This is a genomic window from Halomonas sp. ALS9, from assembly GCF_001651035.1.
Lineage (GTDB): Bacteria > Pseudomonadota > Gammaproteobacteria > Pseudomonadales > Halomonadaceae > Vreelandella.
The window spans coordinates 1-57,671 of record NZ_LXRG01000098.1 but is presented as its reverse complement, the minus strand read 5'-3'; the positions used below and the strand labels follow the sequence as shown (position 1 = coordinate 57,671).

53 protein-coding genes and 2 tRNA genes (1 of these 55 running past the window's edge) are annotated in these 57,671 nt (G+C 53.1%); 22 read left to right on the top strand and 33 right to left on the bottom strand.

Annotation, left to right across the window (positions count from 1 at the left end):
• Together A6R74_RS07440 and A6R74_RS07435 are read right to left on the bottom strand one after the other, a co-directional pair.
• On the bottom strand, window positions 1–89 hold the 5' end (the start) of the coding sequence (locus tag A6R74_RS07440) for a YbeU/YbeR family protein (protein ID WP_064233905.1). Its footprint begins 2,377 nt before the window's first position; the window shows 89 of its 2,466 coding nt (coding positions 1–89); its start codon is at window positions 87–89; the stop codon falls past the left edge of the window.
• Window positions 90–253: 164 nt separating this feature from the next.
• Window positions 254–496, bottom strand: coding sequence for a GlsB/YeaQ/YmgE family stress response membrane protein (locus A6R74_RS07435; RefSeq protein WP_064233903.1), 243 nt, complete (start codon window positions 494–496; stop codon window positions 254–256).
• A gap of 149 nt (window positions 497–645) precedes the next feature.
• Between A6R74_RS07435 and A6R74_RS07430 the strand changes: the two genes are divergently transcribed.
• The 5 genes from A6R74_RS07430 (at window position 646) to A6R74_RS07410 (ending at window position 5,995) form a co-directional block, all read left to right on the top strand.
• Complete coding sequence (locus tag A6R74_RS07430; RefSeq protein ID WP_064233902.1) at window positions 646–1,515, top strand: D-hexose-6-phosphate mutarotase; 870 nt, start codon at window positions 646–648, stop codon at window positions 1,513–1,515.
• A 63-nt stretch (window positions 1,516–1,578) separates the two neighbouring features.
• Window positions 1,579–1,770, top strand: coding sequence for a hypothetical protein (locus tag A6R74_RS07425; RefSeq protein ID WP_064233900.1), 192 nt, complete (start codon window positions 1,579–1,581; stop codon window positions 1,768–1,770).
• Between the two features lie 33 nt (window positions 1,771–1,803).
• Window positions 1,804–3,207, top strand: coding sequence for a YcjX family protein (locus tag A6R74_RS07420; protein WP_064233898.1), 1,404 nt, complete (start codon window positions 1,804–1,806; stop codon window positions 3,205–3,207).
• A complete protein-coding gene (locus A6R74_RS07415; protein WP_064233896.1) occupies window positions 3,204–4,244 on the top strand; it encodes a YcjF family protein in 1,041 nt (346 codons plus the stop codon). The genes A6R74_RS07420 and A6R74_RS07415 overlap by 4 nt, the downstream gene beginning before the upstream one ends.
• Window positions 4,245–4,354: 110 nt before the next feature.
• Window positions 4,355–5,995, top strand: a complete 1,641-nt coding sequence (locus A6R74_RS07410; RefSeq protein ID WP_064233894.1) for a BCCT family transporter — start codon at window positions 4,355–4,357, stop codon at window positions 5,993–5,995.
• 97 nt (window positions 5,996–6,092) lie between these two features.
• On the opposite strand, the gene A6R74_RS07405 is transcribed toward A6R74_RS07410, so the two are convergent.
• From A6R74_RS07405 to A6R74_RS07380, 6 genes are all read right to left on the bottom strand, one after another.
• Window positions 6,093–7,214, bottom strand: coding sequence for an ABC transporter ATP-binding protein (locus tag A6R74_RS07405; RefSeq protein WP_064233892.1), 1,122 nt, complete (start codon window positions 7,212–7,214; stop codon window positions 6,093–6,095).
• A 38-nt stretch (window positions 7,215–7,252) separates the two neighbouring features.
• A complete protein-coding gene (locus A6R74_RS07400) occupies window positions 7,253–8,131 on the bottom strand; it encodes a carbohydrate ABC transporter permease (protein ID WP_064233891.1) in 879 nt (292 codons plus the stop codon).
• Window positions 8,124–9,050: a carbohydrate ABC transporter permease gene (locus A6R74_RS07395; protein ID WP_064233889.1), complete on the bottom strand. Its 927-nt coding sequence runs from the start codon at window positions 9,048–9,050 to the stop codon at window positions 8,124–8,126. The genes A6R74_RS07400 and A6R74_RS07395 overlap by 8 nt, the downstream gene beginning before the upstream one ends.
• Window positions 9,051–9,144: 94 nt before the next feature.
• Window positions 9,145–10,404 carry an ABC transporter substrate-binding protein gene (locus tag A6R74_RS07390; protein ID WP_064233887.1) on the bottom strand — a complete coding sequence of 420 codons (1,260 nt, stop codon included), beginning with the start codon at window positions 10,402–10,404 and terminating at the stop codon, window positions 9,145–9,147.
• A 111-nt stretch (window positions 10,405–10,515) separates the two neighbouring features.
• Window positions 10,516–12,003 (bottom strand): ATP-binding protein, encoded by a 1,488-nt coding sequence (locus A6R74_RS07385; RefSeq protein WP_064233886.1) that lies wholly within the window; start codon window positions 12,001–12,003, stop codon window positions 10,516–10,518.
• A gap of 5 nt (window positions 12,004–12,008) precedes the next feature.
• Window positions 12,009–12,734, bottom strand: coding sequence for a response regulator (locus A6R74_RS07380; RefSeq protein WP_064233884.1), 726 nt, complete (start codon window positions 12,732–12,734; stop codon window positions 12,009–12,011).
• A 270-nt stretch (window positions 12,735–13,004) separates the two neighbouring features.
• On the opposite strand from A6R74_RS07380, the gene A6R74_RS07375 reads away from it, so the two are divergent.
• The 8 genes from A6R74_RS07375 (at window position 13,005) to A6R74_RS07345 (ending at window position 22,265) form a co-directional block, all read left to right on the top strand.
• A complete protein-coding gene (locus A6R74_RS07375; RefSeq protein ID WP_064233882.1) occupies window positions 13,005–13,787 on the top strand; it encodes a hypothetical protein in 783 nt (260 codons plus the stop codon).
• Between the two features lie 419 nt (window positions 13,788–14,206).
• Window positions 14,207–14,992, top strand: a complete 786-nt coding sequence (locus tag A6R74_RS07370; protein ID WP_064233880.1) for a hypothetical protein — start codon at window positions 14,207–14,209, stop codon at window positions 14,990–14,992.
• Window positions 14,993–15,214: 222 nt separating this feature from the next.
• Window positions 15,215–15,664: a hypothetical protein gene (locus A6R74_RS22285; protein ID WP_082906618.1), complete on the top strand. Its 450-nt coding sequence runs from the start codon at window positions 15,215–15,217 to the stop codon at window positions 15,662–15,664.
• A 233-nt stretch (window positions 15,665–15,897) separates the two neighbouring features.
• Window positions 15,898–16,653, top strand: a complete 756-nt coding sequence (locus A6R74_RS07365) for an ABC transporter ATP-binding protein (protein ID WP_205634160.1) — start codon at window positions 15,898–15,900, stop codon at window positions 16,651–16,653.
• Complete coding sequence (locus tag A6R74_RS07360; protein WP_064233878.1) at window positions 16,646–17,845, top strand: ABC transporter permease; 1,200 nt, start codon at window positions 16,646–16,648, stop codon at window positions 17,843–17,845. Before A6R74_RS07365 ends, A6R74_RS07360 begins: the two co-directional genes overlap by 8 nt.
• Complete coding sequence (locus A6R74_RS07355; protein ID WP_064233876.1) at window positions 17,835–19,331, top strand: TolC family protein; 1,497 nt, start codon at window positions 17,835–17,837, stop codon at window positions 19,329–19,331. The genes A6R74_RS07360 and A6R74_RS07355 overlap by 11 nt, the downstream gene beginning before the upstream one ends.
• 85 nt (window positions 19,332–19,416) lie before the next feature.
• Window positions 19,417–20,565, top strand: a complete 1,149-nt coding sequence (locus tag A6R74_RS07350) for an efflux RND transporter periplasmic adaptor subunit (protein WP_165603368.1) — start codon at window positions 19,417–19,419, stop codon at window positions 20,563–20,565.
• A 770-nt stretch (window positions 20,566–21,335) separates the two neighbouring features.
• Window positions 21,336–22,265, top strand: coding sequence for a hypothetical protein (locus A6R74_RS07345; RefSeq protein WP_125410290.1), 930 nt, complete (start codon window positions 21,336–21,338; stop codon window positions 22,263–22,265).
• 9 nt (window positions 22,266–22,274) lie between these two features.
• Here the strand turns inward: A6R74_RS07345 and A6R74_RS22280 are convergent, their stop codons facing one another.
• Window positions 22,275–22,505, bottom strand: a complete 231-nt coding sequence (locus tag A6R74_RS22280) for a DUF4351 domain-containing protein (protein ID WP_064233871.1) — start codon at window positions 22,503–22,505, stop codon at window positions 22,275–22,277.
• A gap of 98 nt (window positions 22,506–22,603) precedes the next feature.
• Complete coding sequence (locus tag A6R74_RS07335) at window positions 22,604–23,401, bottom strand: Cof-type HAD-IIB family hydrolase (protein WP_064233869.1); 798 nt, start codon at window positions 23,399–23,401, stop codon at window positions 22,604–22,606.
• 173 nt (window positions 23,402–23,574) lie between these two features.
• Here A6R74_RS07335 and A6R74_RS07330 point away from each other — a divergent pair, with 173 nt between their 5' ends.
• Window positions 23,575–25,515: an exoribonuclease II gene (locus A6R74_RS07330; protein WP_064233867.1), complete on the top strand. Its 1,941-nt coding sequence runs from the start codon at window positions 23,575–23,577 to the stop codon at window positions 25,513–25,515.
• A 91-nt stretch (window positions 25,516–25,606) separates the two neighbouring features.
• Here A6R74_RS07330 and rfbC read toward each other — a convergent pair whose 3' ends face one another.
• From rfbC to A6R74_RS07295, 7 genes are all read right to left on the bottom strand, one after another.
• On the bottom strand, window positions 25,607–26,155 hold the full coding sequence (gene rfbC, locus A6R74_RS07325; protein ID WP_064233865.1) for a dTDP-4-dehydrorhamnose 3,5-epimerase: 549 nt from the start codon (window positions 26,153–26,155) through the stop codon (window positions 25,607–25,609).
• Between the two features lie 3 nt (window positions 26,156–26,158).
• Window positions 26,159–27,505, bottom strand: a complete 1,347-nt coding sequence (locus A6R74_RS07320; protein WP_064233863.1) for an NAD(P)H-dependent oxidoreductase — start codon at window positions 27,503–27,505, stop codon at window positions 26,159–26,161.
• A gap of 7 nt (window positions 27,506–27,512) precedes the next feature.
• Complete coding sequence (gene rfbF, locus A6R74_RS07315) at window positions 27,513–28,289, bottom strand: glucose-1-phosphate cytidylyltransferase (protein WP_064233861.1); 777 nt, start codon at window positions 28,287–28,289, stop codon at window positions 27,513–27,515.
• 15 nt (window positions 28,290–28,304) lie between these two features.
• Window positions 28,305–29,405 carry an NAD-dependent epimerase/dehydratase family protein gene (locus A6R74_RS07310; RefSeq protein ID WP_064233859.1) on the bottom strand — a complete coding sequence of 367 codons (1,101 nt, stop codon included), beginning with the start codon at window positions 29,403–29,405 and terminating at the stop codon, window positions 28,305–28,307.
• A gap of 588 nt (window positions 29,406–29,993) precedes the next feature.
• Window positions 29,994–31,616 (bottom strand): methyl-accepting chemotaxis protein, encoded by a 1,623-nt coding sequence (locus A6R74_RS07305; protein ID WP_064233857.1) that lies wholly within the window; start codon window positions 31,614–31,616, stop codon window positions 29,994–29,996.
• Between the two features lie 183 nt (window positions 31,617–31,799).
• On the bottom strand, window positions 31,800–32,924 hold the full coding sequence (locus tag A6R74_RS07300) for an extracellular catalytic domain type 1 short-chain-length polyhydroxyalkanoate depolymerase (protein WP_064233856.1): 1,125 nt from the start codon (window positions 32,922–32,924) through the stop codon (window positions 31,800–31,802).
• Between the two features lie 93 nt (window positions 32,925–33,017).
• Window positions 33,018–33,434 (bottom strand): hypothetical protein, encoded by a 417-nt coding sequence (locus A6R74_RS07295; RefSeq protein ID WP_064233960.1) that lies wholly within the window; start codon window positions 33,432–33,434, stop codon window positions 33,018–33,020.
• A gap of 201 nt (window positions 33,435–33,635) precedes the next feature.
• On the opposite strand from A6R74_RS07295, the gene A6R74_RS07290 reads away from it, so the two are divergent.
• Together A6R74_RS07290 and A6R74_RS07285 are read left to right on the top strand one after the other, a co-directional pair.
• Window positions 33,636–34,754 (top strand): glycosyltransferase family 4 protein, encoded by a 1,119-nt coding sequence (locus tag A6R74_RS07290; protein ID WP_064233854.1) that lies wholly within the window; start codon window positions 33,636–33,638, stop codon window positions 34,752–34,754.
• On the top strand, window positions 34,732–35,757 hold the full coding sequence (locus A6R74_RS07285; RefSeq protein WP_064233852.1) for a lysylphosphatidylglycerol synthase transmembrane domain-containing protein: 1,026 nt from the start codon (window positions 34,732–34,734) through the stop codon (window positions 35,755–35,757). The genes A6R74_RS07290 and A6R74_RS07285 overlap by 23 nt, the downstream gene beginning before the upstream one ends.
• 103 nt (window positions 35,758–35,860) lie before the next feature.
• Here the strand turns inward: A6R74_RS07285 and sucD are convergent, their stop codons facing one another.
• The 9 genes from sucD to sdhC all read right to left on the bottom strand — a co-directional run bounded on the left by sucD (window position 35,861) and on the right by sdhC (window position 47,723).
• On the bottom strand, window positions 35,861–36,733 hold the full coding sequence (sucD, locus tag A6R74_RS07280; RefSeq protein WP_064233850.1) for a succinate--CoA ligase subunit alpha: 873 nt from the start codon (window positions 36,731–36,733) through the stop codon (window positions 35,861–35,863).
• Entirely contained in the window at window positions 36,733–37,899 is a 1,167-nt protein-coding gene (gene sucC, locus A6R74_RS07275) for an ADP-forming succinate--CoA ligase subunit beta (protein ID WP_035577585.1), read from the bottom strand. Before sucC ends, sucD begins: the two co-directional genes overlap by 1 nt.
• A 179-nt stretch (window positions 37,900–38,078) precedes the next feature.
• A complete protein-coding gene (lpdA, locus tag A6R74_RS07270; RefSeq protein WP_064233848.1) occupies window positions 38,079–39,518 on the bottom strand; it encodes a dihydrolipoyl dehydrogenase in 1,440 nt (479 codons plus the stop codon).
• Between the two features lie 136 nt (window positions 39,519–39,654).
• Complete coding sequence (odhB, locus tag A6R74_RS07265) at window positions 39,655–41,208, bottom strand: 2-oxoglutarate dehydrogenase complex dihydrolipoyllysine-residue succinyltransferase (protein WP_064233846.1); 1,554 nt, start codon at window positions 41,206–41,208, stop codon at window positions 39,655–39,657.
• 38 nt (window positions 41,209–41,246) lie between these two features.
• Window positions 41,247–44,081, bottom strand: a complete 2,835-nt coding sequence (locus A6R74_RS07260; RefSeq protein WP_064233959.1) for a 2-oxoglutarate dehydrogenase E1 component — start codon at window positions 44,079–44,081, stop codon at window positions 41,247–41,249.
• A 408-nt stretch (window positions 44,082–44,489) separates the two neighbouring features.
• Window positions 44,490–45,200 carry a succinate dehydrogenase iron-sulfur subunit gene (locus A6R74_RS07255; protein ID WP_009287296.1) on the bottom strand — a complete coding sequence of 237 codons (711 nt, stop codon included), beginning with the start codon at window positions 45,198–45,200 and terminating at the stop codon, window positions 44,490–44,492.
• A 27-nt stretch (window positions 45,201–45,227) separates the two neighbouring features.
• Window positions 45,228–47,000, bottom strand: a complete 1,773-nt coding sequence (sdhA, locus tag A6R74_RS07250; RefSeq protein ID WP_064233844.1) for a succinate dehydrogenase flavoprotein subunit — start codon at window positions 46,998–47,000, stop codon at window positions 45,228–45,230.
• A gap of 4 nt (window positions 47,001–47,004) precedes the next feature.
• Window positions 47,005–47,352 (bottom strand): succinate dehydrogenase, hydrophobic membrane anchor protein, encoded by a 348-nt coding sequence (gene sdhD, locus A6R74_RS07245; RefSeq protein WP_064233842.1) that lies wholly within the window; start codon window positions 47,350–47,352, stop codon window positions 47,005–47,007.
• Window positions 47,346–47,723 carry a succinate dehydrogenase, cytochrome b556 subunit gene (gene sdhC, locus A6R74_RS07240; protein WP_205634159.1) on the bottom strand — a complete coding sequence of 126 codons (378 nt, stop codon included), beginning with the start codon at window positions 47,721–47,723 and terminating at the stop codon, window positions 47,346–47,348. The genes sdhD and sdhC overlap by 7 nt, the downstream gene beginning before the upstream one ends.
• 503 nt (window positions 47,724–48,226) lie before the next feature.
• Here sdhC and gltA point away from each other — a divergent pair.
• Window positions 48,227–49,513, top strand: coding sequence for a citrate synthase (gltA, locus tag A6R74_RS07235; RefSeq protein WP_064233840.1), 1,287 nt, complete (start codon window positions 48,227–48,229; stop codon window positions 49,511–49,513).
• Between the two features lie 730 nt (window positions 49,514–50,243).
• On the opposite strand, the gene A6R74_RS07230 is transcribed toward gltA, so the two are convergent.
• The 3 genes from A6R74_RS07230 to gltX form a co-directional block, all read right to left on the bottom strand.
• Window positions 50,244–50,319: transfer RNA gene (locus A6R74_RS07230), tRNA-Glu, on the bottom strand.
• Between the two features lie 63 nt (window positions 50,320–50,382).
• Window positions 50,383–50,458: transfer RNA gene (locus A6R74_RS07225), tRNA-Ala, on the bottom strand.
• 160 nt (window positions 50,459–50,618) lie between these two features.
• The gene (gene gltX, locus A6R74_RS07220) at window positions 50,619–52,103 is read right to left on the bottom strand and encodes a glutamate--tRNA ligase (protein WP_064233838.1); all 1,485 of its coding nucleotides are present in this window, start codon (window positions 52,101–52,103) and stop codon (window positions 50,619–50,621) included.
• A gap of 303 nt (window positions 52,104–52,406) precedes the next feature.
• On the opposite strand from gltX, the gene A6R74_RS07215 reads away from it, so the two are divergent.
• Window positions 52,407–52,931 carry a helix-turn-helix domain-containing protein gene (locus tag A6R74_RS07215; RefSeq protein WP_205634158.1) on the top strand — a complete coding sequence of 175 codons (525 nt, stop codon included), beginning with the start codon at window positions 52,407–52,409 and terminating at the stop codon, window positions 52,929–52,931.
• A gap of 5 nt (window positions 52,932–52,936) precedes the next feature.
• Here A6R74_RS07215 and A6R74_RS07210 read toward each other — a convergent pair whose 3' ends face one another.
• Window positions 52,937–53,533: a hypothetical protein gene (locus A6R74_RS07210; RefSeq protein WP_064233835.1), complete on the bottom strand. Its 597-nt coding sequence runs from the start codon at window positions 53,531–53,533 to the stop codon at window positions 52,937–52,939.
• Window positions 53,534–53,677: 144 nt separating this feature from the next.
• Between A6R74_RS07210 and A6R74_RS07205 the strand changes: the two genes are divergently transcribed.
• The 4 genes from A6R74_RS07205 (at window position 53,678) to A6R74_RS23065 (ending at window position 55,710) form a co-directional block, all read left to right on the top strand.
• On the top strand, window positions 53,678–54,484 hold the full coding sequence (locus A6R74_RS07205; RefSeq protein WP_082906616.1) for a sulfite exporter TauE/SafE family protein: 807 nt from the start codon (window positions 53,678–53,680) through the stop codon (window positions 54,482–54,484).
• Window positions 54,485–54,590: 106 nt separating this feature from the next.
• The gene (locus tag A6R74_RS07200; protein ID WP_064233833.1) at window positions 54,591–55,094 is read left to right on the top strand and encodes a hypothetical protein; all 504 of its coding nucleotides are present in this window, start codon (window positions 54,591–54,593) and stop codon (window positions 55,092–55,094) included.
• Window positions 55,075–55,242, top strand: coding sequence for a hypothetical protein (locus A6R74_RS22765; protein WP_165603367.1), 168 nt, complete (start codon window positions 55,075–55,077; stop codon window positions 55,240–55,242). The genes A6R74_RS07200 and A6R74_RS22765 overlap by 20 nt, the downstream gene beginning before the upstream one ends.
• Window positions 55,243–55,575: 333 nt before the next feature.
• Window positions 55,576–55,710, top strand: a complete 135-nt coding sequence (locus tag A6R74_RS23065) for a DUF4113 domain-containing protein (RefSeq protein ID WP_082906615.1) — start codon at window positions 55,576–55,578, stop codon at window positions 55,708–55,710.
• Between the two features lie 40 nt (window positions 55,711–55,750).
• Here the strand turns inward: A6R74_RS23065 and A6R74_RS07195 are convergent, their stop codons facing one another.
• The 3 genes from A6R74_RS07195 to A6R74_RS22760 all read right to left on the bottom strand — a co-directional run.
• Window positions 55,751–56,416 (bottom strand): hypothetical protein, encoded by a 666-nt coding sequence (locus A6R74_RS07195; protein ID WP_064233831.1) that lies wholly within the window; start codon window positions 56,414–56,416, stop codon window positions 55,751–55,753.
• Complete coding sequence (locus tag A6R74_RS07190; RefSeq protein WP_125410289.1) at window positions 56,406–56,801, bottom strand: hypothetical protein; 396 nt, start codon at window positions 56,799–56,801, stop codon at window positions 56,406–56,408. The genes A6R74_RS07195 and A6R74_RS07190 overlap by 11 nt, the downstream gene beginning before the upstream one ends.
• Before the next feature lie 13 nt (window positions 56,802–56,814).
• A partial coding sequence (locus tag A6R74_RS22760; RefSeq protein WP_165603366.1) for a hypothetical protein occupies window positions 56,815–57,671 on the bottom strand: 857 nt, incomplete at its 5' end.

The following is a 57,671-nucleotide window of genomic DNA, read 5'->3' as shown; positions in this document are numbered from 1 at the left end:
CCTGCATCGACCGCCAACGGATGAGGAGTAAACGCCCAATCACACAGCACCAGCTGTTGGGCCCACCAGGCATTTAACGCGTCGATCAAGAGGCACCTCGAAAAAGCACAATGTCACCAGCAAAAAGCCGGAGTAAAGCTGCCTAGTGTAACGGAAAGTGGCGCTAACACCGATAGCCCTGGGCAGAGGCAGGCATAAAACGACACCGCCCGGCACAAGGCCGGGCGGTGTCATGCGGTTAGCTACTCAATCGCTAAGATTGTTTTACTTTGCTTATCACCCAAAGGAGCACTACTGCCCCCACGGTCGCGGTCACCAGCGATCCGATGAAACCTCCCGCAGAGAGGCCTAAAAGGCTGAACAAAAACCCACCGACAAGCGCCCCCACAATACCGACGCCGATATTACCCAGGACGCCGAAACCGCCGCCACGCATGATGTTGCCAGCAATCCAACCAGCCAAACCACCAATGATTAACCATGCAATAAAGCCCATATAGTCTCCTTACTATTTCAATGACGGGTTTTAGCTACGTATGTTGATAGGCGTTTTACCTACCAGTCACGCTTGTTCTACCATAGCACATGGCGTTACTTTTCGGTGCCCCTAGGTATCGATGCTTGGTTACTCTTAAAGGAAAATTCATGATCCCCAGCTCGCTAAACCAACTGATTAAAAGCACTCAAGGACAGCAAACGGCTCAGTGGGAAGGCCGCGACGTAGTGCTTTTCAATATGCCGTGGGGCGAGCTGGTGATTAGCCTCCAGGGCGCTCAAGTGCTGCACTTCTGCCCTGTCGGTGACACCGACTGGTTATGGCTGACCCCGACGCCCCAGGCGCTGCCTGGCGCTATCCGGGGTGGTATACCACTCTGCTGGCCGTGGTTCGCCGACGAGCGCTTTGCCGACGAGAGCCCCAACCACGACGGCCCTTTCCATGGCCTTGCCCGCCACGCCGACTGGCGTTTGGATGCCGTTGATGAGCACGCCGAGGGAATTGAGCTCCACCTTTCTCCAGCGCAGCCTCTGCATACGCTGCTCACCGCGCGCCTAGTGGTACAAGCCAACGCTCAGCGCTTAAACGTTGAGCTGATTAGCGAAAACATCGGCGAAACGCCGATCAAAACCAGCGGTGCGCTGCACACCTATTTAGCCGTTGCTGACACCCATCAGTGCCGCCTGAAAGGGCTTTCCGGCGCCCGCTATCTCGACAAACTACGCGACTTTGCAGAAAGCGAACAGCAAGGCACGCTGGCCGTTCAGGGCGCCGTTGACCGCATTTACCACACCAATGAAGCGGTGCTGCTCAACGATGGCGAGCGTACCCTGCGCATCGGTAAGCAGTCGAGCGACTCCACGGTGGTGTGGCACCCCAATAACGACCTGCCCAGCGACACACCTGCCGAGGTAGCGCGTCAGTTTATTTGCGTTGAAGCGGCCAATACGCGCCTAGACCCGGTCTGGCTGGTACCCGGCGCTCAGCACCTGTTAGGTACCACCCTCAGCCGCGGTTAATCTTCGGTTCATTAACGCTTTGTTACCATGCACTCATTACGTTTGATGAGCTAGGGAGACCCGATGGATCCGCAACAATGGCTAGAAGCCGCCACCCTGGCGTTTAATTTAATCGGTATGGTGGTGTGTTTGGCTGGCCTGACCCTGGCGCAGAAGATGACTCGGCGCTGGCCCGGCTACACCCTGGCGGGGGTTGGTTTTTTAATTGCCACCCTGCCGATGCTTTCGCAATTGGTATTAATGTTTAGCCAATAAAGACTAGGCAAGAGCCACAAAGGGATTGAAAGGATGCGCCAGCCGTTAAGTCGCGAACTGAGCAATTTGTTGGAGCGCGGAAGGGATCGCCAGTTGCGCTTAGCGGTAACGGGCCTCTCCCAAGCAGGCAAAACCGCTTTTTTGACCTCTCTGGTCAATCAATTGCGTCACGCTGGCGTTGAGGCGCGGCTCGACTTGCTGCCCGCTGCCCGGGAGGGCCGCCTTCTCGGTGCCCAGCGGCTTAACCAGCCCGACTTAGGCGTGCCGCGTTTTCCTTACGACCCCGGAATGGCCGCGCTGCGCGATACCCCGCCGCGCTGGCCCGAACCCACCCGTGGCATCAGCGAGTTACGCTTACAGCTACGCTACCGCCCTGCCCGCAGCGGCTGGTTAACACCGGAAATTGCTCACCTAACCCTGGATCTATTCGACTACCCAGGGGAGTGGCTGCTCGACCTGCCGCTATTGCAGCACGACTTTTACAGCTGGAGCCAAGCTCAGGCGCTATACGCAGGCGAACAGCGCCGCAGCCTGTTTAGCGAGTGGTTGGCAGCGGTGGAGCAGCTCGATCCGGCTGACGAAGCGGATGAGGCCCAACTTGCTGCTCTGGCCGAGGAGTACGCTCAAGGCCTGCGCCGCGCCAAGCAGGCGGGGTTTTCCGACCTCCAACCGGGGCGTTTTTTGCTGCCGGGAGAACTGGAAGGCGCGCCGGTACTGCAGTTTTTCCCGCTGCCCCAGCTTAATGCGTCTCGAGCCAATACCTCTCGAGAAGCGCTGGAGGCCCTGCCCGCCAATAGCCTCTACGCCACTCTAGCGGCGCGCTTTCGCTACTACCAGCAGCAGGTGGTCAAACCTTTCTATCGCGACCACTTCCGCCGCTTTGACCGCCAGATTGTACTGGTGGATGTACTTGGCGCGCTCAATGCCGGGCCTGAGCGCTTTGAAGACCTTTCACGAGCACTGCGACAGTTAATGCACAGCTTCGACTACGGCAAACGCAGCCTGCTTACGCGCCTGTTCGCGCCCAAAATTGACCGGCTGGCGATTGCCGCCACCAAAGCGGATCATGTAACCCCCGACCAGCACGGCCATTTGGTGCAGTTATTAGAAGCGCTGCTGGCAGAGCCACTTAAAGACCTGCGCTTTGCCAATGTACCGGTTAAAGCACTCTCGCTGGCAGCGATTCGTGCCACGGAAGCCCGTGAGGTGGCTCATGAGGGTAAGCGTTCACCTGCGCTGCGAGGCACCACACTAGAGGGCGAAGAGGTGCTGGTTTACCCAGGCGATGTGCCCGCCCGGCTGCCCGCTGCCGATTTCTGGCAGCAGCAGGGCTTTGACTTCCCCGGATTTCGCCCGATGCCAACCACCTCAGAATCGCTGGATCATATTCGCATGGACGCCGCTATCGACTGGCTGATTGGAGATAAACTGACATGACCACCCCACAGCCGCGGCGCAATTTTAATCTGGATGAAAAGCCCGAAGAGGTCGCTGATGTAGAAACACCTCTTCGCCAGCGCGAAGCCTTTGCGGGCGCCAGCGAGCACCATCCACTAGCGCCCCTGCCAGAAGACAAAGCCCTGCCCGCTGCCAGTTTAGGTGTGCCGCGTAAACGACGCTGGGGGCTTATATTCGCCCTGGTGGGAGGCGCCGGTTTGGGCACTGCAGAACTGGTAACAGGCATACCCGATGCATTGGCCCAATCCCAGTGGTTGACTATGGCTTGGCAGGCATTCGGAATCAGTTTGATCGGTCTAGGAGGAATCTCATTGCTCAAAGAGCTGGGCAGTTTGCGTCGCCTGAAACGCCACGACAAACTGCGCGGCGAGCTTGCCGAGCTGCCGCTACGCTCACCCAAGCAGGCCCGGGCAATGGCCGAGCAGTTAAGGCGCCAACTCAAACTCGCCGACGACGATCCGCACTGGCTAGCCTTTCAACGCGCTAGCCAGCCTCACCATAGCGGCGAGGAAATTCAGACACTGCTGCGTTACCACCTGCTAGCGCCCCGTGACCGCGAAGCCCAGCGGCTGATTACCCGCATGTCCGGCGAAACCGCCATCATGGTCGCGATCAGTCCGCTAACGCTAGTGGATATGGCGCTGGTGGCCTGGCGTAGCTTGGCAATGGTCGATCGGCTCTGCCGCCTTTACGGGCTCGAGCTCGGCTACGCCAGCCGCCTGCGGTTATTTCGCAATGTGCTGCATAATATGGCCTTTGCCGGAGCCAGCGAACTGGCCACCGACGCCAGCATGGATATGCTCTCACTGGATTTAGCCGGGCGTCTCTCTGCACGCGCAGGCCAGGGCCTGGCTACCGGACTGCTTAGCGCACGCTTGGGGCTTCGCGCCCAGCGCCTATGCCGCCCGGTGCCCTTCACTGCCGATGAACAGCCCAGGATCGCCGATCTGCGCCAAGACTTGTGGCGGCAAATCAAGCGTCTCGACAAAGATAAGACCCCACAGAGCCGCGAATGAAGTAGGCGCAACGGCGCCAAGTCTGTTTTCGACCACAATTTGCGATTCAACGCTGCTTGTCCTCATGATGGGAGTTTGGCATAACATCCTCCAGTGCGGAGAAACTGTTTATGAGTACCCCCAATGATTCTGACTCGCTCCCAATAGCCAGCGATATGCAGACCGACTATGTCGTCGGTCAAGACAATATCAAGGGGCAGTTTGGCCCTATTGGCTTCGACATCCACAATCGCGTCTTTGTGGTATCCGCGCTTGCTTCGGCCATTTTCATCGTCCTCACCCTGCTGTTTCCAGAGCGTGCGGGAAACGCTTTTCAGTCCATTGTCGCGTTCTCGACGGGAACGCTGGACTGGTATTTCATGATTCTGGTCGATTTCTTTATTCTGTTCTGCTTAGCGCTGGTGGTTCTACCTTATGGCTCAGTCAGGCTGGGCGGGGCCGATGCCCGACCGGATCACAGCTACCTCTCCTGGTTCGCTATGCTGTTCACCGCGGGTATCGGCATCGGCCTGCTCTTCTTCGGCGTACTCGAGCCGGTTTACCACGCCAATGTCTCGCTGCCCTTGGGCGTCGAGTCGCCGTTTGGTGCTGACGGTGAGCTAAACCCAGCGGCGATTGATGACGCCAGCGCCATGGGCCTGGCGGGTACCTATCTCCACTGGGGTATCCATGGCTGGGCGGTGTATATCGTCATGGCGCTGGCGCTGGGCCTGTTTACCTATAACAAGGGCCTACCCTTCTCGATTCGCTCGGCCTTCTTTCCCATTCTCGGTGAGCGCGTCTGGGGCTGGTGGGGCCATGTAATCGATATCCTGGCGGTGTTTTCCACCCTTTTTGGGCTGGCAACGTCCCTTGGGCTCGGTGCCCAGCAGGCCAATGCGGGGATGAACTTTGTCTTCGGCCTGGAAGTCAGCACCTTGACCCAGGTCATCGTCATCATTCTGGTAACGGCGGTGGCGCTAGTCTCGGTCTGGCGCGGTCTTGAAGGTGGTTTGAAGAAGCTTTCCGAGATCAATATGATCCTGGCCGTTCTGTTCTTCTTTTTTGTGCTCTTCGCTGGCCCTACCTTATTGGCCATGACGGGTTTCTGGTCGGGGCTTACCACCTATGTCACGGACTTTATTCCTCTATCCGCGCCCTTCGGTCGTGACGACGATGCCTACCGCCAGTCCTGGACGATTTTCTACTGGGCTTGGTGGATTAGCTGGGCACCTTTCGTGGGGATGTTTATCGCTCGGGTATCCCGGGGCCGCACGGTGCGTGAATTTATCCTCTGCGTTTTGCTGGTGCCTAGTCTGTTTATCTTTGTCTGGATGGGCGTCTTTGGCTCGACTGCCCTTGAACAGCTCTACGCTGACCCAGCGGGCAGCCTGGTTAAAGAGTATGTCATCGACAACTACAGACCCGAGCTTTCGCTGTTCGGCATGCTGAACGAACTACCGCTGACGGGCCTGATGTCGACCCTGGGCATCGTGTTGGCGCTGATCTTCTTTGTCACCTCATCGGATTCCGGCTCCCTGGTCATCGATACCATCACCGCCGGTGGTAAAATCGACGCTCCGCGGCCACAGCGGATGTTCTGGGCGGTTGTCGAGGGTCTCATCGCGATTGTGCTGCTTATTGGTGGTGGCCTGACTGCGCTTCAAGCCGGTGTCACCGCCACCGCTATTCCGTTCTCGATTGTGATGTTGCTAATGTGCTATTCGATCATCAAGGCGCTCAATGGCGAGCTGCGGCTTATCCGCAAGTGATACCTGAAGCTGAAACCTTCAGGCAACTGTAAAAAAGGCCCCCTGCTGAAACCAGCAGGGGGCCTTATTCTTTCACACCGGGTTGGAACCAAGGCGCTTACGCAATACGCTGCTCGGTCTCGGCATCAAACAAAATCGCCCGCCCCATATCGACGCGCAGCGCTAAGCGCTCCCCAGCCACCACCGCGCATTTTGGCCCGACGCGGGCGGTCACTTCCTGTTCGCCCAGCGGTAGGCGCAGCAGAATATCCGCCCCGGTAGGCTCCACCACTGCCACGCTGGCGCTTAGCAGCGTGCCTTCGGCTTGGGAGGTTAACCGCTCATCCTCTTCGCTGAAGTGCTCCGGGCGTAAGCCAAGAATGACCGGCTGGTTAAGCCGTTCGGCCATATCCGCAGCGATACGCTCCTCCGGCCAGGGCAGCACCAGCTCATCCTCACCCGGCGTGGCAATCCGCAGTTGATAACCGCCGTTGTTATCTTCCAGAGTCGCGCGAATAAAGTTCATCGACGGCGAGCCCATAAAGCCAGCCACAAACATATCCACCGGGTTGTTGTAGACCTCATCCGGCGAGCCCAGCTGCAGAATATGCCCATCGCGCATCACCGCGATGCAGTCGGCCAGGGTCATGGCTTCGACCTGGTCGTGGGTGACGTAAACAATGGTGGTGCCCAGGCGTTGGTGGAGCTTTTTGATCTCGGTGCGCATATCCACGCGCAGTTTCGCATCCAGGTTGGAGAGCGGCTCGTCAAACAGGTAGACCTTGGGCTCCCGAGCCAGCGCACGCCCCATCGCCACCCGCTGGCGCTGCCCGCCGGAAAGCTGTGCAGGCTTTCGCTCCAGCAGGTGAGTAATCTGCAGTAGATCGGCCACCCGCTCCACCGCGGCTTCCCGCTCTGGCTTAGGCACCTTACGCATCTCAAGCCCGAAGCTGATGTTCTGGCGCACGGTCATGCTGGGGTAAAGCGCGTAAGACTGAAACACCATGGCGATATCCCGATCCGCGGGTGTGCGCCAGGTGACGTCTTCACCATCGATATAGATGTTGCCGGAAGTCACCGGCTCTAGCCCGGCAATGGCATTCATCAGTGTGGACTTACCGCAGCCCGAGGGGCCAACCAGAATCAGGAACTCGCCGGAATCGATCGAAATACTGACGTCTTTGAGCACCCGCTCGCTGCCGAACTCTTTGCGCACGTTGTGGATTTCTAACGCTGCCATAAATAAGGAATCCTATTTTTGTTAGGCTTTTAAAATAACTAACCTTTAACCGAGCCCGCTGTCAGCCCGCGCACGAAGTATTTTCCCGCCAACACGTACACCACCAGGGTAGGCAGCGCGGCAATCATCGCCGCTGCCATGTCGACGTTGTACTCACGCACGCCGGTGGAGGTATTGACCAGGTTGTTAAGCGCCACGGTCACCGGCTGGGTGTTGTGGGCCGAAAACGCCACGCCAAACAGGAAGTCGTTCCAGATTTGGGTGAACTGCCAAATCACCGAGACAACGATAATCGGTGCAGAAACCGGTAGCAGAATGCGCCAGAAGATGCGGAAAAAGCCCGCGCCGTCCAACTTCGCCGCCGACACCAGCTCGTTAGGGATACCCACGTAGAAGTTGCGGAAAAACAGCGTGGTGAAAGCGATACCAAAGACCACGTGAACCAGAATCAACCCAGCGCGGGAGCTGGAGATACCCAGCCAGCCGAGGGTTTGCGCCATGGGCAGCAGCACCACCTGAAAGGGAATAAAACAGCCAAACAGCATCAACGCGAAAACCAGTTCCGAGCCTTTAAAACGCCATTTGGTCAGCGCGTAGCCGTTCAGCGCACCAATCGTAGTGGAGATCAGCACTGCCGGAATCACGATGGCAAAGGAGTTCCAGAAGTAGCCGCCAACGCCATCGCAACGCATCCCCGTGCAAGCTTCTCCCCAGGCCTTAGTCCACGGTGCCAGAGTGGGGTTTTGCGGCAATGAGAGCAGCGAACCGGCGCTGATTTCGCTCAACGGCTTCACCGAGGTCATCACCATCACCACCAGCGGCAGGATATAGAACAGCGCGGCGAGGATCAGCACGGTATAAAGCAGGCCACGGCCCAGCCGCGCAGCGGGCGTCTGCCGACGAATCACATTAGCCATGCTTGCGGCTCCTTAGTTCGGAGTAGAGGTACGGAATCAAAATCGCCAGCACGCCGCCCAACATCAGCATGGCGCTGGCCGAGCCCAAGCCAATTTGCGCCCGAGTGAAGGCGTGAGCGTACATAAAGGTGGCGGGTAAGTCGGTGGCGTAGCCTGGCCCACCGCCGGTGAGCGCGACGACCAGGTCAAAGCTCTTGATGGCAATATGCGCCAAAATCATCACCGCGCTAAACACGACCGGACGCAGACACGGCATGACCACGCGCAGATAAATCCGCGGCAGGCTGGCGCCATCCAACTGGGCTGCCTTGATAATGCTGTCGTCGATGCCCCGCAAACCGGCTAAAAACAGCGCCATCACAAACCCGGACGCCTGCCATACGGCGGCAATCACCAGGGTATAAATGGCCATATCCGGGTCAACAATCCAATCAAAACGAAACGACTCAAAGCCCCAGCCTTGCACCATCGCCTGGATACCCAACTGCGGGTTAAGCAGCCACTTCCACACCACCCCGGTGACGATAAACGACAGCGCCATGGGGTAGAGGTAAATCGTGCGCAGCGCGCCCTCCTGACGAATTTTCTGATCAAGCAATATGGCCAGCAGCGCGCCAATCACCAGGCAAACCGCAACAAACAAAACGCCAAAAATCATCAAGTTGGTGGAGGCGACCCACCAGCGCTCATTGGCCATTAAGCGCGCATACTGGCCAAAGCCGACAAAGTCATAGCTGGGCAGCATGCGTGAGCTGGTGAGCGACAGCACGAATGTCCAGAGCATAAAGCCGTAAACAAAGAACAGCGAAATGGCCACGGACGGCGCCAGCACCAAACGAGGTAACCACGCCTGCAGACCGCCGGAGGGCGTCGGCCGCTTAGCGCCAGGCGCTAAAGGCGTCGCAGAGGTATTTTTCATGGGGAGGGAATCTCTCATTGGAGAAGTATCCTTGCCAAGCAGCATAAACGCCGCCGTTGCGACGGCGTCTAGAGAACGTAAGGTCTAGAAAACCTTAGAAAGAGGCCGCTTCGGCGGCGCTCACCATACGTTCCGCCGCTTCTTCAGCAGGCATATCGGCGTCGTTGAAGTAGTTAGTCACTACATCAAAAATGGCGCCCTGAATATCCGCGCGAACGGCCATACCGTGAGCCATACTCGGCACTAAACCACCCTCTTCGGCGGTGCGCTGAAAGTCGGCCAACGACTGCTGGGCACAGCTATCGAATTCGCTCATATCCAGATCAGGCCGCGCCGGAATCGAGCCTTTAGCAAGGTTAAACGCTTCTTGGAAGGTGGGTTCAAGCACCAAGCGAGCTAGCGCCTGCTGGGCCTCGCGCTCTTCGTCGTCGGTGACCCGGAACATGGCCAGGCTATCGATATTGAAGGTGAACGCATCTTCAGTGCCCGGCGCTGCCGCACACAGGTAATCTTCCCCGGCGGTTAACCCAGCCGCGGTGAATTCCCCTTTGGCCCAGTCGCCCATGAGTTGGAACCCGGCAACGCCTTGAATCACCATCGCCGTAGCGACATTCCAGTCGCGTCCGGGCATGCCTTCATCCATCAACTCACGGGTACGCTTGAAGTCTTCAAGGGCATCGATCATTTGTTCGCCACCCAGCGCTTCTGGGTCTAGCTCTACCAGCGCCTGCTGATAAAACTCGCTACCCTGACCACCTAACAGCACGCTTTCAAATACCGTCGCGTCCTGCCATGCCTGGCCACCGTGCGCCAGCGGCACGAAACCCGCTTCGCGAATGGCTTCACCTGCTTCAAATAGCTCGTCCAGCGTGGTGGGCATCTCAACCCCTGCCGCTTCCAGCACTTGCGGGTTGGCCCACAACCAGTTTACCCGGTGCACGTTGACAGGCACCGCCACGTATTGGCCGTCGTGGCGCATAATGTCGGCGACGACTTCAGGGAGTAGTTCATCCCAACCTTCGGCATCGGCAACGCTATTCAAGTCACCGAGCAAGCCAAGCTCACCCCACTCTTGAATTTCGGGGCCTTTAATTTGCGCCGCAGAAGGTGGATTGCCCGACATGGCGCGAGATTTAAGTACCGTCATGGCGGTTTCACCGCCACCACCGGCCACGGCAAAGTCCTGCCAACCGTAGCCTTCAGCTTCCATTAACTCTTTGAGCACATTGGCAGCGCGTGCTTCACCACCGGACGTCCACCAGTGCAGCACTTCGACTTCATTAGCTTGAGCGGTAGTGGCGAGCGTGGCGCCTGCCAGAGCAAGCGCGAGGGTCGTCTTCTTTAGCGTCGACATGGAGTCACTCCTTATATTGTTATTGTCCTCTCGGACGTGCGACAACCAAGAGGTTACGCCAAGGCGAGCGTCAACGTGAGTTACCGAGTACTGCATAGTGTTGGGGTTTTATTACAAACCTGTAATAGTTTCCTGGCGGGGCAGTGTCAGCGTTACCACTAGCCCCGCATCGGCATGGTTGGCGAGCGTAATGTCACCGCCGTGAGCACGCGCAATATGCCGGGCAATGCCCAATCCCAGGCCGCTGCCGCCGGTATGACGGCTGCGTGAGGGCTCCAGACGAACAAAGGGCGAAAACACCCGCCCTAGCTGCTCTTCGGGAATGCCGGGGCCATGATCACGAATATGCAGTGTGACCGCGCTACCCCGGTCAATTAGCGCTACATCGGCCTGCTTGCCATAGAACACCGCGTTTTCTAGCAAATTGGCCAAGCAGCGTTTGAGTGCCATCGGCTTGGCGATCAGTGGTGCTAATGGAGGGCAGTTTTTCTCAATAGTCACTTGCCCACCCTGCAGGCTAAGTTCTTCCCCCAATTCCTCAAGCAGTGACGCCAGCGAGACGGGAGCTGGCTCTTCGTGCAGATCCAAGCCTTTTACTGAAGCCAAGGCGCCCTTTACCAAGCTATCCAACTCATCCAGCGAAGCGCAAAAGCGCTCCCGCTGGTAGTCATCATCGAGCATTTCAGCGCGCAGCCGCATACGGGTTAACGGCGTTTTCAAGTCATGGGAAATCGCCGAAAACAGCCGCTCACGCTCCTCTATCTGCTCGCGAATGCGCCGCTGCATTCGATTAAACGCCGCTGCAGTGGCGGCGACCTCTTTGGGGCCGCTCTCTTTTAGCGGCGGCATATCCAAGTCATCGCCCAACTGATGCGCTGCCCGTGAAAGCCGCGCCAGCGGTCGGGTGACGCTGGAGATGCCCAAAAACGAGAGCGCCAGCACGCTGAGCAGCACCAGCAGGCCGACCAGCAAGCGCTCTTCAGAGAGCCAACGATAGCCGCTGAAGATATCCGGGACGCCCAGCAGTGTGGCAACGTAAAGCCAGGTATCTGGGGCAAGCTCTAGTTGAACCACTAATATCGGCGGCGAGAGCGGCTCCATCAGCAGGCTGTGCTGCCCCCAGCGGGGCGGCAAGTCGTAAAGCAGCACTTCGTTATTGAGAACGCGCAGGTTTTCCGGGCGGGAGAACTCAACAATCACATCATCGATATTGAGCTGCTGGGTAAGCACCGAACGCACATTATTGACCACCACCTGTTTTTCTGGCCCCGAGCCGATATCGTCGATGGCGAGTCTGCGTTCGTTGACGCTAACAAAAAACCGCGTGCCGCCCATATTGCGCAGTTGATCGAGCACGATATGGCGGTAATCCACAGGCAGAGAGCGGAAAAACTTCATAGTGGAGGCGATGCTAAACGCCATATTGGTGGACAGCTCATCCAGCTGGGCCAAATGGCTGGAGCGCACCTGGGATGTCCAGATCGCGTAGCTGGCACCTTGGGCGACCAATACCCCAGCGATCATAATGATCACAAAGCGTCCGCGCAGCGAAGCCGGTAGCCAGCGGGATAAGCGGCGCCGGGTATTTGCCCACTTCATGGGCTTCACGTTAATGCGTCTACCTGGGCGGTTAATACGTAGCCCGCCCCGCGCACCGTGCGAATCAGCTGCGAGTGCTGGGCGTCTTCACCCAACCGTTGTCGCAGGCGACAAACGTGAACATCAATGGAGCGATCGAGCGGCGGCGCATCACGCCCTCGGGTAAGTGCATAGAGATCGTCCCGGGTGAGCACCTTGGCGGGGTGCGCTAAAAACACCTGCAGTAACTGAAAGTCAGCCCCCGAAAGTGCGGCACGCTCGCCCTGCAGGTCAATCAGCTCGCGGGTCATGCGGTCGAGCTGCCAATTACCAAAACTGACCCAACGCGCCTGCCCGGCGGGCAGTTCAGGCGGCGCACTGCGGGTACGCCGCAGCACCGCTTTAATACGCGCCAGCAGTTCACGGGGATTAAACGGCTTGCCTAGATAATCATCAGCGCCTAACTCAAGGCCAAGAATACGGTCGGTCTCATCGGCGCTGGCGGTCAGCATAATAATCGGCACATCGCTGTGCTTTCTAACATCGCGGCAGATGGTAAAGCCGTCGTCACCAGGCAGCATTAGATCGACAATCAGCAAGTCAGGGGCATGTTCAGCGCGCAGAACATGCAGCGCTTCTGCACCCTCCGCGGTAAATACCCGGTAGCCGTGCCGCCCCAGGTAGTCCGCGAGCAGTTCACAAATTTCCGGATCATCATCGACCACAATCAAGGTAGCAGGGGGTGTCGTCATCGCAGCGGTTGTCGCCCTACGTGGTTGTCGTTTTATTGGGCATTGATGATGGTCGAGGGTTCTGTACATCTCAAGCCCTCTTCGACTAATGACGAAATCACCCGTGGCTACGCTATTTCTGCGTATTAATAAGAATGCTTACATAAACATACAATATTTACTTAACATTTTGGAGCAAGCTGCCGATATTAACTATTATCATTAAGAAATACCTAGGACTTCTACAAACGTAGTAATCGCTGTTAAGCAAAGTCACAAGGAGGTATCGCAATGACAATTGGTATTGGTTCACCTACTCCATCGGCGTCACAAACGACGTCTGGTAACCGCACCCAGGACGTATCAGCCAAAGGCACTGCACAAGGCGACAATACAGCGCCTACTTCTGGTTCATCGAAGCCATCAAGCCAACTTTCCACGTTGGCTCAGCAGTTAAGCGACAGCGCCCAGCGTGCCGAGGAGCGTGATACCAGCATGGATCGTAAAGCGTTAGGGCAAAAAGCTGATGCACTGCTCCAGCCAATCGTTCGGGACTTTCATCTTCATCGGGCAAAATATGATGCTGAAGTACCTGACACCGATGATCCCGAACTACTGGAAAGAGCAAAACAAGCCACCTCATTTGTGAATGGCAAAGGCAGCAACCCCTTTAGCGGCCTATCGCAAGATCAACTGACACTGATTATTTATGATGATAGCGGCACGTTTACGGCCAATGAGCGAAAAGCCGCTTGGAAAGAAGAATATGCTCAAGATCAAGTATGGAGACAGGCTGTCGTAGCCCGTGGCAAATTGGAATACAGCCAAACCGGCAAGATGACCGAGTTTTTTAAAGAAGTGCTGGGGAATTACAACGATCAGCCCCCCATCATGCAGGCACAATACCCCGACTTCTATGCCCCACGCCTTGAGCACCTGATCGAGATGGACTTCAACTTTATGACCCACCGCGCCGAAGGCAAAGGGGCCCCTGAAGATATTTTTGACATACTGATGTCAAGTGAAGACTTCGCTAACCTTGGCAAACGCTTTGCTAACTCAACGGTTAGTTGAAAAGAGATAATTGAGGTTTAATTGGCTAGAACGATAAAAAAGTAACGAGTGCAGCGCATTATCGAAATTGATTTGATGCGCTATGAGTGGAGTAAGTAACGCAAAAAGCCACTTGCAATGACAGACCTTAGCTTTCGGGCATCGTTTCAGCTCTAGACTTATCCCGCCTGTTAAGTGCCTACGCAAAATAAAATCAGGCATAAATTTAATTTAATTCATTGACTTACACCACTATCCCTACGGAAAAATCTTATGCATAGACACTTAATAAGAAAATTTACATAAAACTACAAAATCTTCTTAACTTTTTGGGTTAAGCTGCCGATAGTAACTATAATCATTAATAAGCACAGTGGGCTTCTACATAGTGCATCTACACACGTAATGGCTATTAAGCAAAGCCACAAGGAGGTATCGCAATGGCAATCGGTATTGGTTCATCCACCCCAGCGACGTCGCAAACGACGTCTGGCAACCGCACTCAGGACATATCAACCAATGGCATCGAACAGGGAGGAAACACAGCGCCTACTTCTGGCTCATCGAAGCCAACAAGCCAACTTTCCACATTGGCTCAGCAATTAAGCGACAGCGCCCTACGTGCTGAAGAGCGTGATGCCAGCATGGATCGTAAAGCACTAGGACAAAAAGCCGATACGCTACTCAGCCAGATTACCGGACAAGGCTATCATAACAACCGAGCACGATATGACGCAGAAGTGCCCAACACCGATAACCCAGAGCTCCTGGAGCGAGCAAAACAAGCCACCTCCTTTGTTAATGGCAGAGGCAGCAACCCTTTTAGCGGCCTATCTCAAGATCAACTAGCATTGGTTATTTATGACGATAGCGGCATGTTTACGGCCAATGAGCGACGTGCGGCTTGGCTAGAAGGACGTGCACAAGAAACTGCATGGAAACAGGCGGTTGTTGCTCGAGGTAAATTGGAGTATGAACAAACCGGCAAGATGACCGAATTCTTCAAAGAAGTGCTGGGTAATTACAACGAGCTGCCCCCTATCATGCAGGCGCAATACCCCGACTTCTATGCCCCACGCCTTGAGCACCTGATTGAGATGGACTTCAACTTTATGACCCACCGCGCCGAAGGCAAAGGGGCACCTGAAGATATTTTTGAAATACTGATATCGAGTGAAGACTTCGCCAACCTTGGCAAACGCTTTGCTAACTCATCGGTTAGTTGACCAGAGACAATAGCAAAGGCGAGACAATTAAATCCTTAATGATATGTCTCGACCATGTGCACTAAGGAGGCTATTCGACAACGGAGTTATATCATAACCAAAGCAATTATCTTCCAATGGATTAATAACTGTTGTGGCAATGATGTAGCAATGTCATATTTTGTTTTAAAACGGGGTCACTATATAGTGAAAAACCATTATTTTATTGAGGGAAGATAGATCATGAAAATACGCAAAATTACGCTAGCTCTACTTTCAGCAGGCTTATTGGCAATATCTGTAACAGCCTATGCTGGGCCGCCTGTTAATATTACTTTCAAACATTTGGGAGCGAGCAGTGAGCTCGATGCAGAATATACCATAATTAGCCAAAATGAATCGCTAACCTATGCATACGCTAGCCCTAAGCCTGCTAGCGAAGTAGAGCCGGGTGGTTTAGACGAATATACTGTCACCAACACACTCTCTCCTACCATCAACATGGCGGCTGTGCGCTATCGTATGGGAAGCAAAAGTTGCGAGTTTTACACTGCCTATGTTCCAGGAGTAGGTTCAATGCCTCCTACGTGGAGCAAGCGGGCACGTTCCAGCGGAGGAGCCAGATGCCAAGCCAATATTACTCGCACGAATTTCAATGACCACTCTTGGGATATTGATTTCACGATGAGGTAAGCTAAAAACCAAAGGGCTCTGCTTATGCTTCAATTTGCAGAGCCTTTTCCTGTGCAGCCAGACATTCAAATGGAATAAGTCCTTACATTCCACTTATTTTTTATATTGAAGACCACCAAGCCTTATAACTGGCAACCTTTTCACACCTTCTTCAGCAATTATGACTCCATTAAAACCATATATTCTGTATATTTATACTGAAGTGGATAAGCTACAGTAAATATGGAAGCAATGTGAAGCCATCAGAACCAGTTGATGCCGTTGAAAAATATATGAGACGAGATAAACCGGTGATCATTTCTTTGGATGGCATCACCTATAGTCATCAAACAGGGGAGCAAGAGCTTTGCGTATTGAAGGGAATTACCCTTGATATAATGCGTGGCCAGTCATGCGCCATTGTTGGAAGCTCGGGATCCGGAAAGAGTACGTTGCTCAATATTCTTGGCCTTCTCAGCCGCCCTGAAGCTGGCGAATTCCATTTTGTTGGTTACGATATGTGCTCAGTGAGCTCAGATGTATTGGCATCAATCCGCAATCAGGAAATCGGCTTTGTCTTTCAGTCTTTTAATTTACTATCACGCCTAACCGCTTTAGATAATGTGGCATTGCCGCTCTCCTACCGCGGCTTTTCTCGCAACAAAGCGCGTCAGCATGCTTTGGATCATCTCAAGCAAGTGGGTTTGGAGGATCGCGTTACACATCTGCCCAGTGAGCTTTCAGGCGGACAGTGCCAACGCGTAGCCATTGCCCGAGCATTGGTCGGCAACCCCAGCTTGATACTTGCCGATGAACCAACGGGAAACCTTGATAGCCAAACTGCTACCGAAATACTAGACATTTTGCTTGCCTTAAATCGAGAACAGTCAGTCACACTTATCGTAGTGACACACGATATAGCCATGGCCAATCGCTTTGATAGAAAGCTAGAAATCCGCCAAGGAAAAATGCACGAAGTCGCCGTAGCCAGAGACGACAAACATGTATAAGGCAAGTAGTCATATCAAAGTTACTCAGATATTCAGCGAATCTATCGACAATCTAAACCTGTCAAAGCGACGCTCTATTTTAGCGCTCCTCGGTATTATCGTGGGGAGCTCATCAATCATTGCGTTACTCACCATCGGTGGAAATGCCGCCGATGAAGCCGTTCGCATTTTCAAAAATATGGGAACAGATATACTAGTCGTCGGTTTTCCCTACTCACACCAGAATCGCCAGCCTTTGCCATTAACGCTTGACTCCCAGGCACTACGTGAAGCAGTACCGGGCATCAGTCAGATTGCACCTATCACTTTGCATTCCGCACAGCTAAGCCATAATGGACAAAATACCGATGCCAGCCTTGTTGGAACAACCCAAGGTTTGGCTGATGCCATCGGGCTTCAATTTAATGCTGGTCGCGATCTCTCCCGGTATGACCATAAAGAAACGTTTGCGGTGGTTGGTGCCCGAGTAGCCGAGGATTTAGGTTCTTTAGGTAATCCTCTAAGAGTAGGTGATTTAATACGGATTGATAATTACCTGTTTAATGTCATCGGAATTGCGGAGAGTTTGCCTGCTACTCCCTTGATCCCCATCGTGCTGGATGAGTCAATACTCATCCCCATCGAAGGAATGAGACGTCTGCGCCCTGCCCCAGAAATCACCGGTATTATCATTAAGGCAGATGAAGCTGATTTACCTGACTTAGCCAAGGTGCTGCATAACTATTTGTCTAAAATTTTTAATGGCAGAGAGGTTGATATACAGATACCGCAGCAGCTGTTAGATGGTTTAAGGCACCAAGCCAGCACGTTTTCTTACCTGCTCGCTGCGCTAGGAGGTATCTCATTGTTAGTGGGCGGCGTAGGGGTCATGAACGTCATGCTAATGAGCGTGACTGAACGTAAACGAGAGATTGGCATCCGTATGGCATTAGGCGCTCGCCAGCGTGATATCCGAACACTATTTCTTCTGGAAGCAGTCAATTTATCGATTGTTGGCGCAGTAGTCGGTGCAGTGCTTGGCGTTGCGATTGCTTTCTCATTTACACACTTTTCCGGTTGGGAATTTACCTTATCGATAATAGCGTTACCGTTAGGTGTAGGCTGCTCTCTTTTAACGGGGATTTTTTTTGGATTATACCCAGCAATATCAGCTTCTAAACTTCAGCCAGCGGAGGCACTGCGTGCTGAATGAATCACGATACCTGAAAGCGGCCACAGCAATGTTGATGATGTTTAGTCTTTCCGCTGGAGCATGGACAGATGAAGTTTTACTGCCATCAACACCCGTAATGAATACTACAGCAACTATACCTAAGCTACCTGCCAGCGAGATACTAGAGCTGACATTGACAGAAGCAGTAGCCCTAGGGCTTCAACAGAATCGCACTATCCGCAGCGCCTATCTGCAGCGTATTTCTCAGCGTTTCGATTTGATAGTGGCGGAGGATCAGTTTGATCCTCAATTGAGCATTCAGGGGCGTTATCTCGCCACTCAGCGTGATGATGACCATGAAAAGCTTGGAGAAGTGTCTCCCACAGTATCAATCAGCGGGTCGCTGGGTACACGCTTTAGCCTTTCCTGGACGGAAGCCCTAAATCAAAGTGGAGAAGTGGGAAGCCGTCATAGCCGTGGAGTAACACTCGCGGTCGTTCAACCACTCTTGCGTGATGCTGGCAAGGATGTGGCGACCGCCCCTCTGCGTCTTGCACGTCTAAGTGAACAAGTGCACCTCTTGGGATTACAGTCCGTTGTCTCGCAAGTGGTAACGCAAATCGTGCTTTCCTACCGTGAGTTGCTGCGCGCACAGGAACAATTAATTATTGCCAAGGAAGCACTTGCTCGTTCACAACAACTAGCCGAGGTGAATGAAGCGCTAATTGCGGCAGGACAGATGGCAGAGTTTGACATCCTGCAAACACAGGCCGATATGGCGAACAGGGAATTAGAGGTAGATGAAGCGATTAACCAGCGTGAAGCACGCCGTTTAGAATTGCTGCACCTGCTCGGTCTTGATATCAATACAGAGCTCCAGGCCAGTGATCCGCTCACAGCGCAGCAGGTAAACCTTGATTCAGAAGAAGCCCAACGCATAGCTAAAGAGCACCAGCCTGAGTATTTAACTCAACTGATCGCACGGGAACAGGTTGATATTCAAGCGGAATTAGCACACAACCAACGTTTATGGGATATCTCACTGGTGGGTGGCGCTAGCCAGTTGCAAAATCGATTTGATAATAGTGACTATGCTAGTGATCGGCGCTGGGATGCTTACGCAGGAGTGCAAATGGAGATCCCCATCGGCGATGCAGGCCAGCGCCGCGACGAGGTACAAGCACGAGTGAACGTTCTCGATCAAGCGTTACGCCTCACTGAAACCGAGCAAGCGCTCGCACGGGACATCGATGATGCCGTTCGAAGCCTGGATGCTCAATGGCGTCAATACCAGCTTGCGCAGCGCGCGGCAGAGCTCTCGCGGAGAGCGCTGGCGCTAGAGCGTGAGAAGCTTTCAGTTGGTCGCTCCAGTAACTTTCAAGTATTAAGCCAGGAGGCAGATTTGCGGAATGCTCAATATGCCAGCCTTAACACTCTAATCGCTTATCTCAACGCACAGACCCAGCTCGATTTGCGGTTGGGTATGACGTTGGAGAGCTGGGACATTGCGCTCAATGATGGCTAATCACATCTGGAAGAAAATATTATTGCTGGTGCTTGCTGTGGCACTAGCGTCTCTATATTGGCTAAGAGAGGACAGCGCCCCATCTATGGCGCAAGAGCAGGCTGATTGGTGGCCAGTAGTACCGCAGTCATACGTTCAAAAAATAGGTCTGGTGGGGCGAGTAGAGCCTGCCGAGTTACTAAGTATAAATGCACCCTTCGAAGGCGATGTGGTGGAACTGAAGGTGGCAGAAGGCAGCCAGATGTTAGAAGGTGAAATGTTACTAAAGCTGGATACCACTCAACTCGATATCCAGTTGCGCGAGGCATTAGCACAACGCTTGCAGGCACAGCGCGCATTCAATGATTTGCAGAAATGGGAACAGGGGCAAGAAGTCGCGCGAGCGCGGCGGACGCTCTCCAGCGTTCGTCTCAATCTCAACGACACTGTACGGCGTTTAAGCGAGAGCCGTACTTTGCTTGAAAAAGGCATAGTACCGCGCATGGAAGTGGAGTCTCTGGAACAGCAAGCCACCATACAACAGCTCGACCTTGAAGCCGCCGAGTCTGAGCTGGCATCCACTCTTGCTCAAGGGCAAGGCGAAAACCGGCTCATCGCCGAAATGGAGTTGGAGAACGCCACAGCGCGTCACGAAGCTTTGTTAGCCCTGTATGAAAAGCGCACACTCCATGCCCCCTTTTCAGGGGTTGTTATATCGCCATCCAGCCAAGATGGAGAGGCAAAACACGAGCCTTTGCAGAACGGCACACATGTCACTCAGGGCCAACCTCTGTTCACTCTCGCCAGCACAGAGAGAGTTCGTGTCGTTGCTCAGGCCGAAGAAGTTGACATCAATATGCTTGAGCCGGGACAGCCAGTAACCATTACTGGAGATGCCTTCCCGGATTTTGAACTGCAAGGCGAGCTCTCTTTTATCGGTGTACAGCGTATGGAGTCCCAAGGCTATGAGAATGGCGCCAGCTATCTGATCAATGTCAGCGTACCGCCACTTACGCTTGAACAGCAGCGCTATATACGCCTAGGCATGAGCGCTCACTTACACATCAATACCTACCTGAATGACGCAGCCATGATCGTACCACCAGAAGCAATTCGTCAGGACGAAAATGGCAGCTACATCGAATTCCGAGCCTCTTCTCAAGACGAGCCCGAGAGACTTGGAGTGGAGATCGGTCAAAGCACGCCTAGCGGGATTGAGGTATTTGGTCTAACGCAAGGTCTGGTGAGACTATAAATGGGGCGTTCCAGCAACAATCACCGTAGTTAAATATTTACGTATACCTCTAGAACCCCAGCAATTTATGCTTGGCGGAGGCTCGTTAGCTTTATTGTAATTAGTGAAAGCTACATTTTTACGACACAACACCATTAAAAGAAACAAAAAAACACAACTTATTGCTAATGTTTTTCCCAGGAAGCCGATACATTACATAAGATAATTAATTTATCTTAATACACTAGCATCATATACAATTGAAAACCTAGCAATTTTTATTAGGGGAACGGTGTGAAAATTTTTAAATCGGCATTATTAGGGTTAGCATTTGTAGGGGCAAGTATCTCAGTCAATGCTCACGCTACTGATGCTTCCATTACAACTGAAAGCACCCCAGGCCGGATGCTAGTGCTTGGTGGTGAAGGTATTGGAGGAGTAACTCGATCACACCTTCGTCCAGCGAGACACGACTTTCCAAAAGATTCGGGATTGTCGAGTAAAAGAGTTACAACCATAGAGTGGCAAACTACTTGGTATCCTGAAGCAATTGAGCAGAGTGTCGAGCTCTGCTATTTCCGGCCTTATTCTAGAAACCACGTAGGCTGCATACAGGTATCCCCTAACTCTTCAGGTAGCACGACGCACTTCAGTGGCCAGCGGTTTAATGAAGGAACTGAAGTTCAACTTGTATATAGAGCAAAAAGTGCCACAGGAGTTCTCCCTAGGCACGTAGCACCTGCTGGAAAGGATAGGGTCGTTTTTCATTTTAGTTACTGATTGGAGAGGACATGGAAATCCATAGCTCAGTAAATAGTGTAGGGAGTAGGTATCTCGACAGTTCCACAATGACGCCTAAAACATATGAAGCTGGCAAAAAAGCCAGCTTCACTGAAAATAAAAACACTAACGTCATTAACGATAAGCAAGCTCAAGCAAGTAGCACGGTGTCAATAAGTGGTCGTGCTCTTATGATTGCTAAACTGTTTGGCTCTGGTGCCAAAGAGCCGCCAGTGTTGCCAAGCGTTCGCACTAATGGGGATTATCTGGGGGTTTCACCTCAACACTTTTTGACCCATGAGGATCGAAATCTGCTAGCAGATATGTATGAGTTAGCGCAGGAACAAGGGGCAGATTTAAAGTACGTCAGCATGCTAGCAGGGGATCTTGGTTCATATCGACAGCATGATAATGGCAGTATGATGGGCAACTTTAATGACGGTCATCAATACGATAGTGAGGGACGTTTAACCACGGTCAGTTTTACTGATGCAGACGCTGCTACGGCTGAACGTATTCAGAACAGCGATGCTATTAGCTCCACGCGGATAGACAAAGGTTTCCTGAGTTATATCCTAGACCCTGGTTACAGTATTGGTCGCAGCAGCAATTTTGAGTTTCTTGAGCAGATGGTTTCTAGATTTTCAACCAATGACAACGACACCTCTCCGCTCGACCCGAAGTTCTCCACCTTTGCTTATAACGAAAACAAATACATCATGCATACGGCGGATGAGGTGACGCTCAATATTCCCCGAGACACTTCCAGCGCTGAGGAGGACACTTCACGCGAAGCACTCATGGCCGATGCCAAAGACTTACCTCAACGGCTTAACTTAAGCCTGTTAGAAGCTTTTATTGGCAAGAACGATGAAAAACCTTCCGAGCGCAGTTTTTTAACGAAATTGTTTGATTGGTTGAAACCGTCAGCGAATAAGTAAAGCGTAACGTTAGTCTTTGAACAGCTCATCAAGGGAGTTGGCGGTCAAGATGGCAGCCGACCACTCCCCCAACTGCTCAGGCGTTGCCTGCCCCAAGCGCTGTTCCGCCCAAACAGGCAGCTCGCCAAATTTGAGGCCGAGTTGCTTGCGCAGGATACGCTGGGCTTCTTCTTGTCGGCCTTCTTGACGCCCTTCCAAACGCTCTTTTTTTACCAAGTTCTCTAAGTTCTCTGCCAACATATCTTTGTCCTCCACCAAACTGTTGAACTGGCTCAGATTGACCTCAGCCCCAAGCCGCTGCAAGTGATTAAGCAAAGAGACCTAAAGAATACGAGTCTCTACAACCCAAACCGCTGTTTCAGCCACTGCGCAACGGCGGCTTCGCCGTGATGGCCGATGCGTTCGGCACCGGTGACACGGTCAAACAGATCAGGGTGGGCGTTGGACATTACCTGGGCCTCCCCTGCTAAATCGAGCATTTCGGTATCGTTAAGATTGTCACCAAACGCTAAACACTCTGCAGGCGTTAAGCCCAACCGTTCCAACAGTGATGACAGCGCCACGCCTTTATTGACCCCGCCCGCCATAATTTCCAGTGAATCGATCGTGGAGTAGGTGATATGCAGCGCATCGCCATGGGCCGCCTGGGCCTCTCCTTCCAGTTTTTTTAGCGCCTTTGGATCGCCCAGATAAAGCACTTTGCCCACGCCGTTAGTGTCCATCTGATTAGGGGGCACGACTTGATAGCCAAAGCCGGTAGTGGCGTGGAGCGATAATAGGTATGGAGCCTCTGCATCAATATGCCAGCCGCTCTCGCGGTAGAGATTCAACCGCACCTGGGGCGGACGCGGCAGACCGATCAGCGTCTTGGCATGCTCAGGCGCAAGGTGATTCGCCGCCAGCAAGGTATCTTCAGGATCATGAACATAGGCGCCGTTAGTGCTGATCAAGTGCAGCGGAATAGCCAACTGATCACGAAACACCTTCATATCGTGGTAGTGACGGCCCGAGGCAAGCGCGACATGATGCCCCTGCTCCACCAATGCCCTTAGCACCTCGACGGTGTTTTCGTGTAGGGAGTGGTCGCTTCCTAAGAGGGTGCCATCGAGGTCAGAAACAATCAGGCGAGGTGTCATAGCGCGCTCCATGAATATGAAAGTTTAGCTTAACCGATTACTTTGAGCGTATGTAAGCCTTTGACGCGCCGTTACCAAAGCCAATATCAGGGCCAACTTCACATAGCGACAATTGGCGCAGCCCTTGTGAATCCGTATAGTGGCACCCTAACTCTCGCCAACTGATTGAGCTCATGCTTCAGAATAACTCCATGCTTGCCCAGCTCAAGCAACAGATTCGTCAAACCACCCCCCGTGCTGAAGGGGTGATCAAAGCCACCGACAAAGGTTTCGGTTTTCTCGAAACCGACGACGGTGAGTCCTATTTCGTGCCGCCACCCGCTATGAAGCAGGTGATTCACGGTGATCGCGTGGAAGGCGTGATTCACGAGAACGGTGACAAAAAATCCATTGAGCCGGAAAAGCTGATCGAAGCGGGTCTTGATCGGTTTGTTTCCCGCGTGCAGAAGCGCGAAGGTCGCCTTTCGGTCGTGCCCGACCATCCGTCGATTAAAAATGTGATCAAGGCGCGAATTAAGAACAGCCTTGATGAAGACAGCATTGCTGACGGTGATTGGGTCGTTGCGCGTCTGGTACGCCATCCGCTAAAAGCCGATGACCGCGCTTTCTTTGCCCAGATTGATGAGCTGGTCGCTAAAAGCGATGATCCGGCAGTGCCATGGCGCGTCACGCTTGCACGTCATGCGCTGGAGCAAGAGTGCCCCGATGCGGGCACCGACTGGCCGCTGATGGATGAAGGCCTGACGCGGGAAGATTTAACCGCCACGCCCTTCTTCACCATCGATGGTGAGAAGACCCGCGATATGGATGACGCCCTGCACGTCGCTACTCGCGCTGAAGGTGGCTGGCGGTTGAGCGTAGCGATTGCTGACCCCACGGCTTACGTGGCCGAAGGCCATGCGGCTGATTTAGAAGCCCGCACCCGCGCCTTTACTGTTTATCTACCCGGCCAGAACGTTACTATGCTGCCCGAGCAGTTAGCAGATGATCTCTGTTCGTTGTGGGAAGGCAAGGATCGCCCCGCGCTGGCCTGCACGCTGGATATCAATGCCGACGGCAGCATGGGCGAGTACCGCTTTTTTGCCGCCAACGTAAAATCCCACGCCAAACTTGCCTACGATAGCGTCTCCGACTGGATCGAAGGTCAGGGCGACTGGGCGCCCGCAGAAGAAATCGCCGAGCAGCTCACCGCGCTGCGTGATTTGACCGAAGCGCGTACCGCTTGGCGTAACGAACACGCGCTGGTGTTTAAAGACCGCCCCGACTACGTGTTTGACCTTGATCCCGCCGGTAACGTGTTGGCGGTGCGCACCGAAGAGCGCCGCATTGCCAACCGCATGATCGAAGAGTCAATGATTGTGGCCAACGCCTGCTGCGCGGATTTCCTGGCCCAGCATATCGGCCACGGTATCTTTAACGTGCACCGCGCCTTTGAGCCGGAGAAAGCCGAAGCGGCGCAAGAGTTCCTGGCAGGTCAGGAGATCGTGGTCGAGCGCGAAGCATTGACCGAGCTTGCCCGCTACACCGAGCTTAAGCGTGCGCTGGAAAGCCGCGATGATGCTTGGCTGGATGCGCGCCTGCGCCGTTTCCAGGGCTTCACCAGTATGTCGGCCCAGCCCGGCCCGCACTTTGGCCTTGGCCTGGCTGCCTACGCCACCTGGACGTCGCCGATTCGTAAGTATGGCGATATGGTCAATCACCGCTTGATCAAGCGCGTGCTGAAAGGCGAGCAGGCACCTGCTGAAGCCACCCAGCAGCTGACCGAACAGCTGACCGAGCGTCGCCGCTTGAACCGTATGGCCGAGCGCGATGTGAAAGATTGGCTCTACGTGCGTTACCTAACGCCCTCCGCGCAGAACCAGGACACCTTTGAGGCCGAAATCATGGCCATCAACCGTGGCGGTATGCGCGTTCGTCTGCTGGAAAATGGCGCGACAGCGTTTGTGCCTGCCCCCTTGATGCACAGTGACCGCAGCAAAGTGGTCATTGACGATAAAGAGGGGCGTATCCAGATCGAAGGCGAAGAGCGTTACAAGCTTGGCGATCCGCTACGCGTAGTGCTCACTGAAGCACGCGAAGAGACCCGTTCGCTGGTGGCAAAGCCCGCTGATTGATGGGGCGTCACTAGCCATGCATTACCGAAAGGGGCAGCGATCACGCTGCCCCTTTTTTAGTGCGTTTGCATACAACTGGCGTCGCTAACAGTTAAAAAAGCGCTTCGTCTCGGTCACTGATTAAGGGCCAGTTAGCGTCTTTTTCAGATACCACCGTCGGCGGAATCGGCCACTCGATGGCGAGGCGTTCATCGTTGTAACGCAAGCCACTTTCAGCCTTGGGGTGATAAGCCGCCGAGACAAGATAGCTGACTTCAACATCGTCGGTCAGCGTCAGAAAGGAGTGCGCAAAGCCTGGAGGTACATAGAGCTGGTGACGGTTTGCATCAGATAATTCAAACAACTGATGGTGCAAGTAGGTTTCCGACTCTTCACGGATATCCACGATGACATCGACAATCGCGCCTCGAATGCAGCGTACCAGTTTAGCTTCGGCGTGGGGCTGGCGCTGATAATGCAGCCCTCTTAGCGTGCCTCGCTGAGCCGAGAAAGAGGTGTTCTGCTGGACAAAGTCACTTAGCAAGCCATGGCGCTCAAACTCCGCACGGCACATGGTGCGGGCAAAAAAACCGCGCTCATCACCATGTGGTTCAAGCTCTATCAGGCGGGCATCCTTGAGGTTCGTTTGATGAAAATGCATGTCTTACTCCGTGAAAGTAGCAGCGACACCAGACGTCAATTTCAGGGCAAACATGGCTTCCTGTTCAGCATATAGACGGTCGATCAAGCGCCCTGGCGGTAGTCGCACATCATCAAAGGTCAGCGCCGCATCCTTTTCCAGATGGCCCACTACCCGACAGCCCAGCGCTAGCCCGATTGGTAACAGTCGATCCCTGCGTATTACCTCGATATTTTCCGCCACTCCATAGACTTCGAAGCCACCGAGTTCTTCTATTGTTTCGCCCTCCTGCAACGCTTTTTTGGCTATGGCGATGACGCCCACCCTTGGGCCTTCTAAAGGGGATAACACTGGATCACGGAACAGCACGGCGCGGGCAACGGACGTGGGCACTTCGAAATGGCACAGATGATAAGACGTTGTGAAGCAGTAATACGGCCCCTCGCCCAGCTTGTAGAGTTCGAGATAGTGCCGCTGGCGTGGACTATCAATAGTTCCCAGCACAAATACGCCCGGCCCTGGCCGCGCTCCAACAACATAATCAACCAAACCCGGCCCCGCTGGGTTCAGGTAGGGATCAAACGCCGACACCGCCTCTTCGATGGGCACTAAAGGGCCACCGACAACGCCAGCTGAGAAATCTGGGCCCAGCATGCCCCGCTGTGCCACTTGCATCCCGGTTCCATTGGCAACGATCGCCTGCTCGAACGATATTTTGGTGCCATCCGCAAAAGAGGCCACCATTGCCGGTTTTTGCCCCCAGCGCTTGGCAAAACTCTCCTGCGTAGCAGGGTTACGATAGGGGTCATGCAAACCTTTAATGTTGCCACACAGCACAGGCTTTATACCTAGCCCGGCAACAAACCGGTAGAGATTCATCTGCACACCAGGCTGGTCGCCATCGGCAAAGCTGTAGACAACTCCTGCGGCATCGGCTTTCGCTTTTAAGATAGGGCCAATCGTACCGTCGAGTTCTGCATTCATTTGGATAACGTCTTTACCGCTTTCCAACGCCGCCAGGACAGCATGCGCCGCGAACTCCAACGAGCCGGTGACTTCAATGATCGCATCCAGCCCTTCAGCGCGCGCCAGTGCCACCGCGTCCTCGGTGACTGCTGGTCGCCCAGCCGCAATTGCCGCTTCAAGTTCCTGCTGAGTCTCACAGGCGGCTGGCTCAATCCCGGTTTGCTGGAAGACATTGACCGCGGCATCGAGATGGCGGTTGGCAATAGCACAAAGGCGCATTCCGGGTGTCGCGGACATAATCTGCAGAGCGATACCGCTAGCTTGAAACCCTGCCCCGACCATCCCCACTCGAATGGGATTACCTTGCGCCTCGCGTTTGGCAAGCGCGGTATCAACAATAATCATCGTTGGTTCATTCCTTCCAGAGCTTCCAGGGGGCGCCTTGTGCCCAGGCGGTTTCGAGCACCATTCGGTCTCTCAGCGTATCCATGCTTTGCCAGTAACCGTTATGATGGAAGTAGCCCAATTTCCCCAGTTCAATCATTCGGTTCATGGGCTCGTTTTCCCATACGGTCTGACTATCGTCGATCATCTCGAACACTTCCGGATGACAGACAAAGAAGCCGCCATTGATCAACCCCCCGTCTATTTCACCCTTTTCACGAAAGCCCTCTACCTGGCTATTACCCTCTTTCAAACGTAGCGCACCATAGCGGCCAGGCTGCGTTACTGCTGTCAGGGTGCACCAATTGTTCGATGCCAGATGTGAGTCGATCAGCGCATTAATATTCAGATCACTTAACCCATCGCCATAGGTCAAACAGAAAGGCTCGTCTGCCAGGTAGGACATGGCCTTCTTGAGCCGTCCTCCGGTCATGGCATCGGCACCGGTATCCAGCACGGTAATTTTCCAGTCATCATTGACACTCTGAAGCCAGTCGACGTTGCCTGTCTTCAGGTCAATGGTGTAATCAATTCGATTGCCGCGATAATTGAGGAAATAGTCGCGGATGTACTCCACCTTATAGCCACCTAGAACGATAAATTCCTTTAAACCGTGATGGGCGTACATCTTCATGATGTGCCAAAGAATCGGCCTACCACCCACTTCTACCATAGGCTTGGGGCGAATCGCAGTTTCTTCACTTAAGCGCGTTCCAAACCCTCCCGCGAAAATTGCGACTTTCATAGTCAAGCCTCCGTTTCAGGCCTCAAGGTTAACGTGGGTAGTAACGGGCAAAGCACTCGGGGTAACTGCATCGCACCTTTGCCAGCGCAGGCTTTCAGATAGCCGTCCCGCAGCAATATGAGCCTGTAGCGCATGCAGACGCATATAGCGCGAGGCGCGGAACTGGGCATCCGAAAACTCCATGCTTTTGAGCCCATTGATCAACCCCCTGATCGAATCCAAAAGCGTCATTTGCGGTTGATGCTCGGGGGCTAACTTGGCAAACAGACTGAAATCCACTTGATAGGAACGGCTGTCCGCGGGGGCTTGGGTGTTGATACTCAGCGTGGTGCCGGGAACCGCTTTGGCCACTGCGGTGGCTAAGTCTCGCACTTGATGATTGCGTGCGTTCGAGCCGGTATTGATATTGAGGATGCGCCCGCCGTTTTCAGGCTTGCGCTGTACTGCCCAGTCGACAGCGCGGGCCATGTCGGAGACGTCGATCAAGGGCCGCCAGGGAGATCCATCGCTAAGCACACTAATATGCTGCTGGCTCAGGGCACCAGCAACGAAGTCATTAAGTACCAGATCAAGCCGTAAACGTTCTGACATTCCACAGGCAGTCGCAAAGCGCAAGCTGGTAATCACCATGTCGCCCTCAATGCTTGCCAACGCTTCTTCAGCGGCTATTTTCGAGCAGGCATAGGCAGTCACGGGGGCCACGGGATCCGCTTCACTACGCGGAGCTCCTAAAGCGACACCATAAATGCTGCAACTTGAGGCGAACACGAAGTTCTCTACCCCTGCCTGAGCCGCTGCCCTGGCCATATCAATCGTCGCTTGCTGATTAACTTCATCGGTCACTGCGGCGAAACGATCTCCCATGGGGTCATTGGAAATCGCCGCCAGTTGAACCACCGCCGTATAACCCTCAAAAAAATCAGTCGGGATATCTCGCACATCCCCCATAAACTGTTGGTCGAGATAACGTTCTGGAAGAAGTTCGGCGCCCGTCAAACAGTGTGCGAAGTAGGCAGTGTCATACCCATGAAGCGTGGCGGATGGGTGTCGCAAGGCTAACTCTCGTACCACAGCGGGGCCAACATAGCCCATATTCCCCACGATTAAGATTTTCAAAACGTCACCTCATTAATGATTAATATCATTATTATAAGATTTTTCATTTCTCCGAATTAAATATTAAAAACCCAGCCATTACTAAAAACTATTCCTCTAACTACTAACAACTACCTCTCTAACATTTATCTCCTTAAAATCCATCGCTTTAATAGTTAATTATTACTAGTTGCTGATTACCTATTTACCTATTTACCTATTTACCTATCATTATCAAAAATAAACCATGGCACTATCTGCTCACACTTTGAAACAAAAACAATACTAAAACTTACATTCAAAATAAGAGACGACACTTTTACTGTCAAGAGTAGCGCCGGGTTAAAAATCTAGTCTGGAGTACTATTTTTTTCATCCGACAACACGACAAAAGGAGTGGCTTTTCAGACACTCCTTCTTTTTACAGCGGTAGGTTTTTATATAAACCCTGCCTATAACCTGACTGTACCCAGATCAAGGATGAAGAGCGTTTAAGCTTAGGAAGAGATCTGCTTGCTGATGGCCCAGCTGCTAGTGATTAAACTTTACTAGACCATGACAAATGACAGCAGCGCCCTTAAGGCGCTGCTACTATCAACTTATCCTGGATTAAAACTCTGCTTGTCTTGCCGTCGAAGGCAAGGCCATTGCAGGTTTGTATTTTGAAGCTTTTTGCACGATAGCTTCATCTATCTGAAAGGCAGCTACCAGCTCGCGGAGACGCCCAGCCTGATCTTCCAAGGAAAATGCGGCGTTAGTCGATTGCTGAACCAGGGTGCTGTTTTGCTGAGTGGTAGAGTCCATTTCAGTAATAGCCGTATTGATCTGCTCGATACCACTACTCTGCTCCCGAGTGGCAGAGGATACTTCGACCATTAACATAGCAAGGCGCTGGATTACCGCTTCTGTCTCACCAATAGTGGCAGCTCCTCGCTCCGCTTGGTCAGAACATAGCTTTATTTTGCTACGCGTATCATCGAGCATAGTGCGAATTTCACCGGCTGAAGCGGCACTACGGCTTGCTAGCGCGCGAACCTCGGTGGCCACCACGGCAAAACCACGCCCTTTATCACCCGCCCGCGCTGCTTCTACGGAGGCATTGAGGGCCAGGATATTGGTCTGAAAAGCAATGGCATCAATAGCTTCAACGATTTTGTTCATACTCAGCGAGGCGGCCGCTACTTCGCGCATTAATTCCACGCTACGAGAGACTTCTTGACCACCACTTTGCATCTGTTGCGACGCATTATGAGCCAGCGTATCAGCCTCTTTGGTTGAATCACTATTCTGACGAACCGTTGCCGTCATCTCCTCCATGCTTGAAGCCGTTTCCTGCAAGGCCGCTGCTTGCTGTTCAGTACGAGCGGCGAGCTCCTGCCCACCTTGGGCAATCTCATTGGCTCCGTTCAAAACACTCTCGCTAGAGTCACGTAGCGATGCGACCAGGGTAGTGAGCGCTTTACTCATTTCAGCCATGGAAGTTAATAACTGTGCCGTTTCATCACGACCTGTGGCTACGATATCGTGCCGCAGATCTCCTTCTGCAACGCGCTGGGCAACCTCAACAGCTCTCCGCAAAGGCAGTACAATACTACGCGTAATGGCAATGGCCAGTGCCACTGCTATCAACAACGCCACCCCCGCGAAGATACACAGCTGCCAAAGGGCTAAACGGTACTCAGCGTTTATCGCTTCATTAGCAATTTCAACGTTCGAGTCCGCCACCAGACTGATTTCATCAGCCAATTCCGCCAACCGATAGATGCTTTCTTTATGTTCACTAAACACCTGATTAGCTTGCGCGGCATCAGAAAGACTGCCTCCCTCAATCTGTCGATACACCTGCATGAAGCCCTCTTCATACCCCTGAAGAGCGCTTTCTGCCTGTAGATAGAGAGAATCTAAACTGTCTTGGCTCGAAATTTCTTCTCCTTCCTGAAAGACAGCCCGAATTGCCTCTATGGTCGCCGCCCAACTTTGTTGATCCTCTGCCCGTTCGGGACTGTTGACCTTGATAAATACATCCTTTTCAAAGCGCCGTGCAAGCAGTGCTAACCGCTGAATCTCCGCTGCATTGCTTGCTAAGGCCACATCCGTGTCCAAGGTTTTTTGAGCCGTATCCTTAGTGACGGTGATACCTACAACCCCCGCCACTAAGGTGCCCAAAAGAAATAGCGAAACTAAGCCAAAGGCTAACGCTAGGCGAGTGCCAATCTTGAACCGGGAAAGCATAGCCACATCCTAATAAGTAAGAGAGCTAAGATTGTAAGCAGCAAGAATGAAAACTGTAACCCAACCTTTGCAAACTATTGTCAACTTTTATACATAATCAAAGTGTCTCTAATGTACCAGCGCGTCTCACCTGCGCTAACTTACTGACAGACTCGACATAACCTGAGAGGATATCGGCCAGTTCTATGACACTATCTGCCGATGCTGACAGAAGAACCGCAGCATTTCTCGGGTAGCGTCAGGGCCTTGAGGGTCGGTATAGCTGCCCTTTTTGCTGCCACCTGACCAAGCATGACCCGCCCCATGGACACGCCACTGCTCTAAGCATGGCTTACCCGAAGCATCACGGTGGGTGGTACAGGTGTAGCCGTGGCCATTGGCGACCTTCCCCTTCTCTACCGTCGCCCCTGCTTGACGCGATGTACTGTACTGGGCGGCCACACGATCCGCGTTGCTGGGGTGAACGGTCGTGTCGCGGTCACCATGAAAGATAATCGCTGGCACATTCGATGCCCATCCAGCTCCTTGTGCTTGGTTACCGCCACCGAGCGGCCCTGTGCCACCCTGCATTGCCCCTAAAGCATCGGGAAGGCTCTTGGCCACGCCGTGGGGTAGGCCAGAGTGCACTCCCACCGCGGCAAAGAGATCCGGGTAGGTCATTGCCAGTGTGGTCGCCATGGCGGCACCTGCCGAGAGCCCGGCCACATAGACACGGCCAGCATCGAGTCCATAGGTGTCGATGATCTGGCGAGTCATGCCCGCCAAAATTGCCGGCTCACCGCCCTCGCGTTGCTGGTCTTCGGCTTTGAACCAGTTCCAGCACTTAGAGTGGTTGGCGGTCATCGGCTGAGCAGGATAAAGCACGCAACACGGCTGCTCTTCGGCCAGTCGGTTCATTTCGGTGCCAGCAGCGAAATCGTCAGGATTCTGAGTGCAGCCATGCAGCATAACCACCAGTGGCAACGCTTGCCCGTGATAGCCGCTAGGCACATACAGTTTATAATCACGCGTGCCTACTCGATTGCTGAAACTACCCGCCGTGAAGGTGCCCGTAGCAGATCGTGCCTCCGACGCAGGCTTCGTTCCCGTGTCTTGTTTACCAACAACCTCCCAGATCCCATCGAAGGTATTGCCGCCCTGGTAAACATTATTTGGCGATTCTGAACGTCTAGTTTCTGTACTTCTAGTTTCTGTACTTCTCGCTTCGGGCACGCTGCCCTGGAGGAGAGCCATGGCCTCGTGCAGTTTTCCCGCGCGCGTGAGCCGCGTCGCTTCTTCCATTCGCTTCGTCATAGTGGCATCGATCATTTTCAATATCCTTATTCAATGATTACATGTGTGATTGCTTGTGCGTGATTGCTTGTGCATGACTGAGCAGTACTAAACAGAGTGGTAACTCACTCAGTGAATGCGATCCACCAGAGCGGCCTTAACGGCTTTACTGGCATTTAAAGCCCCCAACACCACCACCGATTCGATGGTGGCAAGGGCAAGCTCCGGCGTTACATCATCGGCAATGCTAGCCATACCCAGCACCTGAATCTGCAACATCTCCCCGGCCGACTTTAGGGCTTCTAGATCGGCGCGACTGTAGTGCTCAAGCCCGAGTACAAACGACTTGCGAGTGACCGTCTCTCTGACGACATCAGCATGTTTCACCAATTGATTGCGAATGGCTGTTCGGATCAGATCGGTTCGGTTGGAGTAAAACCCTTCCTGTACCAGCAGATCGATCTGCCCCAGATCAACCACACCCAGATTGATAGTGATCTTCTCGCTGGAGTCGCCGCCCTTGCGGCGCAGTTCGTGCACGCTCATGTGTGAAGCCTCGTTGTGCTTGTCATTGAACATCTCATTGGCACTATAACACTCAAAAAGACTCCATGCACCATCCATATGGATGGTATTTATACTATCTTAGCTTCAGAACTAGCCCTGCGCACCGGTTCAGGTGTCGTCGAACTGACTTATTTCTCCTTTATGGTGAAACGATGACACTTTGTAGGGTTGGAGGTTAGCTTGCACATTGCCGATGTGACGATGTTTCATGCCCCCGCCAGCGGCGGCGTGCGTACCTATTTGCAGGCCAAGCATCGCGTTTTTTCGCGCATTCCTCAGCTGCGTACCAGCCTGCTGGTGCCGGGTGCGGAGCGCGATAGTTTGGGCGATCATCATACCTTACCGGCACTACACCTGCCCCTGGGCCAGGGCTACCGTTTTCCGCTACGTCGTTCGCCCTGGCGCGATGCCTTGGTTGATTTAAAACCTGATCTTATTGAAGCCGGTGACCCGTACGTAACAGCATGGGCTGCGCTGGCCGCGGGTCAACGCCTTAACGTGCCGGTGGTGGGCTTCTATCACTCCGACTTGCCACGCTTGATGGGTGACCGCTTTGGGCGCTACGTAGAAAGACGCCTAATACGCTATGTCACAGCGCTTTATAGCCAGTTTGATAGCGTGCTGGCTCCCTGTAACGCCATGGCTAACCGGCTGCGGGATTGGGGTGTCGATAACGTTCGCGTTCAGCCGTTGGGCGTCGATTTGACGCAATTTAATCCCCAGCAGCGTGACTCGGCTTTCCGCCACGCCATGGGCATACCCAACGATAAGAAGCTGCTGATCTTTGTGGGACGTAACTCCCGCGAGAAAAATATTGATGTGCTGATGGCGACGATGCGCCAGTTGGATAGCGATTACCATTTGCTGCTAATGGGCCCTGGCATGCCGCATCAGGTTCCCAGCAACGTCACCATTGTGGATCGCTGCTGCGGCGCCCATGAGGTGGCTAAAGCCCTGGCCAGTAGCGATGCGCTGCTACACGCAGGCACCCGCGAAACCTTCGGTTTAATTGCCCAAGAGGCGATGGCCAGTGGCCTTCCGGTAATAGCGGCAAATGCAGGCGCGCTGGCAGAAAACGTGCCGCTGGGGGCGGGTATTTTATGCAAACCGCTTGATCCAACTGCCATGGCTGAGGCGTGTGTGGCGCTGTTTAGTAATGACGTGGCCACCAGCGGGCGCTATGCGCGTCGCCATGTGGAGCGCCATTTTAACTGGGATAGCGTTATCCATTCACTGCTTGAGCATTACCAGCACCTTTGCCACGGCAGCCAACCTCATGTACTCAACCAACACCACTAATCGTCGCCAGCGACTCAAGTGGCGACCCATCCATGGCGTAATGATTGCCTTGGCTCTGATGGCGCCGCTGGTGTTCACCGCCTGGTTGGGTGGTGCTGAGGCACTGCAGCGCGTCAAACAGTTTCCGCTCGGATTGTTGCTATTGATGCTGGTAATGGCCTTTGCGTGCTGGAATCTCAATGCGGCGAGGCTGCGTTTGATGCTGGGCGGCCGCGCAGGCAGGCTAGGACAACGCGGCGCTCTTGGTATTGAGCTGGCGTCTAAGTTTGCGCTATGTGCCACCCCAGGCGGCAGCGGTGGCCCTGTCACCCTACTGATGCTGCTTGCCCAACGCGGCTTTCCGCCCGCCAAAGGCGCGGCGATGTTTCTGATTGACCAAGGTTGTGACCTGCTGTTCTTTCTGACGATGCTGAGCGGCCTGGTGCTGTTTTCGCTGCTCAGCGACACCCAGTGGCCGCATCAATCGCTGGTGCAATGGGCGCTGGTCGGTTTAGCCCTTATGGCAACATTGGTGATTATGGTAATGCGCTATTTACCCAGCCTACTGCGTTCATCTAGAGCGGGTATGCCATGGCCAAGCCGCTATCGGCGGCGCTGGCTGACACGGCGCCTATTACGCTGTCGGCATGCGTTAAAGGTGACGCTTGAGCTACCACGCTCCACGCTATTCGCTATGATGTTGCTGACCACTGCCCACTGGCTGATGCGCTACAGCTTGCTCTATTTGGCAGTAGTGGGGGTAGGCGGTCATGCGGATTGGATGTGGACATTTCTCACCCAAATGCTGGCCATGGCGGCCAGCCAGTTCAGCTTTCTGCCCGGCGGCGCAGGTGCTGCGGAAGTGGGCGTGGGTGGCCTGTTACTGCCGTTGATGGAACGCGATCAGGCCGCTGCAGCAGTGCTGGTATGGCGGCTGGTGAGCTACCATCTTTATTTGGCGGCAGGTGCACCGCTGTTTATGCTGTATAGCTACCGAATGCTGCGTCACGCGCCGACGCCATAGCAAGATTAACCATAGCAACATTAGCCATAGCAACATTAAATGCGCAAAAAAATAAGGGCGCCCCTAGGGGCGCCCTTATAGCGTGCAGCTTGACGTCAGTGACTTACCAGCCAGTGACTTCTTTCAGCGCATCGCCGATTTCTGCCAAAGAGCGCACGGTTTTAACACCAGCGTCTTCAAGAGCAGCAAACTTCTCGTCAGCGGTGCCTTTACCGCCAGAGATGATTGCGCCCGCGTGGCCCATACGCTTGCCAGGAGGTGCAGTCACACCGGCAATGTAGGAAACCACTGGCTTAGAAACGTTGGCCTTGATGTAAGCCGCCGCTTCTTCTTCAGCCGTACCACCGATTTCACCGATCATCACGATGGCTTCGGTTTTCGGATCCTTCTCGAACATCTCAAGGATGTCGATAAAGTTGGAACCCGGAATCGGGTCGCCGCCGATGCCTACACAGGTAGACTGGCCAAAACCGTGATCAGTCGTTTGCTTAACGGCTTCATAGGTCAAGGTACCAGAGCGAGACACGATACCTACGCGGCCCGGCTGGTGAATGTGACCTGGCATGATGCCGATTTTGCATTCGCCTGGGGTGATAACACCGGGGCAGTTCGGGCCGATCAGACGTACGCCCAGCTCGTCGCACTTCACTTTGGCTTCGAGCATGTCTAACGTGGCGATGCCTTCGGTGATGCACACAATCAGCTTGATACCGGCGTTAGCCGCTTCAAGGATTGAGTCTTTACAGAACGGTGCCGGTACGTAGATAACGCTGGCTTCCGCGCCGGTTTTCGCTACCGCTTCTTTCACGGTGTTGAAAACGGGCAGACCGAGGTGCTCTTGGCCGCCTTTGCCCGGCGTAACACCACCGACCATCTTCGTGCCGTAGGCAATCGCCTGCTCGGAGTGGAACGTACCTTGGCCGCCGGTAAAGCCCTGGCAGATGACCTTGGTGTTCTTATCGATCAGGATGCTCATTACTTGCCCTCCGCCGCTTTAACGACCTGCTGAGCCGCGTCGGTCAGACTAGTAGCCGCGATGATGTTCAGACCGCTAGATGCTAATTTCTCAGCACCCAATTCGGCGTTATTACCTTCCAGACGTACGACAACCGGTACGTTAACACCGACCTGCTCAACGGCACCGATAATGCCTTCAGCAATCATGTCGCAACGTACGATACCGCCGAAAATGTTAACCAATACGGCTTTAACATTGTCATCAGACAGGATGATTTTGAACGCTTCTGCTACGCGTTCCTTGGTGGCGCCACCGCCAACATCCAAGAAGTTAGCCGGCTTGCCGCCGCTCAGGTTAACGATGTCCATGGTGCCCATCGCCAAACCTGCGCCGTTAACCATGCAGCCGATGTTGCCATCAAGCGCGACATAGTTAAGTTCCCACTTCGCCGCATCGGCTTCGCGCTGATCTTCTTGCGAAGGATCACGCATCGCCTGCAGGTCAGGGTGGCGGTATAGCGCGTTGCTATCCAGACCCAGTTTGGCGTCGAGGCAGTGCAGGTTGCCTTCGTCGGTAATAACCAGCGGGTTGATTTCTAGCAGTGCCAGGTCTTTGTCGTGGAACAGCTGAGACAGACCTAAGAAAATCTTGGTGAACTGCTTGATCTGGTCGCCTTTCAGGCCCAGAGCAAAGGCTAGCTCACGCGCTTGGTACGGCTGTGCGCCGACCAGCGGATCAATTTCGGCTTTAAGAATCTTTTCCGGCGTCTCTTCTGCAACCGTCTCGATCTCAACACCACCTTCGGTAGAGGCCATAAAGACCACGCGACGGGTAGTGCGGTCGACAACGGCACCGAGATACAGCTCGTCGGCGATGTCGGTGCAGGTTTCAACCAAAATCTTGGCAACCGGCTGACCTTTTTCGTCAGTCTGGAAGGTGACCAAGTTCTTGCCTAACCACTTTTCAGCAAAGGCTTTGGCTTCAGCCGGGTCTTTAATCAGCTTAACGCCACCCGCTTTACCACGGCCACCAGCGTGCACCTGGGCTTTAACCACCCACATGTCACCACCGATTTTTTTGCAAGCCTCTTCGGCTTCTTCGGGAGTGTCGACTGCAAAGCCTTTAGACACTGGTAAACCATAATCGGCAAACAGCTGTTTACCTTGATACTCGTGAAGATTCATCGATTCATGCCATTGGTTGCATGTGACTCGAACGATGATCAGTTTTCTTTTAAGAACCGTCTTACAAGGACGGTCTTAAAAGAGCTGGTCATCCCCGTTCTTTCGATCTTTGTGGATTAACACAAAGCCGAAAGTTTGCGCCACCCTTAAAAGGTGGCGCTTCGTTGTTGCTGACTGAATTACTTACGCTTCTTGCGGTTGGCCATATGAATCGCGTGGCCTTCAACCGCAAGCGCTGCTTCGTGAACAGCTTCCGACATGGTCGGGTGCGCGTAGCAGGTTAGGGCCAGGTCTTCGGCGCTAGAACCGAATTCCATGGCAATCACGCCTTGGGCGATCATCTCGCCCGCGTGCTGACCCACGATATGCATACCGAGAATACGGTCAGTTTCCGCATCGGCGATAATTTTGGCACTGCCTTCGGTGGCGTTGTTAGCCATCGCGCGGCCGCTTGCCGCGAACGGGAAGGTGCCGGTTTTGACTTCGATGCCTTTCGCTTTAGCGTCTTGCTCGGTCATACCCACCCATGCAACTTCTGGGTAGGTGTAGATAACGCTAGGAATGGTGTCGTAGTTCATCTCGGCCTTATGGCCAGCGATGATATCGGCCACCATAATGCCTTCTTCAGAGGCTTTGTGCGCTAGCATCGGGCCACGCACACAGTCACCGATGGCGTAAACGCCTGGCACATTAGTACGACACTGGTCGTCAACAAAAATAAAGCCACGCTCATCCAGCTCAACGCTAACACCGTCGGCAATGACGCCTTTGGTGTAAGGACGGCGGCCAACGCAAACGATGAGCTTATCAAAAGTCATCTCTTGTTCGCCGTTGGCATCGGTGTACTTAACAGTCACCTCTTCACCATTGACCTCAGAACCGGTAACGCGAGCGCCCAGCTTGATGTCCAGGCCCTGCTTCTTGAGAAGCTTCTGGGTCTCTTTCGCAACGGTGGTATCTACCATCGGCAGGAAGGAGTCCATGGCTTCAAGTACAGTGACTTCAGAACCTAAACGGTTCCATACGCTGCCCAACTCAAGACCGATAATACCGGCACCGATGACGCCCAAACGCTTCGGCGTCTCAGTAAATTCCAGTGCACCGGTAGAGTCAACAACCAAACCTTCAACTAACGGGGTCGGTGGAATTTCCACCGGCACTGAGCCCGCGGCGATAACGATGTTGTCGGCATCATAAGTGGTGGCATTGCCGTCGCGGTCGGTAACTTCAACCTGCTTGCCCGATACCACTTTACCGGTACCTTCGATAGCAGTAACGCCGTTGGCCTTGAACAGGCCAGAGATGCCGCCGGTCAAGTTCTTAACGATCTTGTCCTTACGCGCCATCATTTTGGTAACGTCCATGGAGACGTCGCCTGCCTGGATCCCCATATCGTCGAAATCGTGCTTGGCCTCAACGAACTTGTGGGATGCTTCAAGCAGTGCTTTAGAAGGGATACAGCCCACGTTTAAGCAGGTGCCGCCGTGGACAACGTTGCCTTCTTTACCGATCCATTTTTCAATACAGGCCGCTTTTAGGCCCATCTGTGCAGCACGAATGGCGGCGACGTAACCACCAGGGCCGGCACCGATAACGATCACATCAAACTTATCAGCCATGTTGGCTCCTTTAGCTTGCTGGCCCCTCGCCGCGATAACGCAAACCGGGCGAGAGGCTGTGTGCAATTGCAGATATATCCTGGTTAAGCAGTAGCGTAATCAATCACTATTACAATCAATACGACGCTTATGCTTCTTAGATATCCAGCAGTAGACGCGCCGGGTCTTCCAGCAATTCTTTGAGCGTGACCAAGAATTGAACGGCGTCTTTGCCGTCGATCATACGGTGGTCGTAAGAGAGCGCCAGATACATCATTGGGCGAATCTCGACCTTGCCGTTAATGGCCATCGGACGATCCTGAATTTTGTGCATGCCCAGAATGGCGGTTTGCGGCGGGTTGATGATCGGGGTCGACATCAATGAACCGAAGGTTCCGCCATTGGTGATGGTAAAGGTGCCGCCGATCATGTCATCCATGCCCAGCTTGCCGTCACGACCACGCTTACCGAAATCGACAATGGTGCGCTCGACATCAGCAATTTTCATGCTGTCGGTGTCACGCAGTACCGGCACGACCAGACCACGGTCGGTGGAAACGGCAACGCCGATATCCTGGTAACCGTGATAGACGATGTCGGTGCCGTCGATAGAGGCGTTCACATCCGGATAACGCTTGAGCGCTTCTGAAGCTGCCTTAACAAAGAAGCCCATAAAGCCCAGCTTGATATCGTGAGCTTTTAGGAACGTATCTTTGTATTGCGCACGCAGGGCCATGATTTCAGTCATGTCCACTTCGTTGTACGTGGTCAGCATCGCCGCGGTTTGCTGCGCCTGCACCAGACGCTTGGCGATGGTCTGACGCAGGCGGCTCATCGGCACGCGTTTCTCGACACGTTCGCCTTCCGCAACAGGCGTAGCAGCGGCTTTAGCCGGGGCCGCAGACTTTGCAGACTTCTTGGCAGAGCCGTCTTTGACCGCTTTCTGAACGTCTTCTTTCAAGATGCGGCCACCTTTGCCGGTGCCCTCGATCTTGGCAACGTCTAGGTCGTGCTCGGCAACCATTTTACGTGCTGCAGGGGCGAGGATTTTGTCACCGACTTTCTCATCGGCGCCATCGTCATCGCTGCTGCCTGCTTTAGCAGGTGCTGAATCGCCGTCGCTTTCGCTACCACTATCGCCACCGGCGCCTTCGGTAAACACGGCCAGAATCGCTTCGGATTCGACCTGGCTACCCTCTTCGGCTTTAATTTCAGCCAGGGCGCCGTCTGCCGGTGCAACCACTTCCAGCACTACTTTGTCGGTTTCGATGTCGGCCAGCACGTCGTCGCGCTTGACCGCTTCGCCGACCTTTTTGTGCCAGGTCGCTACCGTGCCTTCCTGGATAGACTCAGGGAAGCTGGGGGCTTTTACGTCGTGCTGCTTGCCACCGCCGTTACCGCCGCTGGCAGGCTTTTCTTGCTTCTCTTCTTTCGGCGCTTCAGAAGAGCTCTCTTCTTTGCTGCTAGACGCGCTGCCTTCACCGATTTTGCCCAGCACCTGCTCTGACGCAACGGTATCGCCCTCTTCGGCCATCACGTCGGTCAGGGTACCCGCTTCCGGTGCGACGACTTCTAGCACCACTTTGTCGGTTTCGATCTCAACAATCAGCTCGTCACGCTCAACGCTATCACCCGGCTTTTTATGCCACGCCGCCACTGTGCCTTCGGCAACGGATTCCGGAAAGGTTGGCGCTTTGATCTCAGTAGCCATGTCGTTTCCCTTATGTGTTCTCTAAATCCGGTGGTCGCTTATAAATTAAAAGCGTCTTCCACCAGCTGGCGCTGCTGTTCAGTGTGGACGGACATATAGCCCGCTGCAGGAGCAGCAGAGGCGGGACGTCCGGCAAATTTCAACTCGCGACCGAGGCCATCTTTCAGCATATCGGCCACCGCACGCATATTGTGCTGACTGGAGTACCAAGCGCCCTGATTAAGCGGCTCTTCCTGGCACCACACAATGTCTTCTACGTTGATATAGTCTTGCAGCGCTTCCAGAAGCTCTTCTTTCGGGAAGGGGTATAGCTGCTCAATACGCACGATTGCCGTGTCGTGACGCTCATTCTCGGCGCGCCACGCGGCTAAGTCGTAGTAGACCTTGCCAGCACATAGCACAACGCGGGTGACCTTTTCTGGCGCAAGATCCGCTTGGTCGGCGAGTACCATGTGGAACTTGCCGTGGGCGAGATCTTCAAGGCTCGACGTCGCTTCTTTGTGACGCAGCAGCGATTTAGGTGTCATTACCACCAGCGGTTTACGCAGAGGGCGAATCACCTGACGACGCAGCAAATGATAAATCTGCGCTGGCGTAGTGGGGACACACACCTGCATATTGTGCTCAGCACACATTTGCAGGAAGCGCTCCAAGCGCGCCGAAGAGTGCTCGGGCCCCTGGCCTTCGTAGCCGTGAGGCAGCAGCATGGTTAAACCACACACACGGCCCCACTTGGTTTCACCCGATGAGATGAACTGATCCACGACCACTTGGGCGCCGTTAAAGAAGTCACCAAACTGGGCTTCCCAGATCACCAAGTCATTTGGCGCGGTGGTTGAGTAGCCATACTCAAACGCCAGCACCGCTTCTTCCGAAAGGAAGGAGTCATGGATGGTGAAACGCGGCTGGCCATCGGCCATGTTCTGCAGCGGCACATAGGTGGTGCCATCTTTCTGGTTATGCACCACCGCATGACGGTGGGAGAACGTACCGCGGCCCACGTCTTGCCCGGTAATCCGGATCGGGTGGCCCTGCTCTAGCAGCGTGGCGTAGGCCAGCGTTTCCGCAAAGCCCCAGTTAAGTGCCAAACCACCGGCCTGCATTTTACGCCGATCTTCATAAATCTTGGCCACTTGGCGCTGTACTTCGACGCCATCCGGCACCTCGCACATGCGTGCCGCTAGCTGCTGCAGACGCTTCATATCAAACGTCGTGTCGGCATCGCCAGACCATTCGTGGCCCAGGTAAGGTGCCCAATCAACGAACAGCGAAGCGTTGGGCTCTTGCACCAATGCATTGGCAACGTGGTTACCTGCCACTAGATCATCACGATAGGTTTCGACCATCGCTTTAGCGGACTCTTCTGAGAGCACGCCCTGCTCAACCAGGCGCTTGGCATATAGCGAGCGCGCAGAGGGATGATCTTTGATCTTGGCATACATCATCGGCTGCGTGCCTGACGGCTCGTCAGCTTCGTTGTGGCCACGACGACGGTAGCAAACGAGATCGATTACCACGTCCTTTTTAAACTGCTGGCGATAGTCGAGAGCGACTTGGGTGGCGTGCAGCACTGCGTCCGGGTCATCGCCATTGACATGAAAAATAGGCGCTTGAACCATCTTGGCAATATCAGTGCAGTATTCGGTAGAGCGCGCATCCAGCGGATGCGAGGTGGTGAAGCCCACTTGGTTGTTGATCACAATGTGGACGGTGCCACCGGTTTTATAAGCACGGGTCTGGGACATCTGGAATGTCTCCATCACCACGCCTTGACCGGCAAACGCCGCATCGCCGTGGACGTTGATCGGCAGCACCTTGCTACCCTCTTCGTCGTTACGGCGATCCTGGCGGGCACGTACCGAACCCTCTACGACAGGTGCGACAATTTCCAGGTGCGATGGGTTAAACGACATCGCCAAATGGACTTCGCCGCCCGGGGACATGACGTTTGAACTGAAACCCTGGTGATACTTCACATCGCCTGAGCCGCGCTCGATGACTTTCTTACCGTCAAACTCATCAATCAAGTCAGCTGGGTTTTTACCCAAAATATTGACCAACAGATTGAGTCGCCCACGGTGCGCCATACCGATGACCACTTCCTTGGTGCCATAACCGCCGGCACGCTGGATAAGTTCGTCCATCATCGGCACAAACGACTCACCGCCTTCCAGACCAAAACGCTTGGTACCTGGATACTTGGATGCCAGGTAATTCTCCAAACCTTCGGCGGCCGTCAAACGCTCCAGCACGTGCTTACGCACGTCAGCGCTAAAATCAGGCGCACTGCGTACCGACTCAAAACGCCGCTGCAACCAGCGCTTCTCTTCGGTATCGACGATATGCATGATTTCGCAGCCGATGGAACGGCAGTATGTGCGCTCCAACGCGTCCACGATGTCACGCAATGGCGCTTTGTCGATGCCTAAAAAGAAAGAACCGGTTTGGAACTCGGTGTCCAGATCAGCTTTTGAGAGCTGATGAAAGGACAGATCGAGATCAGGGACGGGGGTGGGATTACGCAGTCCTAGCGGGTCAATATTGGCCTTTTGATGGCCACGGAAGCGGTAAGCGTTAATCAGCTGCAGGACTTTTACCTGCTTTTTGTTTTCACCGCTATCGGCAGCGGCGACTACACGGCCTGGACGACTTTCGCGCCCCAACTGGTAGAACTGATCACGGACTGGGCTTAGTGGTACATCGTGGGAGGCACTGCCCTCGGGACGCGGCAACTGGTCAAAATAGCTGCGCCATTCGTCAGGGACAGACTCAGGATCGGCGAGGTACTGCTCGTAAAGCGCTTCCACGTAGTGAACATTACCGCCACTTACGTGAGAGGAACGCCACATCAACTCCATTATGCCTTGTTGCATCTCTCGGTCACCCTGCACTGATGGGGTGGTATCGGTATCGTCGCAAAGGTGCGGCGACATCGCTATTGCCCTGCCGGCGGGGCGGGACATTTGCCGGCGGCGCCGGCCAACGGCCGGAAACCCTGTTCGTCTAGCTCTTCATTATCTAACACTTCATGCCGCATCTAGCGATCACTCAGTGTTTCTAACGGTCATACGGTGTTTCTAGCGGTCATACGGTGTTTCGTCTTCAGTTCATGCTCGAAAGCCGGTACCTCAGGCACCGGCTTTCAAACTTGTCTGATCAGCGGTGCGACGTGACGCCGCACCGCGTGACAGACCCTATGATAACAAGCGAAGCGCCATGATTTAAGTGGCATTATCACCCAACTTAAGTGGCAGGCGCTTTTTTACTCATATGTCATAGGCTTAGGTAGCGTCAGCGAGTAACATTTCGCGAATTTTACCAATCGCACGAGTAGGGTTAAGGCCTTTTGGGCACACCGCTACACAGTTCATGATGCCACGGCAACGGAACACCGAGAACGGATCTTCCAGGTTGCTCAACCGCTCACTGGTGGCCGTGTCACGTGAATCAGCCAGGAAACGGTAAGATTGCAGCAGCCCAGCAGGCCCCACGAACTTCTCTGGGTTCCACCAGAACGACGGGCACGACGTTGAACAGCATGCGCATAGAATACACTCATACAAGCCATCTAGCTTGTCGCGTTCTTCCGGCGACTGCAGGCGTTCAATAGCAGGCGCAGGGGTGTCGTTCTGCAGGTACGGCTGAATACGCTCATATTGCTTATAGAACAGACCCATATCCACGACCATATCGCGAATAACTGGCAAGCCCGGTAGTGGTCGCAGGGTCAGCTTGTTGTTTTTGACAACGTCTGACAGCGGCGTGATACATGCTAGGCCGTTTTTGCCGTTCATGTTCATGCCGTCGGAACCGCAGACACCTTCACGGCAGCTGCGACGAAACGCCAAACCGCTGTCTTGTTCCTTCATCATATGAAGAACATCCAGCACCATTACATCGCGGCCTTTGGTATCGACCTGAAACTCCTGCATGTAAGGTGCGGAGTCGGTTTCCGGATTGTAGCGATATACGGACACCTGAAGATTGGACATAGTGACTCCCTCTCGTCTATGCGGCGTTTAGTAGGTACGAACCTTAGGCTCGAACGTATCCATGGTTTTCGGCTTGAAGTTTACGTCGCGTTTTTTCAGCTCTTTCGTCGCTGGGAAGAACAACGAGTGCTTCAGCCAGTTAACGTCATCACGGTCTGGATAGTCATAGCGCGAGTGGGCGCCGCGGCTCTCTTTACGCTCAAGGGCAGCGATCGCCGTCGCTTCAGCCACTTCCATCAAGTTATCAAGCTCAAGTGCTTCGACACGGGCAGTATTGAAGGCATTGGACTTGTCAGGCAGATAAGCATTAGAAATGCGCTCACGCAGCAGTGCTAGCTTATCGACGCCTTCCAGCATGTTTTTCTCTTCGCGGAATACGCCGAAGGAGGTCTGCATGATTTCCTGAAGCTCAGCCTTCAACTCAGGAATGCTTTCGCCGCCTTCAGACTCATTCCAACGCGTAATGCGCTTCATGGCCGTCTCAATGTCAGACTCGGAAGCATCCAGGTACTCAATACCTTCGTTCAGCGCGCCTTCGATAAACATGCCAGCGGCACGCCCAAAGACCACCAGATCCAGCAGTGAGTTACCGCCCAAGCGGTTGGCACCGTGAACCGACACGCACGCCGCTTCACCACAGGCAAATAGACCGTTAACGATATGATCGTTACCGTTTTCATCCATGGTAATCGCCTGACCATGAATGTTGGTCGGAATACCGCCCATCATGTAGTGACAGGTCGGTACAACCGGGATCGGATCTTTCGCTGGATCGATATGTGCAAAAGTCTTAGAAAGCTCAACGATACCGGGTAGGCGCTTGCCAAGGACTTCTTCACCCAGGTGGTCGAGCTTCAGGAAGACGTGGTCGCCCTTCTCGCCGCAGCCGCGGCCTTCCAGAATCTCCATGACCATCGAACGAGCGACAACGTCACGGCCCGCCAAATCTTTGGCGTTGGGCGCATAACGCTCCATAAAGCGCTCACCGTCTTTATTGATCAGGTAGCCACCCTCACCGCGACAGCCTTCTGTGACCAGCGTGCCCGCACCGTAGATACCGGTCGGGTGGAACTGCCACATTTCCATGTCCTGCATCGGGAAGCCCGCACGCAGCGCCATGCCAATGCCGTCACCGGTGTTGATCAACGCATTGGTCGTAGAGGCGTAAATACGCCCGGCACCACCGGTGGCCAGTACCGTGGCCTTGGATTTAACGTGCACTACTTCGCCGGTTTCGATACACATGGCAATACAGCCAACCACGTCACCACTGGCATTTTTGACCAGATCAACCGCGTACCACTCGTTTAGGAACACGGTGTTGTTCTTCAGGTTGTTCTGATAAAGCGTGTGCAGTAGCGCGTGGCCGGTACGGTCAGCCGCGGCACAGGTACGTGCTGCCTGACCGCCTTCACCAAAGTTCTTCGACTGACCACCAAACGGGCGCTGATAGATGCGGCCATTGTCTAAACGAGAAAACGGCAGGCCCATATGCTCAAGCTCAAATACCGCTTTCGGGCCTTCAGAACACATATACTCCGCCGCGTCCTGGTCAGCGATATAGTCGCCGCCTTTAACGGTGTCGTACATGTGCCAGCGCCAATCGTCATTTGGATCATCAGACGCGATTGCGCAGGTGATACCACCTTGGGCGGAAACGGTGTGAGAGCGTGTTGGGAACACTTTTGATAACACGGCCGTCTTTTTACCGGACTTCGCCAGTTCTAGAGCGGCTCGCAGGCCAGAGCCACCGCCACCAATGATAATGGCGTCAAACGTCAGGCTACGCAGATTAGACATGTAATCAAGCTCCCCACAAAATTTGAATGCCCCACACCAAGTACACGAAAATGCCCAGGATGATGACAGCTTGGGCACCCACGCGCAGGCGAGTGGACTTGAGATAGTCGGTGGTGACGGTCCACAGACCGATCCAGGCGTGTGCCGCTATGGCGATAAAGGCCAATAGCGAGAAAATCCGCATCCACGTCTGGCTGAATAGACCGCTCCACGCGTAGTAGTCGAGGTTCGGATTAAACAGCAGGAAGGCAACGATAAAGACCGTGTAGAGGGCCAAAATAACCGCAGAAACGCGCTGCATCAGCCAGTCGGAAAGCCCACTACGGCCAAAACTTGTAATGTTAGTTACCATACCCAAACTCCTGCCAGAATAATCAGAACGGCGCTGACCACTATGGTGATCTGCGCTTTTTTAACGCCGCCTTCGAGGGTTACTCCAATGTCGGCATCCATCAGCAGGTGCTTGATACCCGCTACAAAGTGAAATGCCAATGCGGATAACAGCCCCCAAGCGATCAACTTAGCCAAGAAGTTATTGGCCAGCGCATCGCTGACGGCGTCGAAACCCGCCGGAGATGACAAGGACTTACCCAGCGCCCAAAAAGCGAAAATCAGGCCAACGAACAGGATGACACCCGTGATGCGGTGTGTAATCGATGTCAATGCAGGCAGCGGAAAATGTATGGTGGAAAGGTCTAGGTTTACGGGTCGTTTACTATTCACGGCTTTGTACACACTCTCTTGGTCCGCTCTGAGACAGGTCGGGCATAGCCCGAGCGGGCGGTGGTTTCGGGAAGGGGCTCGGCCGTTGCCAAGTTGGGCACGACCTCCTACCTGCCGGTCGCGCGCCGTAGATTATAAGAACCTTCGCCCTCGCTTACAAACCGAACTCAGGTCTAACTCGACTATGGTGCAAGAAAATTGTCTTCATCCTGAGTCGATTTTGCGCTGCAGCATGGTTATAGTGGCAAGAGACTAGCAGTTTGATAAGCCTGTTAACATCTTATGTTAGAATGCAGGCAAAAATCTCTGGCGTTTTGCTACACTGCACGCCCTCTCATCATATACAAAAATTACTCACAACAACAATGTTTGTACAACACGTGGCTAGCGCTTAGGCTAATTGACAAAATGTCGCACACTTCTATAGTGGGCAAGCCTTTTCGCCGGCGCGGTATGCGCAGCAATGACTTTACGTCCCAACCCGAATTCGAAAGGAGGCCAGCATGGCTGACAGGAAAGCGACATTGACGGTAGACGGTCTGGATAAACCGATCGATCTACCCATGTATTCCGGCACACTTGGCCCCGACGTCATCGACGTCCGCGGCCTAGGTGCTGAAGGCCTGTTCACCTACGACCCCGGCTTTATGGCCACCTCTTCCTGCCAGTCTGCCATCACTTATATTGATGGTGGCAAGGGCGTGTTGCTTCACCGCGGCTACCCCATTGACCAACTGGCAAAAGAGTCTAATTTCGTAGAGGTGTGCTACACCCTGCTGTTTGGTGAGCTACCCAACGATGAGCAGTACGCGGATTTTGAATCGCGCATTCGTAACCACACCATGGTTCACGATCAAATCAATAACTTTTTTAAAGGGTTCCGCCGCGACGCGCACCCGATGTCCATCCTGTGCGGTGTTGTAGGCGGCTTAGCGGCTTTCTACCATGACCATATGGACATCACTCAAGAAGAAGACCGTGTTATCAGTGCGATACGCCTGATTGCTAAAATGCCTACGTTAGCGGCGATGTCGCACAAATATAATGTCGGCCAGCCTTTTAACTACCCACGCAACGATCTGACCTATGCAGAGAACTTCCTCTACATGATGTTCAGCAACCCGTGCGAAGAGTACAAAATCAACCCGGTATACGCGAAAGCCATGGATCGCATCTTTATGTTGCATGCGGATCATGAGCAGAACGCCTCCACCTCAACAGTACGCCTGGCAGGCTCCACCGGTGCCAACCCATTCGCCTGTATTAGCGCAGGTATCGCGGCCCTATGGGGACCCGCTCACGGCGGCGCCAACGAAGCCGTCCTGGCCATGCTTGACGAAATCGGCGAAGACTCCGAAGAAAACATCCAGCGCTTTGTTGATAAGGCCAAAGACAAAGACGACCCGTTCAAGCTAATGGGCTTCGGTCACCGCGTTTATCGTAACTTTGACCCGCGCGCCAAGGTAATGAAGGAGACCTGCGACGAAGTACTCGCAGAGCTTGGCATGGCCGACGACCCGCAGCTCAAAATTGCTAAGCGCCTTGAGCAGATCGCCCTTGAAGATGAGTACTTCATTGAGCGTAAGCTGTACCCGAACGTCGATTTCTACTCGGGCATCATCTTGAAAGCGATGGGCATCCCGACCAATATGTTCACCGTGATTTTCGCTGTATCACGCACCATTGGCTGGATTTCCCATTGGCACGAAATGCTCAGTGAAAGCTACAAAATTGGCCGTCCGCGTCAGCTCTATATTGGCCATGACAAGCGTGACTACCCAAAAAAATAAAGCATCCCCTCTTTTGACAGTACGATCAAAGGCCACCTTCGGGTGGCCTTTTGCGTATGGGCTGTTTAACGCTATGACGCATAGGCCAGCAACGCACCATCACCTGCGCTCACGATCTACCGCCCTCCTCCCATCAAGCATCGAGTTAACTCACCCTTTAGAGGCCGCCCTGTACCCTTGTTGAGCATGGTTTGCACACATGGCACATCGTTGGTAAAGGTAGCTGGTCAACATAGCCCGTTGATATCGTCAGGCGAATCGACGATAGGTTCCGCTTGTTAGCCTTTTGCTTTACCTCTTTTGAATCACTCATTGGGCTAAATCGCTACTATTAAAAGCGCTAAAGCAGCCCTATTATCGCTTGACTTTTTATCTTCTGAACCTGGGCCAGGGTTTTCCACACTATCTGTGGATAACCCTGTTCACAACCACTTCAAAACGTCCCGAAATCGCCATGGGCAGTGGGCCAGCCTTAAATTGGTCATTTTTTAACCTAACTTAAGTGATTGTTTTTAAACAATTTAAGTTCTGTTAAAGATTTTTTGCGCCAACAACAAGGGGTTGTGCACAACCCTTAAACCAGAATCGCAAAAGTGGACAAGTCAAGCACAAAATCGTCCAAAAATTGACGATTTGTAGCTTTTTCGTGAACGACAGGAACGCAAAAAGCCAGCGAATGAGAGGGCTCATTGCTAGAGAGATAAAACAATTAGGAAGAGTATCTGAGTAGTGGCGTCCCATAGGGGGTTCGAACCCCTGTTACCGCCGTGAAAGGGCGGTGTCCTAGACCACTAGACGAATGGGACGTAAATCGAGCCGCTTCGCAAAAACTATTAATGAAAAGCTATTTCTTAAAAACCATCACTAATTGGTGGAGCCTAGCGGGATCGAACCGCTGACCTCAACACTGCCAGTGTTGCGCTCTCCCAGCTGAGCTAAGGCCCCACATGTCGCGAAGACGGAGCGTATAATACTGATTATCCTGCCCTTCGTCAACTGCAAAAGCGCCAATTTCATAAGAATAAGAAATTGGCGCTTACGCTTTAACAATCGAGGTTAGGCGATTTCACGAAACTCTTTTACAGAGCTATTTCACAGAACTATTTCACGAAGCAATTTCACGAAATTCTTTTTCAAAGCGCTTCGCCTGTTTTTTCGAGACGCCGCCAAATACCTCTATCGCACTGCGCAGGCGTGCCCGTGTAACGTCTGATCCTAGAATCGCCATGGCATCCATCACTGAGGTACTGGACGTGCTACCAGTAATGGCAATAAACACCGGTGCCAGGAAGGCCTTCATTTTTAAATCAAAATGCTCGGCCAGTATTTTCACTTCGCTCAGCAGCGCCTCTTTGTGCCAAGCTGAAACGCCCTCGAATCGCCAGACAAGGAACTGGAGCAGTTTGACCAGCTCGTCTTCCTCAAGCTTAACGCTATCAAACGACTCCTTTGTTAACGGCGGAAGGCCTGAGAAGAAGTGCCCTGCCAGTGGCATGACCTGGGCGAGTGTCTCTACCCGTGGCCGTACCTGCGGCAGTATCTGCTTAACATAGGCTTCATTGAAGGCCCACTCGCGCAGCGCGCTCAGCAAGGCATCGTCGTCCAGGTCTTCTCGGATATACACACCGTTCAGCCAGGTTAGCTTCTCCAGGTCAAACACTGGGCCACCTAACGAGACGCGCTGGACGTCGAACTCATCCATCATCTCTTGCAAGCTGAATTTCTCGCGTTCATCGGGCATGGACCACCCCATCCGCCCCAAATAGTTGGTAACGGCCTGGGGTAAAAAGCCCATCCGACGGTAGTAATTGATGGACGTCGGGTTCTTACGCTTCGAGAGTTTGGATTTATCCGGGTTACGTAGCAGTGGCATGTGACAAAGTTGCGGCATTTCCCAACCAAAATACTCGTACAGCAATTGGTGCTTTGGTGCGGAGTTAATCCACTCTTCCCCACGCAACACATGGGTAATTTGCATGAGGTGGTCATCAACAACGTTTGCTAGGTGATAAGTAGGCATGCCGTCTGATTTAAGCAGAATTTGCGCATCCACTTGCGCCCACTCCACTTCAATAGTGCCGCGCAGCATGTCATCGACGACGCAAACGCCTTCAGCAGGGACATTCATACGTACCACGTAAGGCCAGCCTTCCTGTTCACGGCGTGCTTGCTCTTGGCTTTCCAACACTAAATCAGCGGGCTTCAATGCCAAGTGCAATCCCGCTGCTTTACGGGTTTCACGCAGCTCATCCAGCTCTTCACTAGTGCGGTAGCATTTAAACGCATGCCCGGCATCCAGCAGCTGCTGGGCATATTGGGCGTAAATATCGCCACGTTCGCTTTGCCGATAAGGGCCGTGGGGGCCACCAATGTCTGGGCCTTCATCCCACTCAAGCCCCAGCCAACGCAGCGAATCGAGAATCATCTGCTCCGACTCAGACGTAGAACGCACACGATCAGTGTCTTCAATACGTAGAATAAATTGACCACCATGCTGACGCGCAAAACACAGGTTAAAAAGCGCAATGTAGGCCGTGCCAACGTGGGGGTCGCCAGTGGGAGAAGGTGCGATGCGAGTACGTACGGTCATGAAAACGTCCTATTGGCAAAAATGCATGGCGATATTATACGCACCTTAGGCGCAACCAACAGCGTTGCCTAGGGAACGACTAGCGCAGGAAAGCGTCAGAGAAATTAACTCAACGTTATTTGTCCACTAATGCGCGCTAAAGCACAATCGCTTAGTATGGTTCTGCTGCAACATCTTGGGCGCATACCCCAAGCTTAAGACAGACCAATAATGTATGTTTATAGAGCCACTATCTATATTAGCAAAGATTATTATAGTGGAAGACATTCAACGAGCTTGTTAGCTCATCATCAGGAAGACGAAATGGAATCGCTAGGCTCACGTATCAAGCAACTGCGGCTTAGGGCCAAGCTCAACAAAGCTGCCCTCGCACGCAAAGTTGGCGTGTCAGATGTCACCATTTCTTATTGGGAATCTGGGGCGATCAAGCAGATCGGTCACGAACGCCTTGTCGCGCTCGCTGATGCACTCGACTGCTCCCTGGCAACACTATTGGAAGGTGACAGCGCACCCGAGCTATTAACGTTGACCCACACTGGTCCCCTCCCCTGGGAACAGGTGCAGGCAACTACCATTAAGGTGCCCAGTCACCTCCCGCTGAACATCGACTGGAAAGCACCGTGCGTAATGGCAACACCTGCCCAAGGAACAGATTTTGCACCCGTTAACGCTGGTGACCTTCTGCTACTTGGGCCGACCCATGTGTTTCACAAAGCGGGCCACTATGTAGTGCAACGCGACGATCGTTTCGTCATTGAGCACTTCGCCAAAGCCCCGAGCGACACATCGATTCATGCAGTACTGTTAGCCCATTGGCATCCTGCCTAAAGCGTCTACCTCCCCGGACTCTCTAGCACCTCCACCTGGTCACGCGTTTGTCTTGGCTCACTCCCCACCAAGAAGCGACGTGAGTAGGTGGCCACTTGGCCCAGCCCATGGCGGGATTGGCTTACCAGCTCTCCCGCCAGGTGCTGGCCCTCGTGGCCAATACGCGCCTGAACGGCTTCCGGCTGCACACTGCCTTCGGAAACCTCAATCTGCACTGTATAGCCGCCATCGGGGAAGCCACTGCCAGGACCAAATGGCCCCGCTGCAAACACACCATTCTCTACACGTGTCCGCTCCCGCCAACGCCCGCTGCTGAGCTCGCGTTCGACAATAATCTGCACCAGCGTCTCATCAGGTAAATTGCTTTCGCCCTCGACCATTAAACGTCGATCGCTGCGCAGCGATACATGCGCCGTTATCTCGACGATAAGCGGCTCAACGTCTTCCGCCTCGGCAACCTCTGTCTCGGCAGCTGTCGGCTCGGGGGCTGACGTTTGCTCTGCGGTTGACACCGACTCACTCGGCTCGTCTGTTTCGCCACAGCCCGCCAGTAGCGCAACGGTTATCATCAACACGCCAACACTGCTTATTACATTGCGCATACACACTCCGAAATATTACTTGTTCTGCAGCTTACCACTGCATAGCTGCCACCACAGTGGAATACTTGTTTTGCCCCCGCTACATGCGCCGCTTCCGGTACAATGTGCTTATCATGCTAACAAGACATTTTAGGAGCAGCGGCTTTGGACATCATTTGGTGGTTGGCCTATGTAGCACTGGGCGGTTTTGTAGGCTTAATGGCGGGGTTATTGGGAATTGGCGGTGGCGGCATTATGGTGCCGATTCTCACCTCCCTTTTTGTACTCCAAGGCGTGCCTCACGAACACCTGGCCCACTTGGCCTTAGGCACCGCCATGGCGGCCATCATTCCCGCCTCTACCGCTAGCTTGTTCTCCCACCACCGGCACGGAGCCGTTCGCTGGGACATCGTGCGCTTTATTACCCCAGGCATATTAATCGGCACTTTTTTGGCGACCTTTATCGCTGCGCTGATTCCCACCCGTGGCCTGGCCATCTTTTTCGCCTGCTTTATGGTGCTAATGTCACTCCAGATGCTGGCAAACATCAAGCCCAAACCCAGCCGCGGCCTACCCGGCCCTATCGGCGTCAGCGGTGTGGGCCTGGGCATCGGCAGTATTTCCGCGCTTGTCGCCATTGGCGGTGGCTCACTCACAGTGCCCTTCCTCACCTGGTGCAACGTCAAGCTACCCCGCGCGATTGGCACCTCTGCAGCCGTAGGGCTACCGATTGCCGTTGCCGGGGCGCTGGGCTACATCATCAACGGCTGGTCTATCCAAGGGCTGCCCAGTGCGGCGCTCGGCTACGTTTACCTGCCTGCGCTACTGCTAATGGCACCCTTCAGTATTTTTACCGCCCCTATTGGGGCCAAGTTAGCTCATAGGCTACCCGTCAAACTCCTCAAACGGGTATTCGCTTTTATGCTGATGGGGTTGGCACTGCAGATGGTGTATGCGGTGTTTACGGCGTGAGGCTACCCCTGCAATATTAGAATAGAGACGCGGTAAGGCGTTGCCAGGTAAAAGGAAAGCAGCGCATTTCCATGCCATAATGTTCTGCCCGTTTTTAGGAGGCGGCATGGGCATTATTTTTGGTAATAGGGAATTTATTGACGAAACCACTATCCCAGGGGCACAGGTTCAGCATTTTTCGCTGGCGGGTACTAACTACGGCGCGTTATTTATTCCCCGTCCCGCATGGGACGATAACACCGCTCTGAAAGTGTCACAGAAACTAGGCATTGAGATCCCAGAAGATGCCTACGAGATCAAATTTGATACGCTTGATAGCCTATTGGACGATAACCCAGCCCATGGCTACCGTACTCGATATCAGTTAGGTCTAGCCCCTTATTCCTTAACTGAGTTGAATCTACTCGGCTCGGGCTTGCTAGAGTCCATTAGCCTGTTTGATCAAGATATGCAGGGCTCGGGCTATTATGGCTGTGCCGTTGATGACAATACTCAGCTGTGCCACTATTACAGAAGGCTTTACAGACGCTATGGAGCTTATTTCCTAGCTAGCGGTCTAACGCCCTATACCTCCCAGAGAGGAACATGCTATGCATTTATACGCGAATGAACACATCACACAGCAGCGCAAGGCGGCAACCATTGAGGCCGCACGTAAGCGCTATCTTGCTGCAAAACGGCAAGGCAATGTGAAAGTCAGCCTGAGCGCTGAAGAAGCACAGAAACGCGCCCAGAAGTCCGTTTTTCGCCTGTCCTAATTGTTAGCTTCAAAACAAAAACCCCCGGCCACTCCACATGGTCGGAGGTTTTTATTGCCGCATTATTCTGGCGAAACGTTTCCGCAACGCGTGCTCTTAGGCGACACCTTCAATATGGCAAAGTTTGGCTAAGTTGCCAACAAGTTATTTCCCGTTACGCAATGTAACGTTCACCTGCACCATCCAACACCTCGCCTGCCTGACTGACCCCTTAAATTGCTGCACGGTCGCAAAACAGCCCTAACTACCTCGGCCAACAATTGGCGACAACGGAAGCCCAATCAGATAGACACACCGCAAACAGAAGAAGAACGCCAGCGCAGCCAAAAGCTAATGGCCACCATGGACGCGCTGAATGAGAAGATGGGAAAGGGAACGGTACGCCTGGGCCTTCCGGAAAAGAACGCCCCCTGGCACCTACGCTGCGCGAACCGAAGCCCGCGCATACTACGAATTGGGATAAGTTGATGCGGGCGTATACGGCTGGGGGGCGGTTAATCAAAAAGACTTAAACACTTTTTCTATTTCTTGCAGACTTATCAAGTTGCCTTTTGAAAAAATTAATTGGTATATGAGCTACAGTATACATTTCTCCCGTCGCATGATGTTTATGTTCAGTAAAAAAACCGCTGAATGTATTAAGACTTCCAAGGTTAACTTTCTTAAACCCATCGAAATCATGCTCCGGGGCCTTCTCAAAAACGAATTTATCCCAGCCAAGCACACATCTATCCAACCTTTCTTTAAAATTATATATCAGCACACCCCCATGCTGTTCAGTTTTACATGCATTAGAATATCTAGTACAAAGCTGTAACAAGCCTTCAAATACGTAGCCATTATCAGTATCATCACTCAGTATTTTAGCCTCTCCAACCCATTTCAAACGATTTATTGTATTAGCAATAACTATATCAGCATTACCACCACCGGACTGCTTCATTCCTATGTTTGCATTAAAGGGCCTAAGGTAGTTAACAATACTATGGGTTATGCTGTCTTCAGCTCCCTCACTGGAATAAATTATATTATTAGAAGTTTGGCATATCATTTTTACATATTCTATAAGTCCGTAAACGCCCTCAACAAAAGTATCATAGTCTTGAGAACTCCTTACCTTAGCAGCCGCTATATGAGCCGGATCCTCTTGATAGAACGAAACATCATTGCTCACTTTTGAGAACCCCTTCTGCCAACACAAACCTTCTAATAACTTTGGGTTTAAAATTAAAATCCTCTTTACCGGTAAACGGATTTATCATAAAGTTTGTACTTAGTGCTTCAGAGACATCATATTCTGAAATCGATTCAAACTCACCATCTTCAACAAAATAATATTTAGGCATTAAGATACTGGGTGGCAAATTACATAACGCCTCAACCAGTAATGGCAACTTATAAGAGTCATCTAAACCTAGGATCTTTGATAAAGAATAAGTTGAATAATCCAAATTAGCCCATCTAGACTTCTCATACGACTCAACAGATTCTTCAAAACGAGTGAGCTCCTCTGAAAAAAGATCAGCGATAAAATCGTTCTCACTTTTGAAAATCTGCATTATTTTCATTTTATCAAACCGCATAAGGAAGCGTTTTGGACATCATGAAATTATAGTCGCTATTGTTGTAACAGCCAAAAATTTTTATTTGATCAATCTTAGGTGATAAACTATCTAAAATCCTGGGCGAGCCAAAAACTTCAACCCCAGCTTCGTAATTACCCACAGAACCACTGATCCCCCATATTTTTCTAATTGCATATGGTCTGAAATTGTAGTTTATCGCCTGAGACCCAGAACCATGATATAACTCATCACGAAGATCAGCTCTATCATAAGGTTTAGTTTCTTTTTTATTACCATTTTCATCAGCTTCGAAATAGAACTTTGTGACTTTATCTGTCCCATTAACATGCTTATCCTGATAAAGAGGCATAATACATGGATAAAAATTCTTTTTTTCAATTGCTCTGCTTGTCCCGACAGAATGTCTAATTTTTTTATACATAGAAGAAAATGCTTCTTCTTTGGAAAAATTAGTCATATTATTACTACTGGCATTAGTCAGTCTTACTTCGCAAGTACCGTCACTAACATCAATTCGCAACACATCAATACTGAGCAAATCATTTAAAGTGTAGGCAGCAATTTTTTCTAAACCAGAAAGCCTATGTCTAGTTGACTGAGTCAGATCATTGGCATTAAGGTCAACACGCTCACGCACCCTTCTTTTAGAGCCTAAATAAACAGAGTAAATATCTCCATTGGCTTCTATACTTGCAGTATAATAATCATTATTTGATATAGCACTAGCAGAAGGAAGATTTGGAAATCCATCTTTAAATGGATTGTTTGAGGAAAAATCAGTATAAAACCAACTGACAAGAGAGCCTGCCTCAGAAGGACTAAGCGCGCGCTCAATAACTAAGT

Coding starts and splice junctions, on each gene's coding strand:
- A6R74_RS07435 (WP_064233903.1), bottom strand. CDS start 496: ATGGGCTTTATTGCATGGTTAATCATTGGTGGTTTGGCTGGTTGGATT.
- A6R74_RS07430 (WP_064233902.1), top strand. CDS start 646: ATGATCCCCAGCTCGCTAAACCAACTGATTAAAAGCACTCAAGGACAG.
- A6R74_RS07425 (WP_064233900.1), top strand. CDS start 1,579: ATGGATCCGCAACAATGGCTAGAAGCCGCCACCCTGGCGTTTAATTTA.
- A6R74_RS07420 (WP_064233898.1), top strand. CDS start 1,804: ATGCGCCAGCCGTTAAGTCGCGAACTGAGCAATTTGTTGGAGCGCGGA.
- A6R74_RS07415 (WP_064233896.1), top strand. CDS start 3,204: ATGACCACCCCACAGCCGCGGCGCAATTTTAATCTGGATGAAAAGCCC.
- A6R74_RS07410 (WP_064233894.1), top strand. CDS start 4,355: ATGAGTACCCCCAATGATTCTGACTCGCTCCCAATAGCCAGCGATATG.
- A6R74_RS07405 (WP_064233892.1), bottom strand. CDS start 7,214: ATGGCAGCGTTAGAAATCCACAACGTGCGCAAAGAGTTCGGCAGCGAG.
- A6R74_RS07400 (WP_064233891.1), bottom strand. CDS start 8,131: ATGGCTAATGTGATTCGTCGGCAGACGCCCGCTGCGCGGCTGGGCCGT.
- A6R74_RS07395 (WP_064233889.1), bottom strand. CDS start 9,050: ATGAAAAATACCTCTGCGACGCCTTTAGCGCCTGGCGCTAAGCGGCCG.
- A6R74_RS07390 (WP_064233887.1), bottom strand. CDS start 10,404: ATGTCGACGCTAAAGAAGACGACCCTCGCGCTTGCTCTGGCAGGCGCC.
- A6R74_RS07385 (WP_064233886.1), bottom strand. CDS start 12,003: ATGAAGTGGGCAAATACCCGGCGCCGCTTATCCCGCTGGCTACCGGCT.
- A6R74_RS07380 (WP_064233884.1), bottom strand. CDS start 12,734: ATGACGACACCCCCTGCTACCTTGATTGTGGTCGATGATGATCCGGAA.
- A6R74_RS07375 (WP_064233882.1), top strand. CDS start 13,005: ATGACAATTGGTATTGGTTCACCTACTCCATCGGCGTCACAAACGACG.
- A6R74_RS07370 (WP_064233880.1), top strand. CDS start 14,207: ATGGCAATCGGTATTGGTTCATCCACCCCAGCGACGTCGCAAACGACG.
- A6R74_RS22285 (WP_082906618.1), top strand. CDS start 15,215: ATGAAAATACGCAAAATTACGCTAGCTCTACTTTCAGCAGGCTTATTG.
- A6R74_RS07360 (WP_064233878.1), top strand. CDS start 16,646: ATGTATAAGGCAAGTAGTCATATCAAAGTTACTCAGATATTCAGCGAA.
- A6R74_RS07350 (WP_165603368.1), top strand. CDS start 19,417: ATGGCGCAAGAGCAGGCTGATTGGTGGCCAGTAGTACCGCAGTCATAC.
- A6R74_RS07345 (WP_125410290.1), top strand. CDS start 21,336: ATGGAAATCCATAGCTCAGTAAATAGTGTAGGGAGTAGGTATCTCGAC.
- A6R74_RS22280 (WP_064233871.1), bottom strand. CDS start 22,505: ATGTTGGCAGAGAACTTAGAGAACTTGGTAAAAAAAGAGCGTTTGGAA.
- A6R74_RS07335 (WP_064233869.1), bottom strand. CDS start 23,401: ATGACACCTCGCCTGATTGTTTCTGACCTCGATGGCACCCTCTTAGGA.
- A6R74_RS07330 (WP_064233867.1), top strand. CDS start 23,575: ATGCTTCAGAATAACTCCATGCTTGCCCAGCTCAAGCAACAGATTCGT.
- rfbC (WP_064233865.1), bottom strand. CDS start 26,155: ATGCATTTTCATCAAACGAACCTCAAGGATGCCCGCCTGATAGAGCTT.
- A6R74_RS07320 (WP_064233863.1), bottom strand. CDS start 27,505: ATGATTATTGTTGATACCGCGCTTGCCAAACGCGAGGCGCAAGGTAAT.
- rfbF (WP_064233861.1), bottom strand. CDS start 28,289: ATGAAAGTCGCAATTTTCGCGGGAGGGTTTGGAACGCGCTTAAGTGAA.
- A6R74_RS07305 (WP_064233857.1), bottom strand. CDS start 31,616: ATGCTTTCCCGGTTCAAGATTGGCACTCGCCTAGCGTTAGCCTTTGGC.
- A6R74_RS07300 (WP_064233856.1), bottom strand. CDS start 32,924: ATGATCGATGCCACTATGACGAAGCGAATGGAAGAAGCGACGCGGCTC.
- A6R74_RS07295 (WP_064233960.1), bottom strand. CDS start 33,434: ATGAGCGTGCACGAACTGCGCCGCAAGGGCGGCGACTCCAGCGAGAAG.
- A6R74_RS07285 (WP_064233852.1), top strand. CDS start 34,732: ATGTACTCAACCAACACCACTAATCGTCGCCAGCGACTCAAGTGGCGA.
- sucD (WP_064233850.1), bottom strand. CDS start 36,733: ATGAGCATCCTGATCGATAAGAACACCAAGGTCATCTGCCAGGGCTTT.
- sucC (WP_035577585.1), bottom strand. CDS start 37,899: ATGAATCTTCACGAGTATCAAGGTAAACAGCTGTTTGCCGATTATGGT.
- lpdA (WP_064233848.1), bottom strand. CDS start 39,518: ATGGCTGATAAGTTTGATGTGATCGTTATCGGTGCCGGCCCTGGTGGT.
- odhB (WP_064233846.1), bottom strand. CDS start 41,208: ATGGCTACTGAGATCAAAGCGCCAACCTTTCCGGAATCCGTTGCCGAA.
- A6R74_RS07260 (WP_064233959.1), bottom strand. CDS start 44,081: ATGCAACAAGGCATAATGGAGTTGATGTGGCGTTCCTCTCACGTAAGT.
- A6R74_RS07255 (WP_009287296.1), bottom strand. CDS start 45,200: ATGTCCAATCTTCAGGTGTCCGTATATCGCTACAATCCGGAAACCGAC.
- sdhA (WP_064233844.1), bottom strand. CDS start 47,000: ATGTCTAATCTGCGTAGCCTGACGTTTGACGCCATTATCATTGGTGGC.
- sdhD (WP_064233842.1), bottom strand. CDS start 47,352: ATGGTAACTAACATTACAAGTTTTGGCCGTAGTGGGCTTTCCGACTGG.
- gltA (WP_064233840.1), top strand. CDS start 48,227: ATGGCTGACAGGAAAGCGACATTGACGGTAGACGGTCTGGATAAACCG.
- gltX (WP_064233838.1), bottom strand. CDS start 52,103: ATGACCGTACGTACTCGCATCGCACCTTCTCCCACTGGCGACCCCCAC.
- A6R74_RS07215 (WP_205634158.1), top strand. CDS start 52,407: ATGGAATCGCTAGGCTCACGTATCAAGCAACTGCGGCTTAGGGCCAAG.
- A6R74_RS07210 (WP_064233835.1), bottom strand. CDS start 53,533: ATGCGCAATGTAATAAGCAGTGTTGGCGTGTTGATGATAACCGTTGCG.
- A6R74_RS07200 (WP_064233833.1), top strand. CDS start 54,591: ATGGGCATTATTTTTGGTAATAGGGAATTTATTGACGAAACCACTATC.
- A6R74_RS22765 (WP_165603367.1), top strand. CDS start 55,075: ATGCATTTATACGCGAATGAACACATCACACAGCAGCGCAAGGCGGCA.
- A6R74_RS23065 (WP_082906615.1), top strand. CDS start 55,576: ATGGCCACCATGGACGCGCTGAATGAGAAGATGGGAAAGGGAACGGTA.
- A6R74_RS07190 (WP_125410289.1), bottom strand. CDS start 56,801: ATGCAGATTTTCAAAAGTGAGAACGATTTTATCGCTGATCTTTTTTCA.